The following is a 56,384-nucleotide window of genomic DNA, read 5'->3' on the forward strand; positions in this document are numbered from 1 at the left end:
GGCGAGTAGAACGCGCGCCCGAGGTCATTCGTGGCGAGCAGATCCTGGTGCTGGTCGCGCACGAAGGCGACCGCGTCGGTGATAGCCGACAGTGCCCACAGCAGGCTCGGGCGCGGTGCGGCGGCCTTCACGGCGCGGCGCCGGGGACGACCGGACGATGGGATGCCGTCGGCAGCGCGCGCAAGATCGAGCAGGTGCGCCCGCTCGGTGTCGTCGAGCTGCAGCGCACGAGAGATGGCATCGAGCACGGATGCGGACGCGCCGGCGATGGAGCCCCGCTCGAGTTTCGCGTAGTACTCCACGCTCACACCCGCGAGTGTCGCCACCTCGGTGCGGCGAAGGCCCGCCACACGCCGGTTGGCGCCGGCGGTGATCCCCGCGACATCCGGGGTGAGTTTGGCACGCCGCGACATCAAGAATTCGCGCACCTCGGCTCGGTTGTCCATGCGGCCATCGTAGGTCGCGGCATCCGAATAAGGGGTCCCCTGTCGGTACACCCCTCACGAGGGACTCCCACCGATCCGAGCGGTTCGTCAGGCTGGACGCATGCCCGATCAGATCACTTCATCGCAGCCGGCGTTCGGCCGCTCGCTGCCGATCCTGCTGCTCCTGCTCACCGTGTTCGGTCCGATCTCGATGGACCTGTACCTCCCCGCTCTTCCCGCCCTGACCGCGGAGCTCGGAGCCGCCACGTCCGTCGCCCAGCTGACCGTCACCGCGTGCCTGCTGGGCCTCGCGGCCGGACAGCTGATCGCGGGCCCACTGTCGGACCGGTTCGGGCGACGCAGCATCCTGCTGATCGGAATCGTCGCGTATATCGCGACGTCGGCGCTCTGCGCGATCACCCCGACGGTCGAGCTGCTGATCGCGGCCCGGTTCGTGCAGGGTCTCGCGGGAGGAGTCGGGATCGTCATCGCGCAAGCGGCGGGGCGTGACATCTACAGCGGCGGCGCCCTCATCCGGTTCTACGGGCGCCTCACCGTCGTCGGGGGCTTCGCCGCGATCGTCGGGCCGCTGCTGGGCGGAATCCTCAACACGGTCACCGACTGGCGCGGTCTGTTCGTCTTCCTCGCGGCCGTCGGAGCCGGCATCCTGATCGTCACGCTGCGGGTCTTCCGCGAGACGCTGCCTCTCGACCAGCGCACCACAGGCGGATTCGCACGCACCCTGCGTGACTTCCGCACCCTGCTGTCGGACCGGGTGTTCGTGGGAGCTGTGCTGGGCCAGGGGTTCCTGTACGCCGCGCTGTTCGCCTACCTCTCGGGTGCCACCTTCGTGCTGCAGGACATCTACGGACTCTCGCCCTTCGGCTACGCCGTCGCCTTCGGCATCAACTCGGCCGGGTTCATGACCTTCGGATACCTCGCCGGCCGCGCTGCCGAGAGGTGGAGCATCAGGGGAACCCTCGAAATCGGAATCCTCGTCGCCGGTCTCGGCGCAGGCGGCCTGCTGGTCGCGGGCGTCAGCACGGTGCCGCTCTGGGTCGTGATCGCGTCGCTCTTCCTGCTCGCGAGCGGTGTCGCGATCACCTCGCCTCCCGCCACGACGCTTGCACTGGTCGGCTATCCCCGGATGGCGGGCACCGCGTCGTCGCTGCTGGGGATGGTGAGGTTCGGATTCGGCGGCGTCGCCGCGCCGCTCGTCGGCATCGCCGGTGCGCTCAGCATCCTTCCCCTCGGCATCGTCACGACCACCGCTGTGCTGCTTGCCGCGGTGGCCTGCCTCTTCCTTGTCCGCCGACCGACCGACGCCGTGCCGGCGACGGAGGCCCCGGCACGCATTCCCGCCCACCTGAACTGAGGAGAACACCACCATGCGCGGAGTCATCATGTACGCGCCCGGCGACGTCCGGGTCGAAGACCGCGAGAACCCGACGATCATCGAACCGACCGATGCGATCATCCGCATCAGCGCTTCGTGCATCTGCGGATCCGACCTGTGGCCCTACCGCGGGGCGGAGCCGGCCGATCACAGCCCGATGGGCCACGAATACGTGGGCGTCGTCACCGAGATCGGGGCCGACGTCACGACGGTGCAGATCGGCGACTTCGTCGTCGGATCGTTCTTCGCCTCGGACAACACGTGCGAGATCTGCCAGGCCGGGTACCAGTCCCGCTGCGTGCACGCCGAGCTCATGGGCGCCATCGGCACGCAGGCCGAGTACGCACGCATCCCGCTCGCCGACGGCACCCTGGTCGCGACGCCGGGACAGCCCGACGCCGACCTGATCCCCTCTCTGCTGGCCGCATCCGACGTGCTGGGCACCGGCTGGTTCGCCGCGGTGGCCGCCGAGGCAGGCCCGGGCAAGACCGTCGCCGTCGTCGGTGACGGCGCGGTCGGTCTGCTCGGGATCCTCGCCGCGAAGGAACTGGGCGCCGAACGGATCATCGCCATGAGCCGCCACGCCGACAGGCAGAAGCTGGCGCGCGAGTTCGGAGCGACGGACATCGTCGAGGAGCGCGGCGATGAGGGCGTCGCGAAGATCAAGGAGCTTACGGGCGGGCTCGGAGCGCATAGCGTGATCGAGGCAGTAGGCACGCAGGAATCGATGATGCAGGCCATCCGCGCCACGCGGCCCGGCGGGCACGTCGGCTACGTCGGCGTCTCGCACGACGTGTCGCTCGACGGCCTCGAGCTGTTCTTCTCCGGCGTGCATCTGCACGGCGGACCTGCTCCGGTGCGCCGGTTCCTGCCCGAGCTCATCCAGCTCATCTGGGACCGCCGGATCGATCCCGGCAAGGTGTTCGACCTCACGCTCCCGCTCGAACAGGCAGCCGAGGGCTATATCGCGATGGACGAGCGCCGCGCCACCAAAGTGCTCCTCACCGTCTGACCGCCCACCCTCGAGAGAAGGATCGCCATGAGCACCGAACTGCAGCCCCAGACGCCCACCGTGAAGGGCCCGGATGCCTGGTTCACCGGGGACGTCTACTTCAATGCTTACTACTCCGGGCACGAGCCGTCCCGAACGAGACTGAACCTCGTGCGCTTCACTCCCGGCGCGCACACCGCCTGGCACAAGCACGCGGTCGGGCAGACGCTGCACGTGACCGAAGGCAAGGGCTACGTCCAGTCCCGAGGCGAGGATCTGATCGAACTGCGTCCGGGCGACACCGTCTACACGCCTCCCGGCGAGTGGCACTGGCACGGTGCCACGGCCGACAACTTCATGTGCCACCTCGCGCTCTGGGAAGCGCCGGGCGACACGGGAGAACCTGAGACGGTGTGGGGCGACAAGCTCCGCGAGGGCGAGTACCCGGACCGCTGATCGTCCCTGGGGCGCCGCCCGCTCTGTCAAGCGCGGCCGCCGAGGCCGCTGCCGGGGATCCCCCATGTGAGAATGCCAGTCGACCCTCGGCAGACAGGCAGCACATGATCTCGGCATTCATTGCGCTCGCGGTGCTGCTGGCAGCGGGCGTGATCCTGGTCGCCGTACGGCCCCACGCCGAGCGAGACATCGCGGTCAGCGCGCGCTCCGCCCTCATCACCGGCGCGCATGCGGTGGTTCCCGGTGCGGCGCCCGACCCCGCCGCCACGCTCGCGGCAGCGGAGGCGGTCGGCCGCGCGATGACTCAGGCGGGATACACGGTGGAGACGGTGCAGGACGTCCTCAGCGACATCGCGGAGGTCAACGGCCTGCCCGAGAGCGAGGTGCTGGTCTTTCCGAACGCGCTGCTGGTGTCCGCGCGCGGGCGCGGACACCATCGCACGGGAGCCGTGACGACCACCGACGGGCAGTTGCTGCTGTCGCAGATCGACGAGGTGCAGCAGACGGTGGACGCGGCGCGCACCGGTGTCTTGGATCCTCGTTCGACCGTCGAGCGGATCGAGCGCATCCGCGATATGGCGCCCACCTACGGGCGTGTCCTGCGCGTGCTGGCATACGCGTTCCTCAGCGGCGCGCTGTCGGTGCTGCTCGGCGCCTCCTGGGCCGGGGTCCTGCTCTCGGCGGGCCTGGGGCTCGTGACCGGAGCCGCCCTTCTGGTGAGCGAGCGCGTGCCGCGCCGCTACGGCGCGCTGATCACGGTCGGGATCGCCTTCGTCGTCGCCACCACCGTCTTCCTGCTCCTGCGAGCGGGATGGGGGTCCGGCATCCTGTCCGCACTCCTCGCACCGCTCGTCGTCCTGCTTCCGGGTGCCCTGCTGACCACGGCGGTGCTCGAACTGTCGATGGGACACATGATCTCCGGAGCCGGCCGAGCGGCCGCCGGCGCCATGCAGCTGGTGCTGCTCAGTGCGGGCATCGTGACCGCCGGCGCGCTGGTCGGCGTGCCGGACTTCGACTTCAGCAGGCATCCGGAGCTGCTCGGCCCTATCGCCCCCTGGATCGCCGTGGCGGTCTTCGGCGTCGCCGTCTCGGTGCATCGCTCCGCCCCGAGGCGTTCGCTTCCGTGGATCCTGCTCGTGCTTTATATCGCCTACGCAGCCCAGGTGCTCGGGGATGTGCTCCTCGGCGGGGTGATCTCGGCCTTCGTCGGTGCGCTCTGCGTCACGCCGGTCACCGCTCTCGTCGCCCGTCAGCCATCCGGACCCGCCGCGCTCGTGAGCTTCACGCCTGCGTTCTCGCTCCTCGTGCCGGGAGCACTGGGGCTGGCCGGCGTGGCCGATCTTCTGGGCAGGGACTCGGCGGGAGCGGCTTCGCTGGTCGCCACCCTGTCGACCATGGTCGCGATCGCCCTCGGAGTCCTGGCCGGCTCGAGCCTGTCGAATCGGATGCGCCGGCCCGCGCTCTGAGTGCCCCGCTGGGGCCGCGGCTGCACGAGGCTACCGGTCGGCAGCGTCCACCGCCTTCGCCAGCTTTCGCCGTTCGGTGCTCAGCCTGCGGAGCCGGTCTTCGGCGATCGCCTGGGCGGCCGCCGCGAGCTCGTCGTAGGGAGCGATCTCCTCCCCCGCGCGCCCTGCGAGGAGTCGGGCCCGCTCGACACGCTTGGACAGGAGCACGCTGTCGCGATGATCGCCGAGTTCGGACTGGATTCGCTTGGCGATCTGCCCGATGCGCCGCATCTTCCGGCCGAACAGTCCCGGCGGGTCGGTCGTCACCGCCTCGACCGCGTGCCGGAGTCGTCGGGCCCGCCTTCGGAGCAGGTGTCGGTCTTCCAGCGAGCGTTCCAGGTGACGGGACTTGCGGAGCACCACACTGGCCGTCTTGATGATGGTCGACCGGATGCTGTCCACCGGCGCCGCGGCGGCAGGCGAAGAGGGCGGGTCCGCGGCGAAGGCATGGAGCAGGCGACGCATCTCTTCGAGTCTCTTCAGGTCGTGGATCTCGGCGAGTCGCCGCTGGGACGTGGACGCTGCGTCGCGCTCAGGCAGCACCAGGCGATCGGCGACACGTTCGTCGAGTCCGACCGCCGGGACCTCGTCGGACAGTCCCTCGACGAGGTCGGCCGCGACCTCGTGGTCGCGCACCACCCCCAGCGCGGACCCCCACTCCTTGAGCAGAACGCGGAGCTGCTTCACCGCGAACGGGTCGTACAGCTCGCCGAACACCTTCAGGACGCTGCGCAGCCGCCGCACGACCGTGCGGTGCTCGTGGACGCCGTCAGGGAGCCCAGCGAGTGCCGCGCTCTCGCTCTCGTCGAATCGACGGACCAGCTCCCCGACAGCTGCCGTGATCGCCTCACCGGCGCTCAGCGTGTGACCCATATCGGCATTTTCGCCATGCGTCGCCTGCGGGGCAAGGCGCGCGCGACCCGCCCGGTCCCGCCCCGTTCACAACCGCGGGGATTTCGCGCGACGCGCCGGGGCGTCGCCGGCGTGTCGCGCAGAATCTCCGCCGTTGCGCACGGGCCCGATTATCTGGGACGGGGGAGTGACCTTGCTCAGTCGGCGTTCGCGAGCAGCTGGTCGCGCACCACGCGCCGCAGCACCTTGCCGATCTGGGATCGGGGCAGGTCGTCGACCTGGACGATGCTCTTCGGCACCTTGTAGGCCGTGAGGTTCGTGCGGCAGAACTCGCGCAGCGCCTTCGCATCGAACACGGCACCCTCGCGCATGACCACCGCCGCTGCGACGACCTCGCCGCCGGCCTCGCGCGGGAGGCCGACCACGGCCGACGCGACGACGTCCGGGTGCAGCGCCAGCACCTGCTCGACCTCGGTCGGGCTGATGTTGAATCCACCGGTGATGATGAGCTCTTTGACCCGGTCGATGATGGTCACGAACCCGTCATCGGATGCCGTGACGATGTCGCCGGTGCGCAGCCACCCTCCCGCGAGCAGGACAGCGGCCGTCTCGTCCGGCCTGCCCCAGTAGCCCTGGAACACCTGGGGCCCTCGGACGAGGAGCTCCCCCGGGTCGCCGGGAGCCGCATCCCGAGCCGGATCATCCGGATCCACGACCCGGATGTCGGTGCTGGGGAAGGGCACCCCGACCGTCCCCGGGCGCCGCGACGGACCCATCGGGTTGCCGAGGGCGATCGGAGAGGTCTCGGTCATGCCGTACCCCTCGACGAGCAGGCCGCCGGTGATCTCCTCCCACCGCGTGACCGTCGGGACCGGCAGGCTCATCGCGCCCGAGATGGCGAAGCGGATGCCCGAGAGATCGAGCTTGCCGCGCACCGCGGCCCGCGCCAGGGCGTCGTACAGCGGCGGCACCGCGGGAAGGAAGGTGGGCGGAGTCTTGCGCGCGGCGGCGATGACGAGGTCGACGTCCGGCTTCGGGAACAGCACCACCCGTGCGCCGACCGAGAGGGCGGAGGTGAGGCACAGGGTGAGCCCGTACGCGTGGAAGAGGGGCAGCACCGCGTAGAAGACCTCACGGCCGGGCGTGAGGTCAGGCACCCACGCGATCGACTGCGCCGCGTTGGAGCGGAGGTTGCGGTGGCTCAGGATGGCGGCCTTGGGGAGTCCGGTCGTCCCGCTCGTCAGCTGCAGCGCCGCGACGTCCTCCACGGAAGGGCGGGGCACGGACTTCGAGATCGGACGCGCCTCGGCGACCTTGCTCCAGGGAACGATCCCCTTCGCCTGGGGCCGCTGCGTCAGGGTGTTCCGCGAGGCCCGCGCCTTCGGGATGGGCAGCCGCAGCGCCAGACGGGTGCCGAAGGGAAGCTCGTCCGTCATTCGCACGGCGACGATGCTGCGGGGCGCGATGTCGGAGGGGAACTCCGCGATCGTGTCGGCGACCTTGTCCCAGACGACCGCGACGACCGCCTCGTGCACCTCGAACTGGTGCCGCAGCTCCCGTGCCGTGTAGAGCGGGTTGTGCTCGACGACGATGGCGCCGAGGCGGAGCGCGGCGTAGAACGCGACCACGTGCTGGGGGCAGTTGGGGAGGATGATGGCGACGCGGTCGCCGGCCTTCACCCCCAGCTTGCGCAGGCCCTCGGCTGCCCGGGCCACCTGCTCGCCCAGCTGGCCGTACGTGGTCTGCACGCCGAAGAACTCCAGTGCGACGCGGCTGCGGTAGCGGGACACCGAGGCATCGAGCATGTCGATGAGGGATTCGGTGACCGGCGGGATGTCGGCGGGCACTCCCGGCGCATAGGCCGCGAGCCACGGCCGCGCCTGGCTGTCGACGTCTTCGGATGGGGGGAGCTGCTCGGACATCTTGGCCTCCTGGCGGCCGGTGGGTTGACCCTCAGCCTAGGGTCGTCGCCCCTGGCGCGCGGGTCGGCTCCCTCGTCGCCGCCTCAGGGGGTGGACGCTGCGGTCGCGACGCGATCCCACCACCGGGCGCTGGCAGCCCGCGCCGCGGGCAGGGACTTCTCCGCGGCCGCCCGGGTGCGGCTGGCGGTGGATGCCGTGCCGCGAAGTGCGGGGCCCAGCATGTCAGCCGCCGCGATGTCGAGATCGTGGACCTGCGTCTGGCCCCAGGCCCCCAGTGCCCCGCTGAGCTTCACGGCCGTATAGGCATCGGCGGTCAGCGCGAGGATGGGAACCCCCGCAGGAGCCGCGAACACGGCCGGGTGATAGCGGCTCGTCACGAGCAGCGACGCCCGGCGTGCGAGGGATGCTGCCGACCGCGGGTCGCCCGTGGGCTCGACGGTCGAAGCGGTGCGCATCGCCTTTCGGACCTCGTCGTGGAGCACGGCATCCCCGCGAAGCTCCCCCTGCTGCAGCGATCCCCAGTGCGCATGGAAGACGGTGGTCCACCCCGTGTCGTGGGCGTGCGCGTCCAGCGCCCGCGCGAGTCCGGCGACGACGTCGCGGCGGTCTCGCCCGCCCAGGTGCGTCGAGAGGCTCACGAGGGTGAATCCCTCCTGCGGGGGAAGGGGCTCGCTCCATCCGAGGAACCCGGCATCGTCGAGCGTCACGGCTCGAGCTCGCTCGTCCACGCCGAGGGCCGCGGCGAGCTCCCCCGAGGCGCGCTCGCGCAGGCCCACCAGGCGTGCCGACGCAAGGGTCTGCGCGAGGATCGGCCGGTCCTCGTCGGAGAGGGCCGGCCCCAGGGTCTGTCCGGTGATGACCAGCGGCTTGCCGAAGTGGGCGGCGATCCGGGCGAGGGCCGAGCGCTCGAAGATGTGGAGCGGCCAGTTCGACGCCAGATTGCCGCCGCCCGCGACGACCACACCGTCGGCCGAGGCGACAGCATCCCGAACAGTCCAGAACGGATCGTCGACGGGCAGCGTGCCCCCGCCTGCGAGGGCATCGAGCACCGCCTGGAACCGCGCTGCACCCGCCGCCCGGTCAATGGGGAAGCCGATGCGCTCGATCGCCGCGATGCCGTACCGCGCGGCGGATTCGCCCGGAGCGGCGCTGAGCGCAGTGATCGCCGTCGCACCCCGCGGGCGGAGCTCGTCGAGGAGGGCTTCGAACATCGCCTCGTCGCCGATGTGCATCATCCGGTCGGTCACGCCGATGTCGCCGATCGCGATGAGGTGCACGGATCTCCAGGGCTGTGTCAAGAGGGGCGCTCCACGGTACACCGGTCACTCGCCCGGGCTATCATCAGCCCGCGGGCGCCCTCAGCGCTGCCGCGCCGGCGATGAGGAGCGATAGTGGGGATTCAGACGTCTCTGGACGCGGTGGCCGAGGCTTCCACCATCGTCGACGGAATGCGCCTCGCCGACGATCTGGCGTTCGAAGCGGGACGCGACCCCGGTGTTCGCACTCTCCGAGTGCTCAGCCGCGCCATCCAGGGCACCGACCAGCTCGTCGTGATCGCCGCCATCCATGCGCTCGCCGAGATCAACGACGGCGAGGCCGGACGCCTGCTGGTGCAGCTGCTCGACGACGACCGCGCGTTCGTGCGCGAGCACGCGGCCTGGGCGCTGGGCAGCGGGATGCCGCGGCCCGATGCCGTGGCCAGGCTCCTGTCGCTGATCGTCGCCGGGGGCTTCACCGGAATGCTCGCCCAGCGCTCGCTCGAGCGCTGGTCGGCCGCCGTGCCCGAGCTCCTCGTCGTGGGCGTGGAGGCCGCGCTCCTGGGCGTGACCGGCCCCTCTCCGCGCAGCCGTCTCGTCGAGACTCTCGGGCTCGTGCGCTCCCCGATCGCCACTGCTCCCCTCCTTCGGATCGTGGTGGATGCGAAAGAAGCGGAGTCCGTGCGCATCGCTGCGACGGCGGCCCTCGGGCAGCGCACCGCCGCACCTGACCTCGTGGAGACCCTGGAGTCGCTCACCACGGAGGAGGGGCAGCTGGGTGGTGCGGCGCTGCTGGCCCTGCTCGACCTCGACGCGGCGGTGATGCCCGTCGAGGTCCGACACCCCGGAGCGCTGACAGTGGCGCAGCTCTTCCTGCACGCCGACATCGACCCCGCCCTGAGATCGGCGGGTGCCGGAGACAACGGCGGCATCGCGACGCTTCTCGTCCGCCTGGGCGACGCGCTCGTCGCGATCGACGAAGGCTCCGTCGCCCGCGTGATCACGCTGTCGCGCGGCTCGATCACCGATGCCGCATCGGACTTGATCTCGCTGCGCGGGGGCGATCGAGGTCATGTCTACGGCCGCATCCCGCTGTTCGCGGCTCCGATGCCGTCCGCCGCGGCGTGGCCCCTTCGCGTCACGGTGCGGCGCGGCATCCGTCGCCTGCTGCGAGCCGTGGGTGGCGTGGACCTGCTCCACCTGCGGATGGCGGATGTCGGCAGCCTCGCCGCCGCCGACGTCGCGCGCGAGCTCGGCATCCCGGTCGTTTTCACTGTGGCGCCCGATCCGCATGCCGTCATCGAATCGCTCGATCGCGCCGGGAGGCTCACGCGCGAGACGTTCGGCGATGTCGACATCGCGGAGCACTTCTGGTTCCGCACGCGCCTCGTGCAGCGGCTCGCCGCGAACGCGTCGCACACCGTTCTCTTCCCGCGACCCCGGCTGGATGACGACATGCGCCGGCTCGTAGGCATCGACCTGACGGCGCATGCCGAACGCCACTCCATCGTTCCCGAAGGCGTCGACCTGTCCACCATCGATGCCGCCGTCGCCGACGCCTCGGAGGCGGCCGCAGGAGGAGCGGCCGGCCCTGCGATCGAGGAGCTTCGCGCTCTGGTCGAGACGCTGAGCCCGCACCGGCGCGGGCTTCCGCTGATCGTCAGCGTCGGCCGGCTGCACAGGGTCAAGGGCATGGCGACGCTCGTCGAAGCATGGGCCGGCGACCTCGCCGAGCACGCCAACCTGCTGATCATCGGCGGCGACCTGGACTCCCCGTCGCTGGACGAACGGGAGCAGCTCGACCTCATCGAGCACATCGTCCCGGCGAGCGCGCGGGCAGACTCCGGGCTCCTGCTGGCCGGGCACCGGCCGAACGACGTGACGGCGCGATGGATGGCGGCCGCGCGCTTCGGGCTTCCCGGGGCGAACGCACCGCGGGGCATCTATGCCTGCGCGAGCATCAAGGAGGAGTTCGGCATCGCACTGCTCGAGGCGATGGCGTGCGGCCTGTATGTGGTGGCTCCGGATGCCGGTGGCCCGGCGACCTACGTGCAGGACGGCGTGACAGGCCGGCTCACCGCGACCTGGAACGTCGGCGCGCTGCGGGCGGCGCTCGGCTCGGCACTAGCGGAGGCCGGGGGTGAAGCGGACGAGCTGCGGGCCGACGAGTCGCGGGCGATGGTGCGCGACCGCTTCACGATCCAGCGCATGGCGGCGACCCTCGACGGCGTGTACCGGGCCGTGGCCGCCGAAGAGGCGGAGCTGCGCAAGCCCGTGGAGCGGGCCGTATGACGCTCCTCGTCATCAGCCCTGACTACGCGTCGCACCTTCTGCCACTCGCGACGCTCGCGACGGCCTGGAAGGAGCGCGGTCACCGCGTCGTCGTCGCGACCGGCCCCTCGACCGCCGGCATCGTGGAGTCATTCGGCTTCGAACGAGTCGCGCTCCAGCTGGGCCGCGGATCGAACCCCGGCATCATCAGCGCCGACGAGCAGCCCGACGATGAGGCCGATTCCCTGCGCGGCTTCTTCGCCGCCACTCGCGACGGAATGATCCCGACGCTGGCATATCAGGCGCGGGAGCGGCTCACCGACCTCATGTGGGATCCGGTGACCGCGGGCACCTCGACCCTGCGCATCGTCGAAGAGCTGAAGCCGGATGCGATCCTCATCGACCACCTCGCCTTCAGCGCCCGGTTGGCGCTCTCGGTGGCGGGTCACGATTTCGCAGACGTGGTGCTGGGGCATCCCAGCGCCCTTCCCGCCGAGGACGAGCTCTACGGCCTTCCGCCCGCGTGGCCGGCCGCCTTCCACCCCCGGCCCGCCGAGGTCGAGGAGCTGCGCGCTCTCTGTGCCCGCGTCTCGGCGAACTTCACGGCCGAGTGGAACGAGACCGCCCGCGCGCTCGACCCGGACGCGCGTCCGTCGCGGTCCGGCTTCAGCGAGCACGGGCCCCGCGTGCTCTACAACTACCCGCAGCAGCTCGCCGGCGCGACAGCGGTGCGCGGGGCGGTGTTCCTCGGCTCCACCCGCCGGGACGAGCCGGCCGACCCGCAGGCGGACGAATGGCTGGCGGATGCCGCTCCCTTCGTCTACGTGAGCTTCGGAAGCTTCCTGTCTGTGCGCGACGACGTGCTGCGGAGGGTCTGCGATGCCCTCCGCGCCTCCGGCGCCCGCGCGGCGATCGCGACCGGATCCACCCCGCCCGCGGCGCTCGGGCCGCTGCCCGAGGACTGGCTCGTCCGGTCGCACCTCCCGCAGGTCCGGATCCTGGGCGCCGCCGCCGCGGCCGTCACCCACGGTGGCAACAACTCGGTGACCGAGGCGCTCGGCGCCGGAGTTCCGCTGCTGGTGCTGCCCTTCTCCACCGACCAGTTCGCGGGGGCTGCAGCCGTGGAGGCCGCTCGGCTCGGCGTGGCGCTCGCACCCAACGACGCCACGGTGGCAGAACTGCGCGAAGCCCTCGAGAGCGTCCTCGACCGAAGCGCGATCGACGAGGAGATACTCCGGCGCGTCGTTGCCGACCAGCGGGCTGAGTCGGGCCCGGAGCGCGCCTATCGCTCGCTGATGAGCGAGGCCATCGCCGGCGCGTCGCCGGAGGCGTCGCGGTAGCGCTCCATCAGCGCCGCGTTCGCCTCGTACTGCGTGCCCGCCCGCGTCTCGGCATGGTGGTGCAGGGCGTAGACGCGACCGACATGACGCTGGGGAGGGGCTCCGAGCATCGTCGTGTGCGCGAGGTTCCAGGCGGCATCCTCATAGCCCCATCCCCGGAAGCGGGGATCCTGTCCCCCGTGCCGTTCCCACGCCCGTCGTGTGGTGACGTAGACGCCCGAACACGCGCCGTTGATGAGGTCGAAGTCGCAGTCCTCGAGCGGAACGCCGGCCGCGAACTGGGCGGAGCCGACCGGTCCGAGCCAGTGGTACGCGGTGTAGGGCAGGTGGACGCGGTCAGACGTGCGGGCCGCGTCGACCGCGGTGCGGAGGGCGTCCGGCTCAGGCAGGGTGTCTGCGTCGCTGAGGACGACCACGTCGTCCGGATCGTCGAGCGAGGCCACCGCGAGGTTGCGGCAGAGCGCCAGGTTGAACACGGGGTCCGGCGAGTCGATGGTCGACAGCCGCAGCTCGGGCAGCATCCGCGTGTACCAGTCCGTGACGCGCTCGAACGCGTCCATGCGGGAGGGAGCGGGGCGCCACGGGAGGATGACGGAGACAGGACGCACCTCGCGAGTCTATGCAGAGGCGCCGGGACCCGCCGACGATCCGATCGGGCGGCAGCCGAAACGGGGCGCCATCCGAAGGTGACGCCCCGTCTCTGCGCCGGTCACGGCTCCGCGCCGCGCTCGCGCTCGTTTCTCTTCCGGGGGTTCTGTCAGGACAGGTAGGCGAGGGCGCCGACGATGAGGTCCGCGACCGCATCCGGATGCGACACCATCACCGAGTGCGAGGCATCCGGAATCTCGACGGTCTTCAGCGAGCCGGCGCGATCGGCCATGAACTTCAGGCCCTCGGCGGGGATGTTCTTGTCGCCGGTGCCGTAGACGAACCACGACGGCAGGGTCTTCCATGCGGAGACCTCGGCCGGCTGCGGCTCGGTGAGCGCGAAGTCGCGGATGGCGCGCTGGGTCGCCGCGGCGATCTGGGCATCGGCGAGCGGCACGTCGCCGGCGAATTGGTTCGGGAAGAGCTCGCGATCGACGATGAGGTCGTTCGTGCCGTCCGCGAGGGGGATCGCCCGCACCGTCTCGCCCAGCGTGCTGCCGGGGAACTGGCCGGTGAGACCCAGAGCGGTCTCGCCGTGGTCGGGTGCGAACGCCGCGACGTACACGAGGCCCTTCACCGCGTCGTCGCCCACCGCCGCCTCGGTGATGACCGCCCCGCCGTACGAGTGGCCGACGAGGAGTACAGGGCCTCCGACCGACTCGACCGCACGGCGCACGTTGTCTGCGTCGGTGGTGACGCTGCGCAGCTGGTTCGGCGTGGCGATCGCGGCGACACCGCGGGCGTGGAGGTTCGCGAGGACACCCGTCCAGCTCGACGATTCGGCGAATGCGCCATGGACGAGCACGACGGTGAAGGATTCAGACACGGTTCTTCTCTTCTCTTCGGGGGATGCTGCGGACAGCGGGACAGGCGCGGGATGCTGTCACGCGAACTCGACGATGAGTTCGACCTCGACGGGCGAATTGAGCGGAAGCACGGCCACCCCCACGGCGCTGCGGGCATGAACCCCCGCTGCGCCGAAGATGTCGCCGAGGAGCTCGGAAGCTCCGTTGAGCACGCCCGCCTGGCCGTAGAACTCCGGGTCGGACGACACGAACCCGACGACCTTCACGATGCGGGTGACCCGGTCGAGCGAGCCGATCACGGTCGCGACCGCGGCGAGCGCATTGATGGCGCTGATCCGCGCCAGGTCCTTGGCGGATTCGGCGCTCACGGTGCCGCCGACCTTGCCGGTCGCCGGGAGGGCGCCGTCCACGAATGGGAGCTGGCCGGCCGTGTAGACGTAGCTGCCGCTCACGACAGCGGGCACATACACGCCTGCCGGCGCTGCCGCCTGCGACGGGATGTCGACTCCGAGTTCAGCGATTCGATCCGTGATCGCACCCATGGCACATACTCCTCAGCTCGTCCCCGCCCGACCCAGTGGCGGACCATTGCTCACGCTAGGGGCGCTGCGGTGCGACGTGCGTGCCCCTGCTGGTACCCCCTTCGGCCGGGAAGGCGGTGGGCGGGCGCAGGATGCCGTCACCGTCAGTCGGCGGCGACCAGGATCGCGTCGGGATGCAGGCTGGCCGTGCCTGCCAAGTGGGAGACGATGCGGGAGGCGGTGCTCTGGGGCGGCGCGGAGAGCACCGTGAGCAGATGCCCCGGCATGCTCCTGACGCCGAAATTCTGAACCTCGATCTCGAGGGTGCCGAGCCCCTCGATGGTCATGAGCACATGCGCGTCCTCCGTGCCCGAGACGTCGTGCCGTGCCCAGAGTCGCGTGAACTCCGGATCGCCCGACAGCTGATCGACGATCTCGTTCAACCGAGGTGAGAACGGCTCTGCGTCGCGTCGCAGGCCGGCGAGCGTCCCGCGGGCCATCTCCTCCCACGCGTCGCCGAGCGTCTTCTTCATCCGGTCGGTGAAGATGTACACCGCGACGTTCGCCCCGACCGTCAGTCCCCCGTTGCCGAAGACGGTGGCGAGGGGATTGGACGCGATGATGTCGCGATTGCAGTCCGTGACGTAGGCCGGAGCGTGCATCCACGGACGCAGGATCCGGTCGATCCGGGCGATCGAGTCTCCCGAAGCCACATACGCACTGCGCACGTCGCCGCTGGCGAGGCGGAAGAGGTACTGGCGCGATTCGGCATCGAGGTGCAGCGCCCGTGCGAGCGAGTGGAGCACCTGATCGGACGGCCGGGTGCTGCGGCCCTGCTCGAGGCGCAGGTAGTACTCCGCGCTGATGCCCGCCAGGCGGGCCACCTCGTCGCGCTTCAGGCCGGGCACCCGACGGCCTTCCTCGCGGAAGATCCCGTGATCTTCGGGCTGACACACGTTTCGTCGCGCCCGCAGGAAGATGCCCAGTGCGAGTGACTCCGCCGACACCGCGCTCCTCTCCCGGAAAAGTCCCACGGTAGCGTGTTTGGGACCGCTCTCATCCGCAGTCGCGGAGTTTCGAAAATGCGCGGCCAGTCGCTGTCGGACCCGGCCGATCGCTCAGCGCGCGAAGGCCGCGGGAAGGATGATCCGGTCGATCGTCTCGAGAAGGAAGTCGCGGTCGACGGGCTTCCCCAGCATGAGCACGCGATAGGCGACCATGGAGGGTCCGATCATGCACAGGGTCTCGACGTCGAGGTCGGCTGAGATCTCGCCCCGCTCGATTGCACGCCCGAAGATGACGCGATTGACGGCCGCGCGCGGTTCGACGAGCGCCTCCTGCGCTGCTGCAGCCAGCTGCGGGTCCCGGGCGATCATCGAGACGATGCCGGCCATCACCTTGAGCTTGCGCTCGCTCTCCTGGATGGTGGGAGGCTTCACCATGGCGACCAGATCGCCGCGGAGGCTCCCCGTGTCGGGCAGCGCATTGAGGTCGAGGTCCTTGGCCTTCAAGCAGGCGACCGCATCGAGGACGAGCTCGGGTTTGGACGCCCACCGGCGGTAGAGGGTCGCCTTGCCGGCCTTCGCCCGCGCGGCGACCATGTCGATGGTCATGCCGTCGTAGCCGGTCTCGGCCAGCACGTCGAGAGCCGCCTCCAGGATCTCGGGATCGCGGGTGTGATCGCGCTTTCGGCCGAGGCGGGGTCTGTCATCGAGGTCGGCCTGCGCCATTGCAGTCACCCTCCTTCTCGTGCGGTCCCTCCGATATTACCGGCGGGTAAATTCCTGAACCGGGTAGATCCGGAACTCAATAGTACCGTATATGCTCACCGTATGACTTCTCCTTCCCCGCTTGTCCAGACCGGCGGCCGCCGTCGCTGGATCACCCTGGCCGTCGTCGGCCTCGCGCAGCTCATGGTGGTGCTCGATGCCACCGTCGTGAACATCGCCCTCCCCTCCGCGCAGGCCGACCTGGGCTTCACCGACGGCCAGCGCCAATGGATCATCACGGCCTATTCGCTCGCCTTCGGGAGTCTGCTGCTGCTGGGCGGCCGCCTCTCCGACCTCATGGGTCGCAAACGCACGTTCGTCATCGGACTGATCGGCTTCGCCATCGCCTCCGCGTTCGGCGGCGCGGCCGGCACATTCGAACTTCTGGTGACGGCACGCGCGATGCAGGGGGCGTTCGCCGCGCTCCTCGCCCCGACAGCACTCGCCGTGCTGACGACCACCTTCGTGATCCCCAAGGAGCGCGCACGAGCCTTCGGAGTCTTCGGCGCGATCGCCGGAGCCGGCGGTGCCATCGGGCTGCTCCTCGGCGGCATCCTCACCGAGGCCTTCAACTGGCGCTGGAACCTCTACATCAACGTCTTCATCGCGGCCGCCGCGCTGATCGGGGCACTGATCTACATCCCCTTCATCGCACGGACGGGCCCGCGCCCGAAGCTCGACGTCCCCGGAACCCTCCTCGTCTCGGGCGGCCTCTTCGGTCTCGTCTTCGGCTTCTCGAACGCCGAGACCGACGGCTGGGATTCACCGCTCACGTGGGGAATGCTCGTCGGCGCGGTGATCCTGCTCAGCGCGTTCGTGCTGTGGCAGCGCCGCGCCGCGCATCCGCTCCTCCCGCTCGAGATCGTGCTCGACCGCAACCGCGGCGCCGCCTTCCTGTCGGTGATGATCGCGGGCGCGGGAATGTTCGGGATCTTCCTCTTCGTCACGTACTACCTGCAGCTCACCCTGGGCTACTCGCCGATCCAGACGGGGCTCGCCTTCCTGCCGATGATCGGGATGCTGGTGCTCGCCGCCCAGCTCGGAACGAACATCTTCGTGCCGAGGTTCGGTCCCAAGGTCCTGGTGCCCGCCGGCATGACGCTCGGGATGATCGGGATGATCGGGCTGACGTTCCTGGATGAGTCGAGCATCTACGCCACCCACGTCATGCCGCCGCTCATGCTGATCGGCTTCGCGATGGGCACCATCATGCCCGCCTCGATGCAGACAGCCACCCTGGGTGTGAACCGCGAGTTCGCCGGCGTCGCGTCGGCGACGGTGAACACGAGCCAGCAGGTGGGCGGATCGATCGGGACGGCACTGCTCAACACGCTCGCGGCGACCGCTGCCGCCGACTATCTGGCCTCCCACACGCCGATCACCCCGGACGTCGGCGTCGATGCCGCGATGGCCAGCTACGCCACCGCGTACTGGTGGGGGGCAGCCTTCTTCGCCTCCGGTGCGGTGATGTCGGCCCTGCTGTTCCGTCGCCGCGGCGACGGCGCCTCGCTCTCGCACGATCAGGCCGCCGCCACGGCCGTCGATTCGGAGCCGGTGATCGCACACTGACCCACCGCGGGGGGTGAGCGCTCACTCCGATCCCGGGTTCGTGATCCCCAATGCGTGGGATGCCGGATCTGCGCGCATCCTGCAGCAGGTCGGCTTTCCGGCGATCGCCACCACGAGTGCCGGGATCGCCTGGTCGTGCGGCGTTCCGGACGGCGAGGCGCTGAGCCTCGACATGATGCTGGAGCGGGTCGCCGCCATCGTGGCGGCCGCCGGGGTCCCGGTGAGCGCCGATCTCGAAGCGGGGTACGGCGAGAGCCCGGAGGCGGTCGGGCGCACCGTCGCACGAGCCGCCGGACTCGGCGTCGCCGGAGGCAACATCGAAGACGCCGTGCGCGGCATCCTGCTCGACATCGACACGGCGGCGGACCGGCTCGCGGCCGCCCGCTCCGCCGCCCCGGCAGGCACTTTCGTCCTGAACGCCCGCACCGATGCGTACTTCACCCGCACGACGGAGGACCCGTTCAGAGCGACGATCGACCGGGCGGTCCGCTATGTCGAGGCAGGCGCGGACTGCATCTTCGTGCCGGGTGTGAATGACGCAGAGACCATCCGCCGCCTGGCGGCAGAGATCCCCGCCCCGCTCAACATCGTCGCGGGGCTCGCTCCGACCATCATCGATGCGCCGACGCTTCTGTCGCTCGGGGTGCGGCGGGTGAGTCTGGGCGGCAGCATCGCCCGGGCGGCGCTGACGGCGATAGATCGAGCAGGACGCGAACTGCTGGACTCCGGCACCCTCGGATTCCTCGATGGCGCCATCGGCTATGCCGACATGCAGCGGCGATTCGACATCGGGGTCCCCGCGCCGGACGGGGACTAAGAGCCGTCGGGTCGCAGCTTCTTGGGGAGTCCGGCGATGACGAGCTCGTACGAGGTGTCGATCGCCTCGAGCAGCTCGTCATCGGGAATCCCGCCGGTCGTGCGAAGCACGTTCCATCCCGATCGACCGATGTAGGGCGACGCCTTCGCATCGTCCGGATACCGGATGAGCCACTCGTCGGCTTCATCGCGTGTCCTGGCCGCCTTGACGCCGATCGTCGCAGGAGTGCCGAAGAAGACGAAGATCTTGCCGCGCTCGACGGGCCCCACCTTGAAGACCAGCTCACCCTCCCAGGGCTGGTCCTCCCACGCTCCCGGCTTCGCCGCGCAGTAGGCGTGGAGCTCGTCGGGGGTCACGCGAACAGTATGCCGCCACCCCCACGGACGCACGAGGTGCAGGGTCCATCCTTGTTGGACGACGATCCGGCGCCGCGAGGGCCCCGCGGGCAAGCCGGTGTCATGATGAGCGGTAGATCTTCTTCTCGCCAGGAGGCACCAGTGACCCTTTCCGCCGCAGCTTTTCCGACGCTTCGTGCGGCCGCCGTGCTGTCCGTCGCCCTTCTCGCCGGCGGACTCGCGGGCTGCTCCGTCGAGATCAGTGACGTCGATCGGGCGCAGGCGCAGGTGAATTCCAAAGAGAAGGCGGTCGCCGACGCCCAGTCCGAGCTGACAACCGCGTCAGACGACTTCTGCCAGGCGAGCGAGGCCTACATCAGAGCCCTCGATCGCTATGGCGACGTGCTGAACGACACCGCGCCCACGGTCGGCGACGTCCGGGTCGCCGGCGCGGATCTCGCGGAGCCGAGCCAAGACGCCATGGACAGCGCCGAGGCCGCCGTTCATGCCCAGGATGACCTCACTGCGGCTGAGCAGGACCTCGCCGACGCCCGCACGAAGCTCGCCCAAGCGCAGGCGGACGCCTCCGGGACCGCCGCCGAACCCGTCCCCGACCCCACGACTGCCGCACCGCTGGCCCCCGCGGCCTCCGTCGAGCGCGTGACGCAGGCGGAGTCGGAGTTCACTTCGACTCAGGATGCCGTCACCGAAGACACCCCGTTGACCGACGCCTCCGAGCTGTTCAACAGCGCCGCGGTCGCACTCGAGATGGCATGGCTTCGCCTGTTCGCGGATGCCGGGTGCCTCACCGACGACCAGCAGGTGCAGGCCGTCGCGGCGGTGAGCGCCTACACGATGGCGCTGCAGCAGGATCTCGCCGACACGGGTCACTACGCCGGCGCCGTCGACGGGATCTACGGGCCCGCGACCGTCGCGGCAGTCGAAGACGTGCAGAAGGCGAACGGGCTCCCTGTGACGGGGACCGTCGACAAGGCTACGGCCGCTGCTCTCCAGGCCGAGCTGCTGGCGCTCGGCGGGGCTGCGGCGCAGGAGTCTTTGGCCACCACCGCCGCGATCCAGCAGACCCTGAAGCTCGCCGGGTTCTGGGACGGTCCGGTCGATGGCGCGTGGACGCCGGAGCTGACCGAGGCGGTCAAGGCATTCCAGGTCGAGCTGGGTGTGGAGCCGACCGGAAACGTCGATGCGGCCACCATCGCCGCCTTCCAGCAGGGGCTGCTGGAGCTCAAGCAGCCCGAACCCGAGCCCGAGCCCTCGACCGAACCCTCGAGCGAGCCTGAGGAATCCCCGACTCCGTAGCGGCGACGACCTCACTGCGCCGGCCTACGCTCGCCGCCGCAGGCCTCGTCGTGCGACCCCTGTCACACACCTGGTGCGTCCGCACAAGCCCCTAGGGCGCGCGGCGAAAGCGCATAGCGTGTCAGGAAGCTTCCCGAGGAGCGCTTCCTATGAGTACGCCTACAACCCTCATCGCGGACCGCTACCGGCTCGTCAAGATGCTGGGCAGCGGTGGCATGGGTGTCGTCTGGCATGCGTGGGACGAGCGTCTGCATCGTCCGGTGGCGCTCAAGATGCTGCGTTCCCAGCCCGAGGTGGATGAGTCGGAGCGCGGGGTGTCGACCGAGCGCGCCATGCGCGAGGCGCGCATCACCGCGGGGCTGCACCACCCGCACGCCGTCACGGTCTTCGATGTGATCGAGCACGAGGGTCGGCCCTGCATCGTCATGCAGCTCATCGACTCGACTCCCCTGTCGGCGCTGCTCAAGGAGCACGGTCCGATGACGCCCTCGCAGGCCGCACGGATCGGCGGCGAGGTGGCCTCGGCCCTGGCCGCCGCGCACAAGCTGCGAATCGTCCACCGCGACGTCAAGCCGGGGAACATCCTGATCACGGCGGACGGCTCGGCGCTCATCAGCGACTTCGGGATCTCGCATGCCCTCGGCGATACGACGATCACGGCAACCGGACTGATCCACGGCACCCCGGCATACCTCGCTCCCGAAGTCGCCAAGGGCCTCCCGACGAGCTTCGCGTCGGATGTCTTCTCCCTCGGCTCGACGATGTACACGATGCTCGAGGGCACTCCCCCGTTCGGAACAGACAGCAATGCCATCTCGCTCCTCCACAAAGTGGCGCGGGGCGGCTACACGCCGCCGCGAAGAGCGGGCCCGCTGGCTCCGCTGCTCAAGCAGATGCTCGCGACCAACCCGAAGCGACGGCCGACCATGCCCGCGGTCGCGGAGGCCCTGGCGTCGTGGCAGCGCGATGCGGGTCATGCCGCCGTCTTCCCCGACGGCGTGGCGATCCTCACCGCGATGCTCCGCGACGATCAGCCCGGGTCGGACTTCACCGGCGCCACAACCGAGGCTCTCATCGACGTCCCACCGCCGCGGCCGCCGCTGCCCCCGCCGCCGCCACAGGTCACCACTCCTGCCTCCGAGGCGGCCGCGGCGGGGACTGCCGCTGTCGCCGCTCCTTCCGCGGAGGCCGCCGCCGACGCGGCCGCTGCGGGCGCTGCCGCTGTCGCCGCTCCTCTGGCCGAAGCTGACGCCGCGAGTGCGAGCGTCGGTGCCGGCGCTCCCGAGCTCGTCGATGAACCCCCGCCTTCCCCTGAGACGCCGGATGCCGCGGCGGAGCCGGCAGATGAGGCCGCCGATGAGACCAGGGAGAACGCGACTGGATCGGTCACCGTAGCCGCTGCCGCCGCGGCGACCGCCGCGACCGCGCCCACGATCCCCGCCGATCAGCCGACCCGCTTCGAGCCGCAGACGGGCGAGACCGAGCGTCTTGCCCCGGCGGCCGTCGTCTCCCAGACCGCAGAGACAGTGCCGGTGTCGTCGGGACCTCCACGCGCATCCTCCGCTCCCCCCGCACCGCCCACCGCGCCGGCGCCGGCGCAGGCTCCGGGCAGCGCGCCCGAGCGCCGCCGGCGCACGGGCCTGATCGCCGGCATCCTGGTGCTGGTCGGAGCACTCGTGCTGGGCGCCGCCGCCTTCTTCAACCCCTGGCGCTCCCCCGTCGATGACGCGGCGTCCTCGAGTCCGCCTCCCGTCGCAGCCACCAGCGAGGCCACGCAGTCCGCAGAGCCGGAGTCCGACGCCGAGCCCGCGCCGCCCGCGCCGAGCGAGTCGGCACCCGCGCCCGTCGAGACGCCGGCGCAACCGCAACCGGAGCCGCCGCCGCCGGCGCCGGTGACCTCCGAGCAGCGGGTCGCCGACACGATCTCCACCTACTATGCGATGCTTCCCGGCGACCTCGACGCAGCGTGGCCCTACATGACAGCGGACTACCAGGAGAACCACGCCGGCGGGCGAGGGGGATACGAGGCCTTCTGGTCGAACGTGGCCTCACTCGAGATCGCCGATGTCAGCGCCACGGCGCCCGACCGGGGGCAGGCCACGCTCACCTATCACTTCAGAGATGGACGTGTCGTGCAGGAGGTCACGAGCTACCGACTGGTCGACGAGGGCGGCGTGCTCAAGATCGCCGAGACGGACGTCCTCAGCAGCGTTCGGCTGTGACGCAGCGGACTCCGCACCCGCCTAGCGCCCTGACCACCCCACTTCAAGCCCCGTGCCCGCCGGGGGCGCGGGCGCTTACAGTCGCCCATGCTCAAGCGAGAACCCGTGCCTTCATCCGCTCCCGCGCGCGCCGTTCCGGGTGAGGTCGAGGTCGAGCCGGCCATCATCCCCGGTGACCAGTCCGTCATGTTCCTGCTCGAGGGCTATGGCTTCGGCCGCCGGCGCTTCGCCCGCGAGGGCACCGATGCTGTCCGCACCCGTCTGATGGGGCGCCGCGTCACGATCCTCCGCGGGCTGGATGCGGCCGAGTTCTTCTACGGCGGCGAGCGCTTCACCCGCACCGGCGCGATGCCGCCATCCGTCGTGCACTCGCTGCAGGATGTCGGGAGCGTGCAGACCCTGGACGGCGAGTCGCACCGCGCACGCAAGGGACTGTTCCTCCACGTCCTCGATGAGCCCTCGCGTGCCGCCCTCGCCGCGGAGTTCACCCGCGCGTGGAAGCGTGCCTGGCCCACATGGGCCTCGACGGGCAGGGTCCCGCTTCTCGATGCCTCGGCGCGCGTCCTCACCGAAGCAGCTCTCCGCTGGATCGGAGCATCCGTCGACGCCCGCGAACTGGACCGGCGCACCCGCGAGTTCCGGGCCATGATCGACGGAGCCGGATCATTCGGCCCGCGCAATTGGCGGGGACGGATGCTGCGCCTCCGCACCGAGCGCTGGGCGCGGGCGCTCATCCACGACGAGCGCGCCCTCCCGCACGCCGGAGCGGATTCGCCCCTGGCCCGCATCGCGCACCACCGGGACCGGGGTGCGCTGCTGGACGAGCGCACAGCCGCGATCGAGCTGCTCAATGTGCTGCGTCCGACCGTCGCGATCTCGCACTTCATCGCCTTCGCCGGCCTCGCCCTTCACCTCCATCCCGAATGGCGGGAGCGGCTGGCGGGCGATGACGCCCTGCTGCTGCCCTTCTCGCAGGAGGTGCGCCGCACCGCGCCGTTCTTCCCGGTGATCGCTGGAGTGTCGACGGGCGCACACGCCTGGCGGGGCGTCGCGTTCCAGCCCGGCGACTGGGTGATGGTCGACCTGTTCGCCACCAACCGCGACCCCCGCCGCTGGCCCGACGCCGAGACCTTCGATCCCGAGCGCTTCGCGTCTCGCGCAGCGGATGTTCCGATCGTGCCGCAGGGCGCCGGGCCCATGCCCACCAGCCACCGATGCCCGGGTGAGCCGGCGACCGTCGACCTGCTCGTCGTGGCGACGCGGATGCTCGCTCGCTCAGAGTGGACGGTCCCCCATCAGGATCTCCACGTTGACCTGCGCCGGCTTCCCGCGCGTCCCGGCAGGAGGGGCTTCCTCATCACGCCGAGAGGCTGACGGTCCGCCGTCTGCCCGCCCACACTCGGCACCACCGCTTCGGCGGGAACTCGTGCGGCCAATGCAGGAAGACTGTGCGGAATCCCCGGGCGACCCGGAGCCGGAACGACGACAGGCTCCGCATCGGGCGGAACGAGACCGCCATCGGCAGATCCCGCGAGAAGCGGATGCGGTGTCGCTCGCCGAGGTGGAAGGCAAGATCGAGGTCGTCGTGGATATCGGATCGATCGCGATGCACGCCGTGCGCGGCATCCGTCCACGCCTCCCGGCGCATTCCGAAGTTCGACCCGAAGAGCGGAACGTGCCCGAGCGCGCTCCCCGCCACCGCGAAGTACCCGCCCAAGTACATCCACGCGAGCACCCGCCGTGCGGCGCGGGGTCCGTCCGCGAATTCGGCACCGCCCGTAATGGCATCGGCATCCGGATGCCGGGCGAAGGCGTCCCGCATCCGCTCGATCCATTCGCGACCGGGGATGCAGTCCGCGTCGAGCCGCAGGATGACGTCTCCGGTGGCGCTGTCGTACCCCCGCGCACTGGCAGCGGGGATGCCGGGCGTGGTGCACGGCACAACCTCGGCACCGGCCGCGCGGGCGACGAGAGCGCTCGAGTCGCGCGAGCCGTTGTCGACCACGACGATCTGATCGGGGCGCACCGTCTGCTCCCGCAGCGCTCTCAGGCACCGCGCGAGGCCGGGAGCGTCATCCTTCACCGGGATGACGACCGAGATCGTGCCGGGCCGTGCGGTCACATCACGGAGGACAGGCCCGCACTCGCGCGATGGCCGCGCACGGGACGCCACGTGGAGCGGCGCGGCCTGCGCCGGGGTTCCCACGAGTTGATCCACGCGACGACGCCTGCGAGTCCCGCAGATCGCCAGTCGCCGGGGTTCGTGTAGCGGTCGGGTGCCATCTCATTCCCCTCGTCCTCGGAATCGTGAGAGTTCAGCATCACCCACCGCCCGCGGCGGGTGGTGGGGCTTGCATTTACGGGGAGGCGGGTGATACGGGCGCTCCGAGCGTTCGGAGTGGACGCTGCGCCAGTCTCGTGGGGCGCCGTCCGCCGCTCTCCTTCAGGATGAGGGAAGGTGTTCTCGCGCAGGCTCTGGCACCGCCCGACTGTGCACTGCCAGACTGTGCCCATGAGCGTGATCGAGAACTCCAAACTCACTGTCGTCGGCGCTGGAGCAGTCGGATCGAGCGTGGCCTATGCAGCCCTCATCCGCGGATCAGCCCGACACGTGGCCCTGTACGACATCGCGACCGAGAAGGTCGAAGCCGAGGTCCTCGACCTCTCCCACGGCACCCAGTTCACCGGAACCAGCGACATCATCGGCGGCAGCGACATCTCTGTGGCCGAGGGGTCGCATGTGGTGGTGATCACCGCGGGTGCGAAGCAGAGGCCCGGGCAGTCGCGCATCGAGCTCGCCGGGGTCAATGCCGGCATCCTCCGATCGATGGGCCAGCAGCTGCGCGAAGTCGCGCCGGACGCGATCTTCGTCATCGTGACGAATCCCTGCGACGTCCTGACGGTCCTCGCGCAGGAGTCGACCGGGCTGCCGCCGGAGCGGATCTTCGCCTCCGGCACGGTGCTCGACACCTCACGGCTGCGCTGGCTGCTCGCCCGCCGGGCGGGCGTGTCGACATCGAGCGTGCATGCCTACATCGTGGGCGAGCACGGCGACACCGAGTTCCCGCTCTGGTCGACCGCGACCATCGGAAACGTCCCGATCCTCGATTGGGAGCCCATCGGTCAGCCCCGCATGACGGTGGATGAGCTGGACCAGATCGCCGTGGACGTCCGGGATGCCGCGTACAAAGTCATTCAGGGCAAGGGTGCGACAAACTACGCGATCGGCCTGTCGTCCGCGCGCATCGTGGAGGCGATCCTGAATGACGAGCACGCCGTCATGCCGGTCTCCACGGTGCTGAACGATTTCCAGGGGATCAGCGGGGTCGCTCTGTCGGTGCCCTCGATCGTGAGCGCCTCCGGCGCCGTTCCCATCCCCGAGACGCGGTTCTCCCCGAACGAGCTCGGCCTGCTGAGCAAATCGGCGGATGCGCTGCGAGAGGTCGCCACGTCGCTTCGAGAGTGACCGCGCTTCCCACGAGGTGACGGGGGGCCGCGCGACGAGCCGCGGCGCCGGGTGAGCTGACCGTGTGTGGGCGCGCCACGACGGGGCGCCGGGATGTCGCAGCCCGGGGTTAGCCTGAGTCCGTGCCAGCCCGCCGTCCCACCACCGCCCCCTACCGGTGCACCGAGTGCGGATGGACGGCCAGCAAGTGGGTCGGCCGCTGCGGCGAGTGCCAGCAGTGGGGCACCGTCGTCGAGGCGGCCGAGCAGACCGGCATCCTCCGCTCGGTGTCACCCATCGCACCCTCCGCCGAGCGCGCCGCCCGGCCCATCACCCACCTGACCACCAGCGAGGCGCCGCGCCGCACCACGGGTGTCGGCGAGTTCGACCGAGTCCTCGGCGGCGGCATCGTGCCGGGCGCTGCGATCCTCCTCTCCGGAGAGCCCGGCGTCGGCAAGTCGACGCTGCTGCTCGAGGTCGCCGCCCAGTCCGCCCGCGCCGGACGACGCGTCCTCTACGCCTCGGCAGAGGAGTCCACCGCGCAGGTGCGCCTTCGCGCCGAGCGCACAGGGGCGCTTCACGACGATCTCTATCTCGCGGCCGAAGTCGATCTCGCCACGATCCTGGGGCATGTCGACGAGGTGCGTCCTGAGCTGCTGATCGTCGACTCGGTGCAGACGGTGTCGTCTGCGATGTCCGACGGAATGGCCGGGCATCCGTCGCAGGTGCGGGAGGTCGCGGCGACGCTCATCCGCATCGCCAAGGACCGCGGGCTGCCCGTCATCATCGTCGGCCACGTCACGAAGGACGGATCCATCGCCGGTCCCCGCATCCTCGAGCACCTGGTCGATGTGGTGTGCCACTTCGAAGGCGACCGGCAGACGTCGCTGCGGTTCGTCCGGGCACTCAAGAACCGGTTCGGGCCGACAGACGAAGTCGGCTGCTTCGACATGACCGGCGCCGGCATCGCCGAGGTCTCCGACCCCAGCGCGCTCTTCCTCGGTCACGGTGCACCCGTCGCCGGCACCTGTGTGACCATCGCCCTCGAGGGCCGGCGGGCACTGCCCGTCGAGGTGCAGGCGCTGACGATCAAGAACGGCGGACCCAACCCCCGCCGCATCGTGAGCGGTGTCGATTCCGCGCGCGTGGCGATGATCCTCGCGGTGCTCGAACGGCGCGCAGGCGTGACGGTGTCGGATCAGGACGTGTACGTGTCGACGGTCGGCGGCGTGCGGCTGATCGAGCCGGCCGCAGACCTCGCGATCGCCGTCGCTGTGGCGAGTGCCGTCCGCGACAAGGCGCTTCCTCGCGGCACCGCAGCGATCGGCGAGCTGAGCCTTGCGGGCGAGGTCCGGCCGGTGACCCAGGGCGCGCAGCGCCGGGCCGAGGCGGCTCGGCTGGGATATCGATCGGTCGTCGACTCCTCGTCGCAGTCGCTCGCCAACGCGCTGCGCGACCTCACGACCCGCGGGCGCGCGGCGCCCGGCCAAGACATTCCGGACTTCTGACGCGTCAGGCGTCGAGCGCCTTGATCACGTCATCCGGCGTCGCCTGCATGGGGTGCGGCCCTGCGATGTCGAAGAAGACGGTCGTGATGGTGTTCCCGTGCGTCCCGAGAAATGCGCGCAGCGCGCCCGGCGACTGCAGCGCGACGGCGGGCGGCAGCGCGGCCGGCTTGTGCCTCGCATCGCTGAACAGCAGCAGAGCGACATCGCCGGTGTTCGGGTCGCGATAGGTCCACACTTCACCGACGTCCAGCGGGTTGTCGCGGTGTCCCGGCTTCATGAGCGGTACGACCGTCGGCCCGTGCCGCAGTGCGAACGCGACCGCGGCCATGTCCTGCGTCTGCAGCGCGTCGCCGAGCGCCGTGTTGCGGAACTCCAGCGGCTCCTTCTTCTTCGCACGCTTCTTGCCGGCCATCCCTCCAGCGTAAAGGCCCGCGCTGGGGGCACTCGCCGTCGCGTCCGCCGCGCTCCTGCACTGCGCGCGCCTCCCTCGAGACCACCGACTCCGCGCCAGTCCACCGACCTGTGCGCGCCATTCCGGGTGGATTCGCGCGATGTGGGTGGTTTCGCTCAACGGAAGCGGCTCTCAGCCGAGGAACCCCCGCAGCAGTGCCTCGGACCCGGCCACGTGCTCGAGCACCGCGGCCTCCGCGGCATCCGCTCGCCCGGCGAGGATCGCCGACACGATGCGCTCGTGCTGCTCGTTGGAGTGCTCGATGTTGCGCGGCAGCAGCGGGAAGGTGTCGAGCCATGCGTTCACGCGGGCTCTGTTCTCGGCGACGAGGGCCACGAGCGACGGGATGCCGGCAACCTCCGCCACGGTCAGGTGCAGCAGCGTGTCGAGCCGGCGGTAGTCGCTCTCGCCGGACGCGACGGCATCCTCGTGCCGAGCCCACAGGTCGGCACGGACCTCCGGGCTGAGGGTCCGCTCGGCCGCTGCCCGAGCCGCCCCCGCCTCGAGCACGCGCCGGAGGCCCAGGACGTCCTCGAGCTCTTCCATCGGCACGGAGGCGAGGTCGGAGGGGATGGGCAGGGGGTCGGCGACGAAGGTGCCGCCGTACCGGCCCCGGCGGGGGACGAGATACCCTGCGTCGGCGAGCTCCCGGATGGCCTCGCGCACCGTGTCACGGCTGACGGCGTACCGGACGGCGAGCTCACGCTCCGCCGGAAGCGACTCCCCGGGGGCGACGACGCCGAGGCGGATCGTCTGCACCAGGCGTGCCACGGTGTCCTCGAGCGCGTTCCCCTCGCGCACCGGCCGATACACCGCTCGGCGCACCTCCTGCAGCGGCGACTCACCCATGGGTGAGCCCCGTGCCCCCCGGACTCAGGCGCGGAAAGCGCGCCGATCCGCGGCGCGCCGTGCGCGGCATCCGCTCTTCGTCTCGAGCCATGTCATCAATCTAGAGCGGGGTGACGTACGCGTTGGTGATGCCGCCGTCGACGACGAACGCCGTGGCGGTGATGAAGGATGCATCGTCCGAGGCGAGGAACGCCACCGACGCCGCGAGCTCCTCCGGTTCGGCGAAGCGCCCCATCGGCACGTGGATGAGGCGGCGCTGCGCGCGCTCGGGATCCTTGGCGAAGAGCTCCTGCAGCAGGGGCGTGTTGACCGGCCCCGGGCAGAGGGCGTTGACGCGGACGCCCTGTCGTGCGAACTGCACGCCGAGCTCTCGGGTCATCGCGAGCACGCCCCCCTTCGAGGCGGTGTAGGAGATCTGCGAGGTCGCCGAGCCGAGCAGCGCGACGAACGATGCGGTGTTGATGATCGAGCCCTTGCCCGCCGGCACCATGTGCCGCAGCGCCGCACGCGAGCACAGGTACACCGACTTGAGGTTGACGTCCTGCACCCGGTCCCACGCCGGAAGCTCGGTCGTCTCGATCGAGTCGTCATCCGCGGGCGAGATGCCGGCGTTGTTGAACGCGATGTCGAGCCGCCCGAACTCCTCGGCCACCCCGTCGAAGAGGGCGTTGACGAGGGCTTCGTCTGCGACGTCGACACGACGGAAGACGCCTCCGACCTCGGATGCCGCTGCCTCGCCCGTGGCGGGGTCGACGTCGGCGATCACGACCCTGGCACCCTCTGCCGCGAACCGTCGAGCGGTGGCCAGTCCGATGCCGGACGCACCGCCGGTGATGACCGCGACGCGGTCCTTGAGTCGCTGAGTCAGGTCCATGGACGGGTGGTTCCTCTCTGGTGCATGTGCCGATTTCTGCAGCCTGAGGCAGGCGCAGGCTGAAGGAATCGGGACACGGTGCGGTGATCGTCGGACATCGGGTCAGGCATCCGTCGCGAAGAAGACGTTCTTCGTCTGGGTGAAGTGCTCGGCGGCATCCGGACCCAGCTCGCGGCCGAGCCCGGAGGCCTTCATGCCCCCGAACGGCGTCCAGTAGCGAACCGAGGAGTGGGAGTTGACCGACAGCACGCCGCTCTTGACCCCGCGCGCGACGCGGACCGCGCGGCCGAGGTTCTCGGTCCACAGCGACCCCGCGAGACCGTAGATCGTGTCGTTGGCGAGACGGATCGCATCGGCCTCGTCGTCGAACGGCAGCACCGCGACCACGGGGCCGAAGACCTCCTCCTTCGCGATGCGGTCTGCAGGTTGCGCGAGGACCACCGTGGGTGCCATCCAGAAGCCGTCACCCGACGGTGCCGATCCGCGGAAAGCGATGTCGGCACCGTCGAGGAATCCCTCGACAGTGGAGCGGTGGGATGCCGAGATCAGCGGCCCCATCTGGGTCGTCTCGAGGGTGGGATCGCCGACGCGCCACGCCCGGACGGCGGGCTCCAGCAGTTCGAGGAAGCGGTCGTACACCGACCGCTGCACCAGGATGCGGCTTCGGGCGCAGCAGTCCTGGCCGGCGTTGTCGAACACTGCGCCGGGCGCCGCGGCAGCCGCCTTCTCGAGGTCGGCGTCGGCGAACACGATGTTCGCGCTCTTGCCGCCGAGTTCGAGGGTGACCGGCTTGAGCCCCCGCGCGCATCCTGCGGCGACCTCGACGCCGACCTCGGTCGAGCCGGTGAACACGACCTTCCGGACGTCGGGATGCGAGACGAAGCGCTGGCCGACCACGGAGCCCGAACCGGTCACGACGGCGAACAGCCCCTCGGGCAGGCCGGCCTCGACGGCGAGCTCGCCCAGCCGGATCGCAGTGAGCGGCGTCAGCTCAGCGGGCTTCAGCACGACGGCGTTGCCTGCGGCGAGCGCCGGCGCGAAGCCCCACGATGCGATCGTCATCGGGAAGTTCCACGGGACGATGATGCCCACGACACCGTACGGCTCGTGGAACGTCACGTCGAGGCCGCCGCCGCCGACCGGGATCTGCTGGCCGCTCAGCCGCTCGGGCGCTCCCGCGGAGAAGTTGAGCACCTGGGCGACGTGTGACGCCTCCCACCGCGCGGATTCGATGGGGTGCCCAGAATTCAGCACCTCGAGCTGCGCCAGTTCTTCGATGTGATCCTCGACGACGCGCGCGAAGCGGCGCAGGGCGTCGGCGCGCGCGCCCGGCGCGATCGCCGCCCACGCACGCTGAATGTGCGCGGCGCGGGCGATGACCGCGTCGACGTCCTCCACGGAGGCTCGCTCGACGTCGCGAAATGCCTGCCCCGTGGCCGGATTGACCAGCGTGAAGCTCATGACAGGTTGCCCTTCCCGGTCTCGGACGACGAGTGCGTGCGCTTCGTCCCGGCGTACTGTGCGGCTTCTCCGACGAGTCCGGCGAACAGCCGCTTGTCTTCGATGTTCTCCTCGGGATGCCATTGCACGGCGAGGAGATATCCCTCGCCGTCCGATTCGAACGCCTGCACCAGGCCGTCGTCGGTCGCGGCAGTCACGACGAGGCCTTCTCCGAGGGCGTCGACCCCCTGGTGGTGGTAGCTGTGCACCCCGAGCGGTCCCGCACCGACATGCCCCGCGAGCCGGGAGTGGGGCGCGACCTCCACCGTGTTCGTCGCGTAGACCCCGCCGCCGATGCGATACCGCTCGGTGCCGAGCGCTTCGGGCAGGTGCTGGTGCAGCGTCCCGCCCCTCGCCACGTTCACGAGCTGAAGCCCTCGGCAGATCGCGAGGACCGGCATCCGTCGTTCCTCCGCACCTCGAAAGAGAGCAAGCTCCCACTCGTCGCGATCGGCGCGTGGGGGGTCGGTGAGCGGATGCCGCTCCTGCCCGTACAGCTCCGGCTGCACATCGAGGCCGCCCGTCAGGATGAGTCCGTCGAGGCCATCCAGCACGGCGGCCGCGGCATCCGGAGCAGGCTGCGGCGGCAGCAGCACCACCGTGCCGCCGGCGGCGGCGACAGAGGTGAGGTACTGCTCGGGGAGAAATGCCGCCCGGACGTCCCACACCCCCTGCGTGGCGCGCTCAAGATAGGTCGTCAGGCCGATGACGGGGCGGGGCCCGTGGTCCTTGGATTGAGTAGCGCCCGCAGGCCGCGTATCGAAATCAGAGTCGTTCGAAGCCACGCACGCGCTCCCAATCCGTCACCGCGGCGTCATACGCCTCCACCTCGATGCGCGCCTGATTGAGATAGTGCTCGACCATCTCGTCGCCGAAGGCGCTCCGAGCGATCGCGGAGTCCTCGAACAGCTGAGCGGCATCGCGCAGCGTTGTCGGAAGGTGATCCACTCCGGACGTGTAGGCATTGCCGGCGAGCGGCGCCGGCAGCGCCAGTTCGTGCTCGATGCCGTGCAGCCCGCCGGCGATGATCGCTGCAATCCCCAGGTAGGGGTTGACGTCGCCGCCGGGCACGCGGTTCTCCACACGCAGCGACGAGCCGCGGCCGACGACTCGCAGCGCGCATGTGCGATTGTCGACGCCCCAGGCGACGCCCGTGGGCGCGAATGATCCCTTCGCGTACCTCTTGTAGGAATTGATCGTCGGCGCGTACAGCAGGGTGAACTCGCGCAGAGTGGCGAGGATGCCGGCGATCCAGTGCTCCATCAGCGGACTGAAGCCGTGCTCCCCGTCACCGGCCATCACCGCTCCCCCGGATTCGTCGCGCACCGACAGGTGGATGTGACAGCTGTTGCCCTCGCGCTCGTTGTACTTGGCCATGAAGGTGATGGCCTTGCCGTGCCTGTCGGCGATGCTCTTGGCGCCGTTCTTGTAGATCGTGTGCTGATCCGCCGTCACGAGCACTTCGTCGTAGCGGAACGCGATCTCCTGCTGGCCGAGGTTGCACTCTCCCTTGACGCCCTCGGTGTAGAGCCCGGCCCCGTCCATCGAGAGCCGGATGTCGCGCAGCAGCGGCTCCAGCCGACCCGAGGCGAGGATGTCGTAGTCCACGTTGTAATCGGTCGACGGAGCCAGGTCGCGGTAGCCCTTGGCCCAGGCATCCCGATACGTCTCGTCGAAGACGATGAACTCGAGCTCCGTCCCCGAGTAGGCGACGAGCCCACGCTCGGCGAGGCGCGCCTGCTGGGCCTTGAGGATCTCGCGCGGGGACTGCACGACGGGCTCTCCGCCTTCCCAGGCGAGGTCCGCCATCACGAGCGCCGTGCCCGGAAGCCATGGGATCCTGCGGAGGGTCGAGGGGTCCGGAATGAGGAGCATGTCGCCGTACCCGGTCTCCCAGCTCGACATCGCATAGCCGTCGACCGTGTTCATGTCGACGTCCACCGAGAGGAGGTAGTTGCACGCCTCAGCGGCATGCGGCAGCACCTCTTCACGGAAGAACCGCGACGAGACGCGCTTGCCCACGAGCCGACCCTGGGCATCGGCGAACGCGACGATCACCGTGTCGATGTCACCGCCGGCTATCGCGGCTTCCAGTTCGTCAACGCTGAGGTTTCCCGGCATCCGTCATCCTCCCGATGCGCCCGCCCTCTGGCGGCGCTGGTCCACCCTAACGAGAAATCTCATCGTAAAGGTAGACACAGCCAACCATTAGCCGCCACAATCTTGCGCATGGCGCACCCCCCGCGCCGCACCCGACGCGCACGGAGGACACATGGCCCAGTCGAGCAGTGATTCGCGAAAGGTCGCGGGCGCGACCTATACGAGAGCCGGCAAGGACTACTTCGAGAAACGCGGACTCACCCGCTCCGCCGGAGTCTGGGGGCTCTGGGGCCTGGCCGTGGCCGCGGTCATCTCCGGCGACTTCTCGGGATGGAACTTCGGCATCGAGTTCGCCGGCTTCGGGGGGATGCTGATCGCCTTCGCGATCCTCGTGCTGATGTACTACGGCATGATCTTCTCGATCGGCGAGATGGCGGCGGCCATGCCGCACACCGGAGGCGCGTACTCGTTCGCGCGATCGGCGATGGGACCGTGGGGCGGTCTCGTCACGGGCGCCGCGGAGACGATCGAATACGTGGCCACCACCGCCGTGATCGTGTACTTCTCCGCGTCCTATGCCGACGCGATCACGAGCGAGCTGCTGGGGATCTCGCTCCCGGGCTGGGTGTGGTGGGTGATCCTGTACGCCGTCTTCATCGCCCTGAACGCGGCGGGCGCGAACATCTCGTTCAAGTTCGCCATCGTCGTCTCCATCATCTCGATCGGCATCATCCTCGTGTTCTCCGCGATCGCGATCTTCTCGGGCGCCTTCTCGTGGGATGCCCTGTGGGACATCGTCCCGGATGACGGCCAGACGGCCTTCCTGCCGCACGGTGTGCTGCCGATCCTGTTCGCACTGCCCTTCGCCATGTGGTTCTTCCTCGGGATCGAAGAGCTCCCGCTCGCGGCCGAAGAGTCGCACGATCCCGTTCGCGACATCCCGCGTGCAGGATTCTGGGCACGCGGCACCCTCATCGTGACCGGCCTGCTCGTGCTGTTCCTCAACACGGGAGTGCTCGGCGCCGACGCCACCGGGGTCGCCGCCGAGCCCCTCCTCGACGGGTTCCGCGCGATCGTCGGTGATGGCGCGGCCGCCGTGCTCGCCCTGTTCGCACTCGTCGGCCTCCTGGCCTCTCTCCAGGGGATCATGTTCGCCTACGGGCGCAACATGTACTCCCTCTCACGAGCCGGCTACTACCCGCGCTTCCTCTCCCTGACCGGCACGCGCAAGACCCCCTGGGTCGCGCTCGTGGTCGGAGCCGTGATCGGCTTCCTCTCGCTGGTCGCCCTCGACACCATCGCGTCGCTCAACGAGAACGCCGGCGTCGTGGCCGGCGCCATCGTGCTCAACATCGCGGTGTGGGGCGCGGTCCTGGCCTATCTGCTCCAGATGGTGTCGTTCATCATTCTGCGCAGGAAGTTCCCGAACGCCGAGCGCCCGTACCGCAGCCCGTGGGGCATTCCCGGTGCCGTCATCGCAGCGGCCATCTCGGCGCTCATCTTCGTCGGCTTCCTGCTGAATCCGACGTTCGGTCCCGCCATCATCGCGATCGCCGTGGTCTACGCGATCATCCTCATCGGCTTCGCGCTGTTCTACCGCCACCGCCTGGTGCTCTCGCCCGAGGAGGAATACGCGCTGTCGGGGGGCTCGCACGGCGATCCCCAGGCAGAGGGCTACGACGCGATGGAGGGCGAGGTGTTCGACGGCACGAAGTAGCCGGCTCGGGGGTGAGCGGGCCGGGTTGCCGGGGGCGATCCCGCCCTTCACGGAGGTAAGCGGGGCCGGGTCGCCGGGGGGCGATCCCGCCCTTCACGCAGGTAAGCGGGGCCGGGTCGCCGGGGGGCGATCCCGCCCTTCGCCGCGGTCAAGCCGCGCCGCGCCCCTCGTCCCGCCACTCCACCCACCTCGCACGAGTCCACCCACCTCGGCGCGCCATTCCGGGTGGATTCGCGCGGAACGGGTGGTTTCGCGACGCGAACCGGTTCAGTAGAGGAGGATCTGCTTTGAAGCGACCGCGGGAACGCCGCCGATCTCGACCGTCACGTGGTACGAGGCGCCGCCGCCCGGAGCGACCGGCCGGTTGGCCGTGTCGCACGTCGACACCGAGGAGCGGGTGCGATCCCAGACGACCGGCGTCGCGCTCGAGACCGTCTGACCCGCGGCGAGGGTGGCGATCATGTCGCTGGGCTCGCTCTGGCAGTCCGTCGAACGCCACCAGACGTCGTCGCCGCTCGTGACCGCGAACACCTGAGTGGTCGTGCCGACGTTGAGCGTGCAGTCGATGTCGCCTTGATTGGTGAGGCGGATCGACAGCTGGGGGTTCTGGCCGGCGGCATAGGTGTCGGCATCCGACAGCGCCTCCACGAGGACCGCGCTCGCGACACAGGGCTTCGCCGCTGCGGCGGCGGCCGTGCCAGACGGAGTCGGCGTCGCGGCCTCCGTCGCCGTCGGCGTCGCGCTGGGGGTCGGCGTGCGTGTGGCGGTTGACGTGGGTGTCAAGCTGACGGATGCTGTCGGCTTCGGGCTCGACTCCGTGTCAGGTCCCCGGGCGAAACTCCGCCAGGGCTGAGCGATGAGCAGCCACGCCACCCCTGCCCCGATGGCGAGGATCGCCAGCAGCGCGACGAGCCGCCGGCGGCGGTACACCGCGGCGGACGGTCGGCGCTTGCGCGTCGGGGCTCGGGTCATGCATCAAGGCTAAGCGCGCCACCTGAATGCGCACCCCCGCAACGCCCCGTCAGAGCTGTTTGAGCATCCGGGTGTTGCCCAGCGTGTTGGGCTTCACGTGCGCGAGGTCGAGGAACTCCGCCACGCCCTCGTCAGGCGAGCGGATGAGCTGGGAGTAGACGTCAGGATCGACGACCTGCTCGCCGATGGGCGAGAAGCCGCGCCGCGTGAAGAAGTCCACCTCGAAGGTGAGGCAGAACAGCCGCGTCAACCCGAGGGTGCGAGCACTGACCTCGAGCGCCTCCACGATCCCGCGCCCGACCCCGTGGTGCAGCCACTCGTCGAGCACGATGAGGGTGCGCACCTCACCGAGATCCTCCCAGATGACGTGGAGCGCGCCGCAGCCGATGATCCGGCCCTGCTCGTCCTCGGCGACGATGAACTGCTGCACGGATTCGTACAGCACGACGATGTCCTTGCCCAGCAGGATCCGCCGCTGCACGAACGGCTCGAGCATCTCCCAGATCGGGCGTACGTCGGCCGTGCGTGCGGGGCGGACGTGGAAGCTCACGCCGTCCAGCGTATAGCGGGCCTTCCGTCCCGATGAGCCGGGACGCGCACGCCTGACGTGCAGACCCCCGCTACTTGCGGCGCTTGCCCTTCGCGTGCGAAGTCGTGTCGGTCGGGGTCTGGATGATCGCCGTCGACGAGCATGTGGAGGTGAACGACCAGGTGAGCTGCGAAGAGGYGGGCGAGGTTCCCTGCAAGGACCATCCCAGGCTGTAGCTGGAAGCGCCGGGGGCCGTGTAGACCATGGCGGTCGTCGCTGGGACGTCGGTGAAGTACATGTCGAAGAGGCCGTACACCGCCGAGAACGCGATCCTGTCGGCGCTCGTCGCTCCTGAGACAGTCGCTGTGACCTTGTCGCCCCCGTTGAGGAGCACCTCCGTCGAGTAGCTCGGTGCGGTCACCTTCAGACCATTCAAGGACCCGCAGGTGACGGCGGTCGTCGCTGCTGTCGCCGGCGGGGCGGCGATGCCCATCGCCAGCACCAGTCCCGCGGCCGCGCCGATGAGGCCGAGTTTTCTCGCGCGTTTGTACATACTGTTCCTCACTGTCGCAGTCGGGGGTGGTCGGGGCTCACTCTCGGCTGCACCGAGGTACAGCTCGTACCATCTGTATCGCATGTCGACGGCGTCAACACACCTGGGCTGCCTTCGGTTCACTGCCGAACCGCGGAAAACCGCCTGATCAGAGGCACAACATGAGAGAACTCTCACGCTGGCCGCGCTCCATCGCGCCCGACGAAGAGCGGATGCCGCAGCACCCGCTCTTCGTCTTGAGGGGCCCGTGCAGCGCCGCAGATGATCTGTCCTACGCGTTTGCGACGAGATCCGGCGTCGGGCCTGAGACCAATTCACTCACCGGTCACGCCGTGAGTCGGCGACCCATGTAGACGGCGGACGCGTCCCGCGTGAGCTCGACGAAACCGAGGCGGCCGTAGAAGCGGATGGCACCCACGTTGTCGACCCCGACGGCCAGGTGGATCCCCGGGATCGCCTGTCGGGCGAGATCCGTGAAGAGGTCGCGGATGAGCCTGCTTCCGAGCCCCCGGCCCTGCAGCCGCTCGAACAGATCGATGTGCAGGTGGGCGGGGAAGTCCGCGACGACGGACTCGGGTGCGATCTCCGGCGTGTGCAGGAGCTCCACGATCTCCTGATCTGCGGGTGACCGCGGGATGTGGAGCGGATGGTCGACGCGCAGGCCCGGCAGCCAGTGCTGCTCGACCCAGGCCTCGTGCGACCGGGTGTCGGGGGCGCAGAGGAGATAGCCCCCGACGCCGTCGTCATCGACGACGACGACGGCACGGGCGCCGGGGGCGACGAGATACGGTCCTGCGTACACGTGGCCGAGCAGCTCGGGAGACCGCGGCCTATTGTCGGGCGGTTCCGTCTCGTGGCAGATGCGGTAGACGGCGGGGAGGTCATCGAGTCGAGCGGCGCGTGTGAGCACGTCGACACGATAGCCGAACGAGCCGGAGCATCTTCGCCTCGCGACCACTTGTCGAGAAGTGGTCTAGTCCGCTCCGGCGCACGAGCCGCGCCCTTTGGTCTATTCCTCACCGCCCACCCCTCGACGGATCGCCGGGTATATCGAGGCAGGGAGGATTCGGTGCGGTCCACCCCTCGCCACCGCGAGTTCCGTCAAGTGGTCTAGTCCTGATTTGCAGATCGCCGACGAATGAGTTCTACTCTCCTGGTGCTTTCACCGTCGAAGACACGCACCCGCGATCTGCTCCGCGGGCGTCTGCGTGACCTGATCGCCGAGCTCGGCCCCGGGCGTCGGCTGCCGAGCGAGCGCGACCTCTCCGCGGAGTGGGGCGTCGCTCGCATGACGCTGCGCGCAGCTGTCGACGAGCTCGTCGTCGAGGGGCTCCTCGAGCGGCGGCACGGCTCGGGCACCTACATCGTCTTCAGCCCCGTCCTGCGCGTCATCGGCCTCACGTCGTTCACGCAAGACATGCGGTCGCGCGGCATCGAGCCGAGCAGCCGCATCCTCGACTTCCGCACGATCACCGCCGATGACGCCCTCGCGACCCGGCTGCGCATCGCCGTAGGGTCGCCCGTCTTCTGGATCTCGCGCCTGCGTCTCGGCAACGACGAACCCGTCGCGATCGAGAGCGTCTCCATCCCGGTGTCGTACGCCCCGCAGCTGACGCACGACGACCTGGCGGGTTCTCTCTACGCGGTCCTTGCGGCGCGGCACGGCCTCGTGGCGAGCGCCGCGAGCATGCGCATCGAGCCGATCCTCCCCGATTCCGCGAGCGCCGACCTCCTCGGCATCGGCGCCGAACAGGCGTGCCTGCGCGTTCGGATGGTCGACACGGATCGATCCGGACGCGTCGTGATGCTCGCGACGTGCCTCTACCGGGGCGACAAGTACCAGTTCCGCGCCGAGGTCAGCGGCGCCGCGGGCGAGGCCGACTCATGACGACGGATGCCGCAATCAGCATCCTCGCGGTGGACGGCGGTCAGTCGGCCATCCGCGTGCGGGATTCGGCCGGCGGCGGCGGCGTCGTTCCCGGTGTCAGCTGGCACGGCCCGCGTACCCTCCGGGCCACGGCCGCCGCGATCGCCGATGCGTGGCGGATCGCCGGGGCGAAGCCCGTCGACGTCGCCGTGCTCGGCCTCACGACGGTGCCCGACGACGAGGGCTGCGCGCACCTCGCGCGACTCCTGGCCGATGAGCTCGGCGCCGGCCGGGTCGTGGTGTGCGACGACGGCATCAGTTCGCACGCCGGCGCCTTCGCGGGCGGGTGGGGCGTCGCGCTCTCCGTCGGCACCGGCGTCGCGTGCGCAACGCGTGGGCCGGCGGACGCCGTTCCCGACCTGATGGGCGGGCACGGCTACCTCCTGGGGGACGAAGGCGGGGCGTACTGGATCGGGCGGGCGGGCATCGCGGCGGCTCTGCGCGCCGCCGACGGCCGCGGGCCGTCCACGCTGCTCGTCTCGGCCGCCGAGTCCCGTTTCGGCGCCGTGCGCGGCATCCCGATCCGCATCCACTCCTCCGAGCGCGCCGTCGACGAGATCGCGCACTTCGCTCCCGAGGTGCTCGCCGCCGCCCGCGCCGGCGATCCCGTGGCGACGGCGATCGTCGACGACGCCGTGGACGAGCTCGCCCTCGTCGCCCGCGCGGCGCGTCGGCACACGGGATCTCACGCCGCCACGCCGCTCGTCATCCTCGGGCGCCTCGGCGCCGAGCTCGATCAGCGGATCGTGGAGCGGCTGGCAGACGACCCCGGCGTGTTCGACACGAGGGCGCCGCTCGGCGACGCCCTCGACGGCGCGATGCTCCTCGCGCACTCCCCCGCCGACGACGGCATCCATGTCTGGACGAGAGGTTGACCATGCACGACAGACAGAGTTCGACCGACCCGGGGCGCTCCTACCTCGCGCGTGTCACAGCACTCCTCCAGGAGGTGCTCGACACTCAGTGGGATGCCATCGCGCTTGCGGCCGAAGCCGTCGCCGGGGCGCTGCAGAGCGGACGCGAGATCCACGCCTTCGGCTCGGGGCACTCGCACATGCTCGCCGAGGAGCTCTTCTACCGCGCCGGCGGGCTCGTCGACGTGCGGCCGATCCTCTTCGAGGCGCTCATGCTGCACGCGAACGCACCCCTCAGCACGCGCCTCGAGCGCCTCCCGGGCCTCGCGAGCGAGATCCTCGAAGACCACGGAGTGTTGCGCGGCGACGTCCTCCTCGTCTTCTCGAACTCCGGGCGCAATCAGGTGGCGACCGAGCTCGCGACCGCGGCGCGCGGCCGCGGGATCACAGTGATCGCGATCACGAGCCTCAGCCACTCTCGGGCCACGAGCCCGCGGGGCGGCTCGCTGCGGCTCTTCGAGATCGCCGACATCGTGATCGACAATCGCGGCGAGCTGGGAGATGCGGCCGTCGAAGTGCCGGGCTTCGACCGCCGCGTGGCTCCCACCTCGACCGCCGTCGGCGCCGCGATCGTCAACGCCATCGTCGCCCAGAGCGTCGGGCTCGTCGTCGCCGCCGGAGTCGAGCCGAGGGTCTTCGCGAGCAGCAACATCGATGCGGGCGACGCGATCAACAACACCCTGCTGGAGCGGCGGCCATGAGCAGCAACGTCGCCCCTGAACGAACGCAGGCGCCGGCCTTCGGCATCCGGGGCGTCGTCGAAGGCTTCTACGGAACCCCCTGGACGCAGGCAGACCGGCTGGAGATGATCCGCTTCATCGGCGCGCGCGGCATGAACCGCTTCGCGTACTCGCCCAAGGACGATCCTTACCTCCGCCGCGACTGGGCCCAGCCGTACGGCCCGGAAGCGCTCGCCGATCTCGCCGAGCTGGTCGCTGCGGGCGCGGAGGCGGGCGTCGAGCTCATCTACTGCCTCTCGCCGGGGCTCACGATCCGGTACTCCGACGGCGCCGACGCCGAGCGCGTGCTCGACAAGCTCCAGTCCGTCGCGGCACTCGGCATCCGTCATTTCGGCCTGCTCGTCGACGACGTCCCCGGCCGCCTGCAGCATGACGCCGACATCGCGCGCTACACGTCCCTCGCGCAGGGGCAGGCGACGCTCGCGAACCTCGTCTTCCGGGGCCTGCAGGCTCGCGTCCCCGGCGCGACGCTCATCGTGTGCCCCACCGAATACTGGGGCTACGGCGACGAGCCGTACATCGCCGAGCTCGGCCAGAGGCTCGACGCCGACATCGCGCTCTTCTGGACGGGGCGCGCGATCTGCTCCGCGACCCTCGACGCCGCGGATGCGCGTGTCTTCGCGGGCGCGACGAGGCGACGTCCCACCTACTGGGACAACTACCCGGTCAACGACGTCGCGATGGGGCACGAGCTGCACATCGGCCCCTACCGGGGTCGCGCCGCCGACCTGGCCGGCAATGCCGAGGGGGTCATCGCCAACGCCATGGAGCGCTTCGAGTCGTCGAAGATCGCGATCGCGACGATCGCCGACTACCTCGCGTCGCCCGCGGACTACGACGCCGAGAAGAGCTGGGATGCCGCGATCCGCGATGTCGCCGGGCGCGACGCGGCGGCCTACCGGGACTTCGCCGACAACTCCCGGTCCTCCTGCCTGACGCAGCTCGACGCGCCCGAAGCGACGTTCGCGCTCGAGGAGCACACCTTCGGGCTGCTCATCGGCGACACGGATCGCGCCGTGCGCACACTCGGCCCACTCGCCGACCGGCTCGCGGCATCCGCCCGACGACTGCTCGACGGTCCCGTCGAGAACGAGCGGCTCGTCGCCGAGAGCCGTCCCTGGATCGAAGCCTTCGCCGTCGGCGCCGCCGCGATGCAGGCCATCGCACGACTCACGGCCGACGGGCTGCTCGAGAGCGACGGGCCGCGCGTCCTCCGGCCGTTCCTCGACGACCTCCGCGCACGCCGCGTCCGCATCTTCGGCGACGTCCTCGACATGACCCTCGACGGCCTCTGCCGCACCCACGATCTCCCCCACCCGCACCCGCAGCCGCTCGTCGAAGAGCCGCTCCTCACCCAGAAAGAACAGCAGTGAACAGAAGACTTTCCCTCGTCACCGCGATGACCGCGACCGGGGTCGCGGTTCTCGCCCTCGCCGGTTGTGCCGGAACCGGCGCGGGCGCCGATGATCAGACTCTGCGGATCGCGATGGGTTCGCCCGGTGAGGCGCAGATCCGTGTGTGGGAGTCGGTCGCGGAGCAGTTCGAGGCGGCGAACGAGGGCTGGAAGGTGGATCTGAACTTCCAGGACGACGACATGTACCAGACCATCGGCCTGCCCAACCTGTTGAACGGGCGGAACGCGCCGGACGTCTATTTCGAGTGGGTCGGGAACCGGCTGCTCGACCGCGACGCGGACGGGTTCGTCGCCGACCTGTCCCCGTTCGTCGAGGACGGGCCGTTGACCGGGGTCCTGGACGAGGGCCAGTACGCCGCGGCCACGGTCGAAGACCGGATCCTGATGGTGCCGCACATCGCCGACGTGACGAACGTCCTCTGGTACAACACCGAGATCCTCGACGCCGCCGGCATCGAGGCGCCCACGTCGTGGGACGAGCTGCTCGACGCGTGCGACGCCCTCGCGGCGGACGGGATCGTTCCGATCGCGTCGGGCAACAAGGACCTCTGGGCCGCGGGCAACTGGCTCGCCCACCTCGTCTCCCGCGTCGTCGGCCACGAGGCGTACGACCAGGCGCTCAGCGGCGAGGCCGACTTCAGCGCACCGGCGTGGCAGGAGGCGTTCGGCTACGTCGAACAGCTCGCAGAGCACAAGTGCGTCAACGAGTCGGTCAACGCGATCGACGACAACGAGGGTGCGCAGCTGTTCTTCCAGGGCAAGGCCGCGATGCACGCGATCGGCTCGTGGCTGGTGAGCTGGGCGATCGACGAAGCCCCTGACCTCGACTTCGACTTCGTCAACCTGCCGGCGATGCCCGGAGAAGCCGACCCGGACAGCGTGATCGGTGTCGTCACCGGCTACGTCGTCAACGCCAAGAGCGACGACGACAAGCAGGAGAAGGCGGCCGAGTTCCTCGCGCTGCTCAGCTCCGCGGAGAACACCGACGCCTTCATCGAGGCCGAAGCCGTTCCCGTCACCGCGACCGCGTCCGCGACGATCGACGAGCGCACCATCCGCCTCAACTCGCTCCTCTCCGAGTCGGCCGTCGTGATCAGCCCGCCCGACACCGGCTACGACCTGGACGTCGCCGACGCGTTCTACCGGAGCCTCGCCGAGGTCCTCGGCGGTCGCACGACCGCAGACGACGCCGTCGCCCAACTACAGGACCAGCTCACCAAGTAAGCCCCGCGCGGGACCGAGGCCACCGTTTCGGTCCCGCACTGGCACGACCGGAGGATGCCATGAGAGCGCACCGACCTCTCGCCCCGTATCTGTTCATCGCACCCGCGCTCACCGTGTTCGGGTTCGCGGTGCTCATGCCGTTCGTCTTCACGGGCGCCTACAGCCTCACCGACTGGGACGGCTACAGCGACGCCGTCTTCGTCGGCGTCGACAACTACGTACAGGCCCTGGGCGACACCGTCTTCCAGCAGTCGTTCGTCAACGTCGTCGTCTACATCCTCGTGACCCTCGTCGTCGAGGTGCTGCTGGGTCTCGTGCTCGCCGGGATCGCGATCTCGGTCAAGCGCGGATCACTGTGGTTCCGCGTCGCGATCTTCACCCCCGTCATGCTCCCCATGGTCGTCGTCGCGGTCCTGTGGTCCTTCGTCTACAACCCCGACTTCGGCCTCGTCAACGGCGCCCTCCGCGCGTTCGGCCTCGAGGACTGGACACGCGTCTGGCTCGGCGACGAGCAGACCGCGCTCCTCGCGATCTGCGTCGTCTCCGGCTGGGTCTACGCCGGCTTCTACATGACGATCTTCTTCGCCGCGCTCCGCCAGGTCCCGACCGAGGTCGTCGAGGCCGCACGCCTGGACGGAGCGAACGAGAGCACCATCTTCTGGCGCGTGCGGGTGCCGATCATCCGCACCTCGATCGAAGTCGCGATCCTCCTCTGCGTCACCGGCGGGTTCCAGTCGTTCGACCTCTTCTACGTCCTCACCAACGGCGGCCCCTACCACTCCACCGAGATCCCCACCACATACCTCGTGCAATCCGTCTTCCACACCGGGCAAGTCGGCTACGGCTCCGCGATGGCCGTCGTCCTCACCGCCGTCGTCGTCGCGATCGGCCTCATCGCCACCGCCCTCCGCCGACGCGGCGACCGCGACGAACGGTCCGCACGCACATCCGCGCGCACCGCCGCCCGCAACGCCGCGCGCACCGCGACCCCGCAGCCCACACCGACACAGAACACAGCATCCCTCCCCACCGAAAAGGAACTGGTCCGATGACCGCGAGCATCCGCCTCGGCCGCGGCATCGTCTACCTCGGCCTCGCCCTCCTGGCACTCGTCTTCTTCATCCCGCTCGTATGGATGGTGCTCTCCAGCTTCAAAAGCAACGCCGAGATCTTCACCACCCCGTTCTCACTGCCCACCGGATTCGACTTCACGATCTGGGCGCAAGCATGGGAAATCGGCAACATCGGCCGCTACGCCCTCAACAGCGCCATCGTCACATCCGTCTCAGTACTCGCGATCCTCGTGCTCTCATCCGCCGCAGCCTTCGCATTCAGCCGCTACCGCTTCCGCGGCGCGAAACTCCTGCTCGGCCTGCTCTCACTCGGCCTGATCCTGCCCCTGCAGTCGTACTTCATCGCGCAGAGCACCATCTTCACCAACCTCGGCCTCACCGACACCTACTGGGCACTCATCATCCCCTACACCGCCATGGGCCTGCCCCTGGCGACCTACCTCCTCAAAGTGTTCCTCGACGCGATCCCCGAAGAACTCTTCGAAGCCGCCCGCATCGACGGCGCCGCAGACTTCCGCATCTTCCGCATGATCGCGATGCCCCTCCTCCGGCCCGGCCTCGCCACCGTCGCCGTCTTCTCCGCCCTGTCCTGCTGGAACGAATTCCTCCTCGCCCTGCTCTACATCCAGGACGACGAACTCAAAACCATCCCCACCGGCCTCCTCGCCTTCTCCAGCCGCTACGTCACCGACTACAGCCTGCTCTTCTCCGCACTCTCCATCGTCACCATCCCGATGATCATCATCTACATCGCCTTCAACAAACAGATCACCGAAGGACTCACCGCCGGCAGCATCAAATAACCCCCCACACACCACGAAGAGCGGATGCAACAGCATCCGCTCTCCGTCGTTGAAGGGCCCTTGCAGCGCCCCGATGATCTGTCCTACGCGTTGGCCGCGAGATCCGGAGTCGAGGAGATCTCGCCGTTCGACACGACGCCGACCGCGACCTTCTCGCCGCGCGGCGCGTTCTCGAAGAGGAACTCGCCGTTCGCCGCGTCGACCGTGATGTGGTCGCCCGATGCCAGCTGGCCGTGCAGGATGCGCTCACTGAGGCGGTCCTCGACCTCGTGCTGCATCGCGCGGCGCAGAGGCCGGGCGCCCAACGCGGGGTCGAACCCGATCTCGATGAGGCGCTCCTTGGCGGCGAGCGTCAGCTCGATCGTCATGTCACGGTCGAGCAGCCGCTCGCCGAGGCGCTTCGTGAAGAGGTCGACGATCTGGATCAGCTCGGGCTTGGACAGCTGCGGGAAGACGATGATGTCGTCGACGCGGTTGAGGAACTCGGGCTTGAAGTGCCGCTTGAGCTCTTCCTGCACCTTGCCCTTCATCCGGTCGTACGACGTCGCGGTGTCGCCCTCGACCTGGAACCCGACCGGACCCCCCGCGATGTCGCGGGCACCCAGGTTGGTGGTCATGATGATGACCGTGTTCTTGAAGTCGATCATGCGGCCCTGGCCGTCGGTCAGGCGTCCTTCCTCCAGGATCTGGAGGAGCGAGTTGAAGATGTCGGGGTGCGCCTTCTCGATCTCATCGAAGAGCACGACCGAGAACGGCTTGCGCCGCACCTTCTCAGTGAGCTGACCGCCCTCTTCGAACCCGACGAATCCCGGAGGGGCACCGAACAGGCGCGAGACCGTGTGCTTCTCACCGAACTCCGACATGTCGAGCGAGATCAGCGCAGCCTCGTCGTCGAAGAGGAACTCTGCGAGCGCCTTGGCGAGCTCGGTCTTTCCGACGCCGGTGGGGCCGGCGAAGATGAAGGAGCCGTTGGGGCGCTTGGGGTCCTTGAGCCCGGCACGCTGACGGCGGATCGTCTTGGAGAGCGCGGCGATCGCCTCTTCCTGGCCGATGACGCGCTGGTGCAGCGCCTTCTCCATGAAGACGAGACGGCTGGACTCCTCCTCGGTGAGCTTGAAGACCGGGATGCCGGTGGCCTGGGCGAGCACCTCGGCGATCAGGCCCTCGTCGACGACCGCGTGCGACGCGACGTCGCCGCTGCGCCACTGCTTCTCGAGGCGCAGGCGCTCGGCGAGGAGGGACTTCTCCTCGTCGCGCAGCGATGCGGCCTTCTCGAAGTCCTGGTCTTCGCTGGCCTGCTCCTTGTCTTCGCGGACCTTCGCGATGCGCTCGTCGAACTCGCGCAGCTCGGGCGGCGACGACAGGATCGACAGACGCAGGCGGGCGCCGGCCTCGTCGATCAGGTCGATGGCCTTGTCGGGCAGGAAGCGGTCCGAGATGTACCGGTCGGCGAGGTTCGCGGCGGCGACGATCGCGCCGTCCGTGATCTGCACCTTGTGGTGCGCTTCGTAGCGGTCGCGCAGCCCCTTCAGGATGTTGATCGCGTGAGGCAGGCTCGGCTCGGCGACCTGGATCGGCTGGAAGCGGCGCTCGAGCGCAGCATCCTTCTCGAAGTGCTTGCGGTACTCGTCGAGCGTGGTCGCACCGATCGTCTGCAGCTCTCCGCGGGCGAGGAGCGGCTTCAGGATCGACGCCGCGTCGATCGCGCCCTCAGCGGCACCTGCACCCACCAGCGTGTGGATCTCGTCGATGAAGACGATGATGTCGCCGCGCGTGCGGATCTCCTTGGTGACCTTCTTGAGGCGCTCTTCGAAGTCACCGCGGTAGCGCGAGCCGGCGATGAGCGAGCCGAGGTCGAGCGAGTAGAGCTGCTTGTCCTTCAGCGTCTCGGGGACGTCGTTCTTGACGATCGCCTGGGCCAGGCCCTCGACGACGGCCGTCTTGCCGACACCGGGCTCGCCGATCAGGACGGGGTTGTTCTTCGAGCGGCGGGAGAGGATCTGCATGACCCGCTCGATCTCCTTCTCGCGCCCGATCACCGGGTCGAGCTTGTTCTCGCGGGCAGCCTGAGTGAGGTTGCGGCCGAACTGGTCGAGCACCTGCGAGCCGCCCTGGGCGCCCTGCTGCGGGTTGTCGTGCGCGGCGCCCGAGACGGCAGCCGGCTCCTTGCCCTGGTAGCCCGACAGCAGCTGGATGACCTGCTGGCGCACCTTGTTCAGGTCGGCGCCGAGCTTGACGAGCACCTGCGCGGCGACCCCCTCGCCCTCGCGGATGAGGCCCAGCAGGATGTGCTCCGTGCCGATGTAGTTGTGGCCCAGCTGCAGCGCCTCGCGCAGAGACAGCTCGAGCACCTTCTTGGCACGCGGCGTGAACGGGATGTGCCCCGTGGGCTGCTGCTGGCCCTGGCCGATGATGTCCTGCACCTGCTCGCGCACAGCGTCCAGCGAGATCCCGAGTGACTCGAGTGCCTTCGCAGCGACGCCCTCACCCTCATGGATCAGGCCGAGCAGGATGTGCTCCGTGCCGATGTAGTTGTGGTTGAGCATCTTCGCCTCTTCTTGGGCGAGGACGACCACGCGTCGGGCGCGATCCGTGAATCTCTCGAACATCGTTCTTCCTCCGGGCGTTCGTGTGCGGATGCACTCCGGGCGTCTAACAACGAGGGTAACGAGCGACCGGATGCCGCACGCCGGTGTTCGCCATGGGCATAGCGCTGCMCGGGCCTTGCGTGACGGCATCCTCCGGCCCTATCGTTTCTCGATAACAACGATTATCGATAAGGATGACCATGTTCGCTGGGATCGCCGGGTGGCTGCTCCTCCTCCTGCTTCTGCTCATCGCCCTCGTCGTCGTCGCCATCGTGGTGTGGCGGAAGAAGCGGGCCGCGGCACCCGACGATCCGACACCGGTGGTGAGCTGGACCCTGGGCCTCGCCGCGTTCTACGCCGGCCTGTGCGTGATCGGTGCGGTCGTCGGTGTGGTGAGTACATTGATGAGCCCTGCCGTGACGATGAGCGTGCCCGTTCAGGAGTACTGGCCGCTCCCCCTGCCCGGTCTCACGGTCACGGGCGGACCAACCGCTCAAGTGCTCGATGGCGGGTTCACCACCGCTGAGCTCGCGCTCGAGAATCTCAGTCCGACCACGCGCATGCTCTGGGCGAGCGGCCAGCTGCTGACCGGCCTCGTGCCCGCCGCAATCGCCGGGCTGATCGCCCTCGCCTGCTTCGAGCTGCTGCGCGGTGCCGCCTTCGCTCCGGTTGTGGCACGCGCCGCCATGATCACCGCCGTCGTTGTGCTCGTCGGCGGCCTCGGCGCACAGGTCCTGTGCGACGTCGCGGGGTCGATGGCATCCAGCGAAGCGCTCCGCATCACCGCCGCGGATTACACCGGCTACCCCGACGACTTCGACATCACGGCGTTCCTGCCGCAGCCTGCCCTCACGGTGTCCGTGGAGTTCTGGCCGATCGGCGCGGCGCTCGGCTTCGCCGCCCTCGCCGCCGTCTTCCGCTTCGGAACCCGGCTGCAGCGCGAGACCGACCTCCTCGTATGACCCCTCCCGACGATGACGGCCCATCCGGCATCCATTGCCGCCTCGACGAACTCCTGCTGGAGCGGGGCATGACGCTGACTCGCCTCTCTGAGCTCGTCGGCGTCTCGATCGTGAACCTGTCGATCCTCAAGAACGACAGGGCGCGCGCCATCCGCTATTCGACGCTCTCGGCGATCTGCGCGGCACTGGACTGCGAGGTCGGCGAACTGCTGGTGCGAGGGGACTAGCCTCGGCGGTGCTTGTCGTCGCGTGCCGCACATCGGAGGGAGGGCATTTCATCGGTCGATCAGCCGGGATTCCTCCGACGAACGCCGCGATCCCCGACGGCTGGCGGGGTCAGGCGCTGACGCCGTAGATGGGGATGGCGACGTTGTCGAATTCCCCGCCCGTGAGGATCGCCTGCACGTCGGGCACGCCGCTCAGCCCGTTCACCGCGGTGACCTCCCCGCGAGGGACCATGTCCATGGTGCAGACCTGGTTCTCAGGAGGGGTGTCGTAGGTGACCGTGAGCTGGGCGGGGCCGGTGGCCGCGACATCCGAGATCACCGGCACGCACGTCGACGATCCCCACGTGAGGACGATGAACTGACCCTGGACCGTCGCCCATCCGGCGCTCGGCAGATAGTCCGTCTCACCGCCCGGCGTCAGCCCGGCGACTCCGGGCAGGTCCACCTCGCCGAAGTAGTTCTCCCGCGAGACCGAGATCGGGAGCGACTGCGCGGGGTCGACGTCCTCGGGCACGTCGACGAGCGTGACGCGAGGCACGAGGTCGGCGGTGCAGGGCTCGTCGCCGGCGTCCTCGACCAGCGTCACTTCGAGCACCCCGTCCACCAGTTCGGCATCTTCAGCCTGTGGCACGCACGTGGAGCTTCCGAGCGTCACCAGCCCGATCAGCCTGCCGCCGTCGAGCCAGGCCGCGCCCAGGTCGGGGTCGGGAGTGATCGCCTCGGTGGGCTCGGTCGACTGGGTCGGCGCGGGGGCGTTGGCCCCGGACGACGCGCAGCCGCCGAGGAGCAGCGCCGCAGCGGCCAGTGCGCCGAGTCCGGCGAGCGAGGAACGTCTCATGGGTCTTGCCTTTCGACGACGGATGCGACGGTGCCTCCACCGAGCCGCAGGACCATCATTGCGCGCCGCGGTCGTGGTTGGGAGCCCACGCGAGGTCCGCCGCGTGTCGGCCGAGCCGACCGGTGACTCGGCGCGTTGCAGGTTCTCGCCCGCTGACCGGTGACCGGTGACCATCACCATGGAGCCCCGCAGCAGCTGGGTACACTCGCGTTGTGACCCGGGACCTCCCGCCCCCCGAATTCGGAGTGCCGACCAGACCCCGGTCTCCTGTCGTCGTGAACTGCCGGTTCCTGACGCGCCCCGTGACGGGCGTGGAGCGATTCGCAGAGGAGCTCACCACCGGGCTGGTGAACCTCCGGGACGACATTCTTCTCGTCGCACCCGCAGGCGACCTGCGACGAAACGAGATCGGCGGACAACCGGTGCATCGGGTAGGCCGGCTGCGCGGGCACCTGTGGGAGCAGAGCGAGCTCCCGCGCTTCGCCCGCCGTCAGGGCAATGCCATGATGCTCAACCTGGCAAATACGGGCCCCGCGTTCTCACACCGACAGATAGTCGCGATCCACGACATCAACCATCGACGCAATCCCGCCAGCTTCTCGTGGCGCTTCCGCACCCTCTACCGGGTCCTGACACCTCTGCTCATTCGCAACGCCGCCGCACTGGTGACCGTCTCCCAGTTCTCGAAACAGGAGATCGCCGCCTACTACGGCCGCGCAGACGGGGTCTTCATCATCCCCAACGCGGTCGGCGACTGGGTGCGCCTCCCAGGGCAGAAGCCGGCACGTGCCGTGGATGACGAGTTCTTCCTCCTGGTGGGCTCRCCGAGTGCCCACAAGAACATCGGGGCCGCGCTCACGGGGTTCCGGACGTATCGATCATCGGGCGGCAGAGTCGGCCTGGTCCTGGCGGGGGCGGCCCACGCTTCGCTCACCGCCACGACCGCTGATGCCGTGGATGGCGTCCAGAGCATCGGCCGGGTGACAGATGAAGAGCTCGCCTGGCTCTATCAGCACTGCAAGGCGTTTCTGTTTCCGTCGACATACGAGGGGTTCGGAATCCCGCCGATTGAGGCTCAAGCCGTCGGAGCGCCGGTGCTGGCATCCGATATCCCCGCTCTTCGCGAAGTGCTGAACCGGGAAAGCGCGCTGTGGTTCGCCCCCGAGGAGCCCACCCAGATCGCTCGCGCCCTGGCGATCGTCGGCGACGATCCGGCGCGTATGGCGCAGCTGTCCGAGGAAGGGCGACGCAACGCGGACCGGTTCTCTTGGCAGGACTCAGCGAGCGCCCTTTCGGAGCTCATCGACCGCCTGAGCATCCGCCAATGAGAGGGTCGGTGACCGCGGCCCCGAACCTCGACGTCCTCGCGCGGACCGACGCATGGGACGAAGGGCGTTGCCGATTCAGAGCCCAGCAATGCGATGGACGGTCGCGTCCCAGGTGAACTCCCGCGCGCGAGCACTGCCGTCGTCGCTCAGACTCCGCCAGAGCTGGTGATCCGTCGCGAGCGCGCGCAAGTCGTCTGCCAAGCCGGTTGCATCGCCCTTGTGATGCACACGTCCGATCCCATTGATGACCTCGAGCGGTCCAGGTGCATCCGACACCGCGACCGGCGTTCCAGAAGCGAGCGCCTCAAGAACGACCAGCCCGAATGGCTCGTCGAAGAGGGACGGAACAGACACCACGCCGGCGCGTCCGAAGATGTCTGCGACCTGAGAGCTGGACACCCAGCCCGTGAACTCGACAGGTGAGCGCATCCGGTCCGAAGCGTCACGGAGCTGACGTTCGTACTCGCCCATGCCGCCGTGGCCGTAGTTGGATGACCCGACGATGGTCACCTTCACTCGGGGAGCACCAGGCTGGTTCTCCAGCTCTCGGACCGCCTCAAGAAGGACATGAGGTCCCTTCTCCGGGCTCAGATTGCCAGCGAAGACGATCTCGAACTCCGCCGGCATCGTCCGCGGTGGGCGGAAGAAGCGAGGGTCGACGCCGTTCGGGACCACGGTCAGGCGTGGGTCGGACTTGCCGAGGCGACGTTCCGTACTCACGCGAAGATGGTCCGCGCAGAAGATCACGCGGTCGCACATGTCGACCAGCCTCGACAGCTCGCGGCGGCCATACGAGCGCGACACACCGTTGTGCACATAGAGGCACAGCTCGCTTCTCTCCCTGAGCTTCTGCCATCGCGGCAGGGTGGCGGCTGCATAGTGCCCCTCGTACAACAGCACGATGTCCGTCGGGTTGGCCTCGAGAGCATCCACGGCGGGATCGTACAAGCGCCCGTAGAAAGGGCGAGTGAAACCCGCAGCGCCGGCGAGCACGTCGACCGCGAGCTCGCGTTTGGTGAACCATTGCCGGGGGCAGTTGCGCGTGTAGTCAACATGACGCTGTTCGATCTCCGGCACTGATATTCCACGGTTGTCGCTCAACACGATCGTGGAATGTCCTCCGACTGAGGAGTATGCGCGCCCCAGTTGACGAGCGACGCCTATGAGCGTGCTTGAAGGAGTGGAAAACGCCATCGGGACGTGGGCGATTGTGGGCAGGTTCTGCGGGAGTTCGGGGCCCGGTCCATTGCCAGCAGACTCGCGGCTCACCATCACGTCCTACAGCTTACGCAGGGGCCAGAAGGGCCCTTTGCTACCGGGTGACGGAGCTTTCGCTAGCCGCGGGCCTCGCTGCCAGGGGATGGAAGCAGCCGGGAGGGGTCTTCTGCCGCGGCGAGATATGCGTCCATGTCAGGTCGGGGCATCCCGAAAAGCGGGCCGGCCAACCGCGCGAGTGCGCCGACCTCCTCCTGCACCATCTGCAGATACGCCGCCTCCCCAAGCCCTTGGGGGTCGATGATGTCGTCCGCGGCCTCGCTCACCGGAGCGGCTCGGAGGTCCGCCAGCCGCTGGACGACGCGCCGCAAGTCGCCAGGGGATGCCGGTGCTGTCGCCTCAAGACCTTCGGCGATCCGACCCGCTTCGCGGATGGTGAAGGTCTTCCGCAGAGCGGAAGGCGCTCGATGGAGGACCTTCTCCCGCTGACGACGGGTCGCGACGAGCACAAGATCTGCGCCCGCAAGGAGCCGATCGTCGACCTGGGCGGCCCTGTGGGTCGAGCCATCGGCGCCAAGCGCACGCGCCATCGCCAGAACCCGGTCTCCCATAGGGGCACCGACCGGCGCCGCGAAGCCGGCGCTGGCAACCGATACCTCCTCGGCCAGGTCGTCGCTGAGGTACCAGCCCGCCCACCGACGCAGAAGCGATGCCGCCAGGGCGGAACGGTGCACATTGCCTGTGCACAGAGTCACCACCGCGAACCCGTCCTTCATTCCCGCTTCGCGATCAGCGGCGGGAAGACGGAGAACACTGCGGACACTTCTCGATCCTACGATCGGCACCGCTCGTTCGCGCCGGTTCTGCTGCAACCACCAAGATGGATCACAGGAACCGAACCTTGGGGAGGGAGCCGTGCGCGTTCTGCGCATCTCGCACAGTTCGACCGTGCCTGCATGGCGCGGGCGGGAGCGCGCCCTTCGAGCGCTGGGACACGATGTGACGCTCCTTGCGGCGCGGCACGGGGATGCCGGAGGTGCGGAGGTGACTCTGACCGCGGACGAAGAACCCCAGACCATTCCCGTCGACACCTGGGGCCGGCACCCTGCCCTCTTCCTTTACGCCCCCGTGCCCCTGTGGCGGGTGCTCGGCGAGCGGTGGGACGTCGTCGACATCCATGAGGAGCCGTTCTCGCTGGCAACGGCAGAGGTGCGGCTGCTCAAGGCGCTCCGCCGGAACTCCGCCCCCTACGTGCTCTACACCGCGCAGAACCTGCGAAAGAGCTACCCGATTCCCTTCCGCTGGCTGGAGCGGTCTGCTCTCCGCAACGCCGCAGGGATCTCTGCGTGCAACACCGAGGCCGCTCGGATCACCCAGTCCAAGGGCTTTCCGGGGCGGGCACGCGTCATTCCGCTTGGAGTCGATGACGTCGATGAGGCCCCCGCGCACGCCGAGCGTGCGCGTGGGGGGAACTCTCACGCGCAGATCACGGTGGGGTTCATCGGGCGCCTCGTCCCCGAAAAGGGGATCGAGGTGCTCATGGATGCTGTCGCCCGGTCACCGCAGCTGGCGCTCCGCATCGCCGGCGCGGGGCCACTTGAGGACGGGCTTGCCGAGCGGGCTGAGGCATACGGCATCTCGGCGCGCTTCGAGTTCGTCGGCACGATTTCTCCCGATTCCGTCGGCGCCTTCTACCGAGGGGTGGACGTTCTCGCTGTTCCCTCGCTTGCCACCGCGCGCTGGACCGAGCAGTTCGGTCGCGTCGCCGTCGAGGCCATGGCGTTCGGGACGCCGGTGGTCTCCAGCGACGCGGGATCGCTCCCCGACGTGGTGGGCGGAGCGGGAATCGTCGTGCCGCAGGGTGATGCAGCGACACTGTCCGACGCACTCCTCGCTGCCGGCGGTCCGCGCCATGGCGACCTGCGTCTCGCGGGCTTCGCCCGGGCCGCGGAGTGCTCTTGGGAGGCGGTGGGTCGCCAGTACGTCGATCTCTACCGCAGTGCGACGATGACAGCATCCGTCCCTTCTGATGTCGACGTCGAAGTGATCGTCGTCGCCTACGGGGCCCCGCAACTGCTGCGCGCGGCCCTCGCGCCCGTGGCCGGCATGCACGTCACCGTCGTCGACAATTCCTCCCTCCCCGAGATCGCGGCCGTATGCGCGGAGGCGGGGGTGCGATACATCGACTCCGGCGGAAACCTCGGCTTCGGATCTGCGGTGAATCTTGCCCTCGCGGACCGGCTCCTGCCCACCGCCGACGTGCTGCTGCTCAATCCGGATGCGCGCATCGAGCGCGAGCAGGTGGATGAGCTGCACCGCGCGCTGCGTTCTGCGCCCGATCTCGCCAGCGTCGGCCCGGAGCAGGCCGACGAGAACGGACGCCGCGCTCAAGTCGAGTGGATCTTCCCCTCCCCTTTTCACGCGTGGCTGGAGGCTCTGGGCCTGGGAAGGCTCCAAGGCTCTGCGCGCTTCGTGATCGGCTCCATCCTGATGCTGCGAGCAGAGGCTCTGGACCAGGTCGGGGGCTTCGACGAGCGGTTCTTCCTCTATTCCGAGGAGACCGACTGGGCCTTCCGCGCCCACTTGCTCGGATGGCGCCACTCCGTCGCCCACGGTGTTGAGGGTGTGCACGCCGGCGCCGGTACGAGCCGAGACGATCGCCTGAGGGACGCCCATTTCCACGCCTCTCAAGAGCGCTACTTCCGGAAGCACTTCGGCCGGACGGGCTGGCAGATGGCACGAGCGGCTGTCTGGGGCGGGGCGATGGTGCGCGCGTTCGTGCTCACCGGCGAGCGCGGCCGAGCAGCCCGGCGCCGCGCCGCGCTCTATCGAATCGGGCCCGTGCGAGTCGAACGGCGACTCTCGCGGAGGGCACCCTGATGCGAATCGTTCAGATCGTGCCCTACCTGGGCCCCGGCACGGGTGTCACGGGCGTCGCATGGAACCTGGACCGGGAGTTTCGGGCACTCGGCCACACGGTCGAGTCGTTCACCTTCGACACCGCCCGCGAAGGGCGCCCCTTCCACTATCCGACGACGGGTATCAGAGGCCGTCTGGCCCGGATGCAGCGGATCGCATGGTTCCGCTTCGAGGGCACCCGGCGAGCGCGACGCTACCTGGCTGCACGTCCCGATGCGATCTCGATCTGCCACAGCGAAGCCCTGGCCGGCGACATCTTCGTGGACCACGGGAGCATGGTCCGAGCGATGCGGGCGGCGGGCCACCCTGTCTGGCGCATACTGGCCAACCCCATCCAGTCGTTGAGCTACCTGCACGAACGAGCCCGGTTCCGCGGCCGCGCGCATCGCACGATCGTCACCCTGACCGGCGGCGGGCGGGCCGACCTCGTCCGCTTGTACGGACGAGTCCAGGCACCTGTGGTGACCATCCCGACTGGGGTCGACACGGATCGATTCAGACCTCCGGCGGAAGAAGAGCGCGCGCGCCTCCGCAGGCAATACCACCTCGACGACGAGGACCGCGTGGCATTGTTCGTCGGCCATGACCTGCCGGGCAAGGGGATCCACCACGCGGTCGCCGCTCTGGTGCATGCCCCGACCGTCATGCTACTGGTCGTCGGCGGGGTGGCGGCGACGGTGGATGCGGCGCGAGCGTTGGCGGAGAGCCTGGGGGTGTCCGAGCGGGTGCTGTTCGTCGGCCCCCGGCCGGATGTCGACCACTTCTTCGCGTTGGCGGACATGTTCGTGTTCCCCAGCGGATACGAGGCCTACGGTCTCGTCGTGCTCGAGGCGCTCGCGAGCGGTCTTCCTGTCATCGCCACCCGCGTCGGCTGTGCACCCGATGTCGTCGTAGACGGGGTGAACGGCTTTCTGGTCGAGCAGGATGCCGCTGACATCGGCGAGCGGATGGAGACGCTCGCTGCGGCCGACCTGGACGCGTGGCGGCCGCGCGCGCGGGCGAGCGTGGCGGACCGAACCTGGCGACACGTCGCCGTGAAGTATCTCGAACTCGCCGAGAAGGTCGCAGCCGCCCGGGCCGCCGAGAGCGCTGCGGCATGACCGGGCCACTCCGCATCCTTCATGCCATCAGCTCCGACCGGTTCGCCGGGGTCGAACAATTCGTGCGCCGTCTGGCGATCCGACAGGCCCAGGACGGTCACGCTGTAACGGTTTTCGGCGGAGCCGCCGAGCACATGGCGGTCTCGCTGGGCGACGCCGGCGTTCGCTGGGGGGCTGCCAACTCGACCATCGCGGT

General features: G+C 69.5%; 53 protein-coding genes (2 of these 53 cut by a window edge). 27 read left to right on the top strand and 26 right to left on the bottom strand.

The window, feature by feature from the left end; translation table 11 throughout:
• Nucleotides 1-446 carry the 5' portion of a helix-turn-helix transcriptional regulator gene (locus AC1DP3_RS09670; RefSeq protein ID WP_477292953.1) on the bottom strand. Its footprint begins 427 nt before the window's first position, so only the first 446 of its 873 coding nucleotides appear in the window; its start codon is at nt 444-446; its stop codon lies beyond the left edge, outside the window.
• Between the two features lie 100 nt (nt 447-546).
• Between AC1DP3_RS09670 and AC1DP3_RS09675 the strand changes: the two genes are divergently transcribed.
• From AC1DP3_RS09675 to AC1DP3_RS09690, 4 genes are all read left to right on the top strand, one after another.
• The gene (locus AC1DP3_RS09675) at nt 547-1,800 is read left to right on the top strand and encodes a multidrug effflux MFS transporter (RefSeq protein ID WP_477292954.1); all 1,254 of its coding nucleotides are present in this window, start codon (nt 547-549) and stop codon (nt 1,798-1,800) included.
• 13 nt (nt 1,801-1,813) lie between these two features.
• The gene (locus AC1DP3_RS09680) at nt 1,814-2,833 is read left to right on the top strand and encodes a zinc-dependent alcohol dehydrogenase family protein (protein ID WP_477292955.1); all 1,020 of its coding nucleotides are present in this window, start codon (nt 1,814-1,816) and stop codon (nt 2,831-2,833) included.
• 27 nt (nt 2,834-2,860) lie between these two features.
• Nucleotides 2,861-3,268, top strand: a complete 408-nt coding sequence (locus AC1DP3_RS09685; protein ID WP_477292956.1) for a (R)-mandelonitrile lyase — start codon at nt 2,861-2,863, stop codon at nt 3,266-3,268.
• Between the two features lie 104 nt (nt 3,269-3,372).
• Nucleotides 3,373-4,734 carry a threonine/serine exporter family protein gene (locus AC1DP3_RS09690; RefSeq protein WP_477292957.1) on the top strand — a complete coding sequence of 454 codons (1,362 nt, stop codon included), beginning with the start codon at nt 3,373-3,375 and terminating at the stop codon, nt 4,732-4,734.
• Between the two features lie 30 nt (nt 4,735-4,764).
• Here the strand turns inward: AC1DP3_RS09690 and AC1DP3_RS09695 are convergent, their stop codons facing one another.
• From AC1DP3_RS09695 to AC1DP3_RS09705, 3 genes are all read right to left on the bottom strand, one after another.
• Entirely contained in the window at nt 4,765-5,646 is an 882-nt protein-coding gene (locus AC1DP3_RS09695) for a CHAD domain-containing protein (RefSeq protein ID WP_477292958.1), read from the bottom strand.
• 176 nt (nt 5,647-5,822) lie between these two features.
• Complete coding sequence (locus tag AC1DP3_RS09700; RefSeq protein WP_477292959.1) at nt 5,823-7,547, bottom strand: long-chain-fatty-acid--CoA ligase; 1,725 nt, start codon at nt 7,545-7,547, stop codon at nt 5,823-5,825.
• An 83-nt stretch (nt 7,548-7,630) separates the two neighbouring features.
• Nucleotides 7,631-8,845 carry a polysaccharide pyruvyl transferase family protein gene (locus tag AC1DP3_RS09705; protein ID WP_477292960.1) on the bottom strand — a complete coding sequence of 405 codons (1,215 nt, stop codon included), beginning with the start codon at nt 8,843-8,845 and terminating at the stop codon, nt 7,631-7,633.
• 93 nt (nt 8,846-8,938) lie between these two features.
• Here AC1DP3_RS09705 and AC1DP3_RS09710 point away from each other — a divergent pair, with 93 nt between their 5' ends.
• Both AC1DP3_RS09710 and AC1DP3_RS09715 read left to right on the top strand, forming a co-directional pair.
• Nucleotides 8,939-11,095, top strand: a complete 2,157-nt coding sequence (locus tag AC1DP3_RS09710) for a glycosyltransferase (protein WP_477292961.1) — start codon at nt 8,939-8,941, stop codon at nt 11,093-11,095.
• On the top strand, nt 11,092-12,414 hold the full coding sequence (locus AC1DP3_RS09715) for a glycosyltransferase (RefSeq protein WP_477292962.1): 1,323 nt from the start codon (nt 11,092-11,094) through the stop codon (nt 12,412-12,414). The genes AC1DP3_RS09710 and AC1DP3_RS09715 overlap by 4 nt, the downstream gene beginning before the upstream one ends.
• On the opposite strand, the gene AC1DP3_RS09720 is transcribed toward AC1DP3_RS09715, so the two are convergent.
• From AC1DP3_RS09720 to AC1DP3_RS09740, 5 genes are all read right to left on the bottom strand, one after another.
• Complete coding sequence (locus AC1DP3_RS09720; RefSeq protein WP_477292963.1) at nt 12,357-13,022, bottom strand: hypothetical protein; 666 nt, start codon at nt 13,020-13,022, stop codon at nt 12,357-12,359. The two genes, AC1DP3_RS09715 and AC1DP3_RS09720, sit on opposite strands and share 58 nt — an antisense overlap.
• Before the next feature lie 149 nt (nt 13,023-13,171).
• A complete protein-coding gene (locus AC1DP3_RS09725) occupies nt 13,172-13,888 on the bottom strand; it encodes an alpha/beta fold hydrolase (protein WP_477292964.1) in 717 nt (238 codons plus the stop codon).
• Between the two features lie 57 nt (nt 13,889-13,945).
• Complete coding sequence (locus AC1DP3_RS09730) at nt 13,946-14,410, bottom strand: RidA family protein (RefSeq protein WP_477292965.1); 465 nt, start codon at nt 14,408-14,410, stop codon at nt 13,946-13,948.
• 143 nt (nt 14,411-14,553) lie between these two features.
• Nucleotides 14,554-15,396 (bottom strand): helix-turn-helix transcriptional regulator, encoded by an 843-nt coding sequence (locus AC1DP3_RS09735; RefSeq protein ID WP_477292966.1) that lies wholly within the window; start codon nt 15,394-15,396, stop codon nt 14,554-14,556.
• Nucleotides 15,397-15,507: 111 nt separating this feature from the next.
• Nucleotides 15,508-16,119, bottom strand: coding sequence for a TetR/AcrR family transcriptional regulator (locus AC1DP3_RS09740; RefSeq protein WP_477292967.1), 612 nt, complete (start codon nt 16,117-16,119; stop codon nt 15,508-15,510).
• A 102-nt stretch (nt 16,120-16,221) separates the two neighbouring features.
• Between AC1DP3_RS09740 and AC1DP3_RS09745 the strand changes: the two genes are divergently transcribed.
• The gene (locus tag AC1DP3_RS09745) at nt 16,222-17,727 is read left to right on the top strand and encodes an MFS transporter (protein WP_477292968.1); all 1,506 of its coding nucleotides are present in this window, start codon (nt 16,222-16,224) and stop codon (nt 17,725-17,727) included.
• A gap of 13 nt (nt 17,728-17,740) precedes the next feature.
• Nucleotides 17,741-18,544 carry an isocitrate lyase/PEP mutase family protein gene (locus tag AC1DP3_RS09750; RefSeq protein WP_477292969.1) on the top strand — a complete coding sequence of 268 codons (804 nt, stop codon included), beginning with the start codon at nt 17,741-17,743 and terminating at the stop codon, nt 18,542-18,544.
• On the opposite strand, the gene AC1DP3_RS09755 is transcribed toward AC1DP3_RS09750, so the two are convergent.
• A complete protein-coding gene (locus tag AC1DP3_RS09755) occupies nt 18,541-18,900 on the bottom strand; it encodes an MmcQ/YjbR family DNA-binding protein (RefSeq protein WP_477292970.1) in 360 nt (119 codons plus the stop codon). The two genes, AC1DP3_RS09750 and AC1DP3_RS09755, sit on opposite strands and share 4 nt — an antisense overlap.
• 141 nt (nt 18,901-19,041) lie before the next feature.
• On the opposite strand from AC1DP3_RS09755, the gene AC1DP3_RS09760 reads away from it, so the two are divergent.
• The 3 genes from AC1DP3_RS09760 (at nt 19,042) to AC1DP3_RS09770 (ending at nt 23,792) form a co-directional block, all read left to right on the top strand.
• Nucleotides 19,042-20,196 carry a peptidoglycan-binding domain-containing protein gene (locus AC1DP3_RS09760; RefSeq protein ID WP_477292971.1) on the top strand — a complete coding sequence of 385 codons (1,155 nt, stop codon included), beginning with the start codon at nt 19,042-19,044 and terminating at the stop codon, nt 20,194-20,196.
• A gap of 149 nt (nt 20,197-20,345) precedes the next feature.
• On the top strand, nt 20,346-22,418 hold the full coding sequence (locus tag AC1DP3_RS09765) for a serine/threonine-protein kinase (protein WP_477292972.1): 2,073 nt from the start codon (nt 20,346-20,348) through the stop codon (nt 22,416-22,418).
• Between the two features lie 87 nt (nt 22,419-22,505).
• The gene (locus AC1DP3_RS09770; protein ID WP_477292973.1) at nt 22,506-23,792 is read left to right on the top strand and encodes a cytochrome P450; all 1,287 of its coding nucleotides are present in this window, start codon (nt 22,506-22,508) and stop codon (nt 23,790-23,792) included.
• Here the strand turns inward: AC1DP3_RS09770 and AC1DP3_RS09775 are convergent.
• Both AC1DP3_RS09775 and AC1DP3_RS09780 read right to left on the bottom strand, forming a co-directional pair.
• The gene (locus tag AC1DP3_RS09775; RefSeq protein ID WP_477292974.1) at nt 23,776-24,540 is read right to left on the bottom strand and encodes a glycosyltransferase family A protein; all 765 of its coding nucleotides are present in this window, start codon (nt 24,538-24,540) and stop codon (nt 23,776-23,778) included. The two genes, AC1DP3_RS09770 and AC1DP3_RS09775, sit on opposite strands and share 17 nt — an antisense overlap.
• On the bottom strand, nt 24,537-24,701 hold the full coding sequence (locus AC1DP3_RS09780) for a hypothetical protein (RefSeq protein ID WP_477292975.1): 165 nt from the start codon (nt 24,699-24,701) through the stop codon (nt 24,537-24,539). Before AC1DP3_RS09780 ends, AC1DP3_RS09775 begins: the two co-directional genes overlap by 4 nt.
• A 229-nt stretch (nt 24,702-24,930) precedes the next feature.
• Between AC1DP3_RS09780 and AC1DP3_RS09785 the strand changes: the two genes are divergently transcribed.
• Together AC1DP3_RS09785 and radA are read left to right on the top strand one after the other, a co-directional pair.
• On the top strand, nt 24,931-25,884 hold the full coding sequence (locus AC1DP3_RS09785) for an L-lactate dehydrogenase (RefSeq protein ID WP_477292976.1): 954 nt from the start codon (nt 24,931-24,933) through the stop codon (nt 25,882-25,884).
• Nucleotides 25,885-26,006: 122 nt separating this feature from the next.
• A complete protein-coding gene (gene radA, locus AC1DP3_RS09790; protein WP_477292977.1) occupies nt 26,007-27,371 on the top strand; it encodes a DNA repair protein RadA in 1,365 nt (454 codons plus the stop codon).
• 4 nt (nt 27,372-27,375) lie between these two features.
• On the opposite strand, the gene AC1DP3_RS09795 is transcribed toward radA, so the two are convergent.
• The 6 genes from AC1DP3_RS09795 to AC1DP3_RS09820 form a co-directional block, all read right to left on the bottom strand.
• Nucleotides 27,376-27,783, bottom strand: a complete 408-nt coding sequence (locus AC1DP3_RS09795) for a dehydrogenase (protein ID WP_477292978.1) — start codon at nt 27,781-27,783, stop codon at nt 27,376-27,378.
• Nucleotides 27,784-27,954: 171 nt separating this feature from the next.
• Nucleotides 27,955-28,671 carry a FadR/GntR family transcriptional regulator gene (locus AC1DP3_RS09800; protein WP_477292979.1) on the bottom strand — a complete coding sequence of 239 codons (717 nt, stop codon included), beginning with the start codon at nt 28,669-28,671 and terminating at the stop codon, nt 27,955-27,957.
• Between the two features lie 100 nt (nt 28,672-28,771).
• Complete coding sequence (locus AC1DP3_RS09805; RefSeq protein WP_477292980.1) at nt 28,772-29,545, bottom strand: 3-oxoacyl-ACP reductase; 774 nt, start codon at nt 29,543-29,545, stop codon at nt 28,772-28,774.
• Nucleotides 29,546-29,647: 102 nt separating this feature from the next.
• Entirely contained in the window at nt 29,648-31,006 is a 1,359-nt protein-coding gene (locus AC1DP3_RS09810; protein ID WP_477292981.1) for an aldehyde dehydrogenase family protein, read from the bottom strand.
• A complete protein-coding gene (locus AC1DP3_RS09815) occupies nt 31,003-31,830 on the bottom strand; it encodes a gamma-glutamyl-gamma-aminobutyrate hydrolase family protein (protein WP_477292982.1) in 828 nt (275 codons plus the stop codon). Before AC1DP3_RS09815 ends, AC1DP3_RS09810 begins: the two co-directional genes overlap by 4 nt.
• Nucleotides 31,811-33,166 carry a glutamine synthetase family protein gene (locus tag AC1DP3_RS09820; RefSeq protein WP_477292983.1) on the bottom strand — a complete coding sequence of 452 codons (1,356 nt, stop codon included), beginning with the start codon at nt 33,164-33,166 and terminating at the stop codon, nt 31,811-31,813. Before AC1DP3_RS09820 ends, AC1DP3_RS09815 begins: the two co-directional genes overlap by 20 nt.
• A 151-nt stretch (nt 33,167-33,317) precedes the next feature.
• Between AC1DP3_RS09820 and AC1DP3_RS09825 the strand changes: the two genes are divergently transcribed.
• The gene (locus tag AC1DP3_RS09825; protein ID WP_477292984.1) at nt 33,318-34,862 is read left to right on the top strand and encodes an amino acid permease; all 1,545 of its coding nucleotides are present in this window, start codon (nt 33,318-33,320) and stop codon (nt 34,860-34,862) included.
• A gap of 267 nt (nt 34,863-35,129) precedes the next feature.
• Here AC1DP3_RS09825 and AC1DP3_RS09830 read toward each other — a convergent pair whose 3' ends face one another.
• The 4 genes from AC1DP3_RS09830 to AC1DP3_RS09845 all read right to left on the bottom strand — a co-directional run bounded on the left by AC1DP3_RS09830 (nt 35,130) and on the right by AC1DP3_RS09845 (nt 37,826).
• Nucleotides 35,130-35,834, bottom strand: coding sequence for a hypothetical protein (locus AC1DP3_RS09830; protein ID WP_477292985.1), 705 nt, complete (start codon nt 35,832-35,834; stop codon nt 35,130-35,132).
• A 49-nt stretch (nt 35,835-35,883) separates the two neighbouring features.
• On the bottom strand, nt 35,884-36,384 hold the full coding sequence (locus AC1DP3_RS09835; RefSeq protein WP_477292986.1) for an amino-acid N-acetyltransferase: 501 nt from the start codon (nt 36,382-36,384) through the stop codon (nt 35,884-35,886).
• A 70-nt stretch (nt 36,385-36,454) separates the two neighbouring features.
• Complete coding sequence (locus AC1DP3_RS09840; protein WP_477292987.1) at nt 36,455-36,916, bottom strand: hypothetical protein; 462 nt, start codon at nt 36,914-36,916, stop codon at nt 36,455-36,457.
• 325 nt (nt 36,917-37,241) lie between these two features.
• Complete coding sequence (locus AC1DP3_RS09845) at nt 37,242-37,826, bottom strand: GNAT family N-acetyltransferase (protein ID WP_477292988.1); 585 nt, start codon at nt 37,824-37,826, stop codon at nt 37,242-37,244.
• Between the two features lie 246 nt (nt 37,827-38,072).
• On the opposite strand from AC1DP3_RS09845, the gene AC1DP3_RS09850 reads away from it, so the two are divergent.
• Genes AC1DP3_RS09850 through AC1DP3_RS09880 form a run of 7 tightly spaced genes read left to right on the top strand, consistent with a single transcriptional unit; the run spans nt 38,073 to nt 45,011 of the window.
• Nucleotides 38,073-38,804 (top strand): GntR family transcriptional regulator, encoded by a 732-nt coding sequence (locus AC1DP3_RS09850; RefSeq protein WP_477292989.1) that lies wholly within the window; start codon nt 38,073-38,075, stop codon nt 38,802-38,804.
• The gene (locus AC1DP3_RS09855) at nt 38,801-39,718 is read left to right on the top strand and encodes an N-acetylglucosamine kinase (protein WP_477292990.1); all 918 of its coding nucleotides are present in this window, start codon (nt 38,801-38,803) and stop codon (nt 39,716-39,718) included. Before AC1DP3_RS09850 ends, AC1DP3_RS09855 begins: the two co-directional genes overlap by 4 nt.
• Before the next feature lie 2 nt (nt 39,719-39,720).
• Nucleotides 39,721-40,458 carry an SIS domain-containing protein gene (locus tag AC1DP3_RS09860; protein WP_477292991.1) on the top strand — a complete coding sequence of 246 codons (738 nt, stop codon included), beginning with the start codon at nt 39,721-39,723 and terminating at the stop codon, nt 40,456-40,458.
• The gene (locus AC1DP3_RS09865; protein ID WP_477292992.1) at nt 40,455-41,870 is read left to right on the top strand and encodes a protein O-GlcNAcase; all 1,416 of its coding nucleotides are present in this window, start codon (nt 40,455-40,457) and stop codon (nt 41,868-41,870) included. The genes AC1DP3_RS09860 and AC1DP3_RS09865 overlap by 4 nt, the downstream gene beginning before the upstream one ends.
• On the top strand, nt 41,867-43,135 hold the full coding sequence (locus tag AC1DP3_RS09870) for an ABC transporter substrate-binding protein (RefSeq protein WP_477292993.1): 1,269 nt from the start codon (nt 41,867-41,869) through the stop codon (nt 43,133-43,135). The genes AC1DP3_RS09865 and AC1DP3_RS09870 overlap by 4 nt, the downstream gene beginning before the upstream one ends.
• 59 nt (nt 43,136-43,194) lie before the next feature.
• Nucleotides 43,195-44,187: a carbohydrate ABC transporter permease gene (locus tag AC1DP3_RS09875; protein WP_477292994.1), complete on the top strand. Its 993-nt coding sequence runs from the start codon at nt 43,195-43,197 to the stop codon at nt 44,185-44,187.
• On the top strand, nt 44,184-45,011 hold the full coding sequence (locus AC1DP3_RS09880) for a carbohydrate ABC transporter permease (protein WP_477292995.1): 828 nt from the start codon (nt 44,184-44,186) through the stop codon (nt 45,009-45,011). The genes AC1DP3_RS09875 and AC1DP3_RS09880 overlap by 4 nt, the downstream gene beginning before the upstream one ends.
• Nucleotides 45,012-45,094: 83 nt before the next feature.
• Here AC1DP3_RS09880 and AC1DP3_RS09885 read toward each other — a convergent pair whose 3' ends face one another.
• Entirely contained in the window at nt 45,095-47,620 is a 2,526-nt protein-coding gene (locus AC1DP3_RS09885) for an ATP-dependent Clp protease ATP-binding subunit (RefSeq protein ID WP_477292996.1), read from the bottom strand.
• A 179-nt stretch (nt 47,621-47,799) separates the two neighbouring features.
• Here AC1DP3_RS09885 and AC1DP3_RS09890 point away from each other — a divergent pair, with 179 nt between their 5' ends.
• Both AC1DP3_RS09890 and AC1DP3_RS09895 read left to right on the top strand, forming a co-directional pair.
• Nucleotides 47,800-48,561, top strand: coding sequence for a hypothetical protein (locus AC1DP3_RS09890; RefSeq protein ID WP_477292997.1), 762 nt, complete (start codon nt 47,800-47,802; stop codon nt 48,559-48,561).
• Nucleotides 48,558-48,788: a helix-turn-helix domain-containing protein gene (locus AC1DP3_RS09895; RefSeq protein ID WP_477292998.1), complete on the top strand. Its 231-nt coding sequence runs from the start codon at nt 48,558-48,560 to the stop codon at nt 48,786-48,788. The genes AC1DP3_RS09890 and AC1DP3_RS09895 overlap by 4 nt, the downstream gene beginning before the upstream one ends.
• Before the next feature lie 109 nt (nt 48,789-48,897).
• On the opposite strand, the gene AC1DP3_RS09900 is transcribed toward AC1DP3_RS09895, so the two are convergent.
• Nucleotides 48,898-49,626 (bottom strand): hypothetical protein, encoded by a 729-nt coding sequence (locus AC1DP3_RS09900; protein WP_477292999.1) that lies wholly within the window; start codon nt 49,624-49,626, stop codon nt 48,898-48,900.
• Nucleotides 49,627-49,838: 212 nt separating this feature from the next.
• Between AC1DP3_RS09900 and AC1DP3_RS09905 the strand changes: the two genes are divergently transcribed.
• Nucleotides 49,839-50,954, top strand: a complete 1,116-nt coding sequence (locus AC1DP3_RS09905; RefSeq protein WP_477293000.1) for a glycosyltransferase family 4 protein — start codon at nt 49,839-49,841, stop codon at nt 50,952-50,954.
• Nucleotides 50,955-51,029: 75 nt separating this feature from the next.
• Here the strand turns inward: AC1DP3_RS09905 and AC1DP3_RS09910 are convergent, their stop codons facing one another.
• Nucleotides 51,030-52,226 carry a glycosyltransferase family 4 protein gene (locus AC1DP3_RS09910; RefSeq protein WP_477293265.1) on the bottom strand — a complete coding sequence of 399 codons (1,197 nt, stop codon included), beginning with the start codon at nt 52,224-52,226 and terminating at the stop codon, nt 51,030-51,032.
• Nucleotides 52,227-52,288: 62 nt separating this feature from the next.
• Nucleotides 52,289-52,945 (bottom strand): arsenate reductase/protein-tyrosine-phosphatase family protein, encoded by a 657-nt coding sequence (locus tag AC1DP3_RS09915; protein WP_477293001.1) that lies wholly within the window; start codon nt 52,943-52,945, stop codon nt 52,289-52,291.
• Between the two features lie 172 nt (nt 52,946-53,117).
• Between AC1DP3_RS09915 and AC1DP3_RS09920 the strand changes: the two genes are divergently transcribed.
• The 3 genes in view from AC1DP3_RS09920 to AC1DP3_RS09930 are tightly spaced (each overlapping or abutting the next) and all read left to right on the top strand, a layout consistent with a single transcriptional unit that may run on beyond the window.
• On the top strand, nt 53,118-55,049 hold the full coding sequence (locus AC1DP3_RS09920) for a glycosyltransferase (RefSeq protein WP_477293002.1): 1,932 nt from the start codon (nt 53,118-53,120) through the stop codon (nt 55,047-55,049).
• Nucleotides 55,049-56,188 (top strand): glycosyltransferase family 4 protein, encoded by a 1,140-nt coding sequence (locus AC1DP3_RS09925; protein ID WP_477293003.1) that lies wholly within the window; start codon nt 55,049-55,051, stop codon nt 56,186-56,188. The genes AC1DP3_RS09920 and AC1DP3_RS09925 overlap by 1 nt, the downstream gene beginning before the upstream one ends.
• A protein-coding gene (locus AC1DP3_RS09930; protein WP_477293004.1) for a glycosyltransferase crosses the window boundary here: on the top strand, nt 56,185-56,384 show its 5' portion. Its footprint extends 856 nt past the window's final position; the window shows 200 of its 1,056 coding nt (coding positions 1-200); it begins with the start codon at nt 56,185-56,187; its stop codon lies beyond the right edge, outside the window. Before AC1DP3_RS09925 ends, AC1DP3_RS09930 begins: the two co-directional genes overlap by 4 nt.

The sequence above is a fragment of the Microbacterium sp. P5_B6 genome (assembly GCF_056400345.1).

Excerpts from the sequence above, each read along its gene's own strand:
- AC1DP3_RS09675 (WP_477292954.1), top strand. The coding sequence starts at position 547 with ATGCCCGATCAGATCACTTCATCGCAGCCGGCGTTCGGCCGCTCGCTG.
- AC1DP3_RS09680 (WP_477292955.1), top strand. The coding sequence starts at position 1,814 with ATGCGCGGAGTCATCATGTACGCGCCCGGCGACGTCCGGGTCGAAGAC.
- AC1DP3_RS09685 (WP_477292956.1), top strand. The coding sequence starts at position 2,861 with ATGAGCACCGAACTGCAGCCCCAGACGCCCACCGTGAAGGGCCCGGAT.
- AC1DP3_RS09690 (WP_477292957.1), top strand. The coding sequence starts at position 3,373 with ATGATCTCGGCATTCATTGCGCTCGCGGTGCTGCTGGCAGCGGGCGTG.
- AC1DP3_RS09695 (WP_477292958.1), bottom strand. The coding sequence starts at position 5,646 with ATGGGTCACACGCTGAGCGCCGGTGAGGCGATCACGGCAGCTGTCGGG.
- AC1DP3_RS09700 (WP_477292959.1), bottom strand. The coding sequence starts at position 7,547 with ATGTCCGAGCAGCTCCCCCCATCCGAAGACGTCGACAGCCAGGCGCGG.
- AC1DP3_RS09715 (WP_477292962.1), top strand. The coding sequence starts at position 11,092 with ATGACGCTCCTCGTCATCAGCCCTGACTACGCGTCGCACCTTCTGCCA.
- AC1DP3_RS09730 (WP_477292965.1), bottom strand. The coding sequence starts at position 14,410 with ATGGGTGCGATCACGGATCGAATCGCTGAACTCGGAGTCGACATCCCG.
- AC1DP3_RS09740 (WP_477292967.1), bottom strand. The coding sequence starts at position 16,119 with ATGGCGCAGGCCGACCTCGATGACAGACCCCGCCTCGGCCGAAAGCGC.
- AC1DP3_RS09745 (WP_477292968.1), top strand. The coding sequence starts at position 16,222 with ATGACTTCTCCTTCCCCGCTTGTCCAGACCGGCGGCCGCCGTCGCTGG.
- AC1DP3_RS09765 (WP_477292972.1), top strand. The coding sequence starts at position 20,346 with ATGAGTACGCCTACAACCCTCATCGCGGACCGCTACCGGCTCGTCAAG.
- AC1DP3_RS09770 (WP_477292973.1), top strand. The coding sequence starts at position 22,506 with ATGCTCAAGCGAGAACCCGTGCCTTCATCCGCTCCCGCGCGCGCCGTT.
- AC1DP3_RS09780 (WP_477292975.1), bottom strand. The coding sequence starts at position 24,701 with ATGGCACCCGACCGCTACACGAACCCCGGCGACTGGCGATCTGCGGGA.
- AC1DP3_RS09785 (WP_477292976.1), top strand. The coding sequence starts at position 24,931 with ATGAGCGTGATCGAGAACTCCAAACTCACTGTCGTCGGCGCTGGAGCA.
- AC1DP3_RS09795 (WP_477292978.1), bottom strand. The coding sequence starts at position 27,783 with ATGGCCGGCAAGAAGCGTGCGAAGAAGAAGGAGCCGCTGGAGTTCCGC.
- AC1DP3_RS09800 (WP_477292979.1), bottom strand. The coding sequence starts at position 28,671 with ATGGGTGAGTCGCCGCTGCAGGAGGTGCGCCGAGCGGTGTATCGGCCG.
- AC1DP3_RS09805 (WP_477292980.1), bottom strand. The coding sequence starts at position 29,545 with ATGGACCTGACTCAGCGACTCAAGGACCGCGTCGCGGTCATCACCGGC.
- AC1DP3_RS09810 (WP_477292981.1), bottom strand. The coding sequence starts at position 31,006 with ATGAGCTTCACGCTGGTCAATCCGGCCACGGGGCAGGCATTTCGCGAC.
- AC1DP3_RS09820 (WP_477292983.1), bottom strand. The coding sequence starts at position 33,166 with ATGCCGGGAAACCTCAGCGTTGACGAACTGGAAGCCGCGATAGCCGGC.
- AC1DP3_RS09825 (WP_477292984.1), top strand. The coding sequence starts at position 33,318 with ATGGCCCAGTCGAGCAGTGATTCGCGAAAGGTCGCGGGCGCGACCTAT.
- AC1DP3_RS09830 (WP_477292985.1), bottom strand. The coding sequence starts at position 35,834 with ATGACCCGAGCCCCGACGCGCAAGCGCCGACCGTCCGCCGCGGTGTAC.
- AC1DP3_RS09855 (WP_477292990.1), top strand. The coding sequence starts at position 38,801 with ATGACGACGGATGCCGCAATCAGCATCCTCGCGGTGGACGGCGGTCAG.
- AC1DP3_RS09860 (WP_477292991.1), top strand. The coding sequence starts at position 39,721 with ATGCACGACAGACAGAGTTCGACCGACCCGGGGCGCTCCTACCTCGCG.
- AC1DP3_RS09865 (WP_477292992.1), top strand. The coding sequence starts at position 40,455 with ATGAGCAGCAACGTCGCCCCTGAACGAACGCAGGCGCCGGCCTTCGGC.
- AC1DP3_RS09875 (WP_477292994.1), top strand. The coding sequence starts at position 43,195 with ATGAGAGCGCACCGACCTCTCGCCCCGTATCTGTTCATCGCACCCGCG.
- AC1DP3_RS09880 (WP_477292995.1), top strand. The coding sequence starts at position 44,184 with ATGACCGCGAGCATCCGCCTCGGCCGCGGCATCGTCTACCTCGGCCTC.
- AC1DP3_RS09885 (WP_477292996.1), bottom strand. The coding sequence starts at position 47,620 with ATGTTCGAGAGATTCACGGATCGCGCCCGACGCGTGGTCGTCCTCGCC.
- AC1DP3_RS09890 (WP_477292997.1), top strand. The coding sequence starts at position 47,800 with ATGTTCGCTGGGATCGCCGGGTGGCTGCTCCTCCTCCTGCTTCTGCTC.
- AC1DP3_RS09895 (WP_477292998.1), top strand. The coding sequence starts at position 48,558 with ATGACCCCTCCCGACGATGACGGCCCATCCGGCATCCATTGCCGCCTC.
- AC1DP3_RS09900 (WP_477292999.1), bottom strand. The coding sequence starts at position 49,626 with ATGAGACGTTCCTCGCTCGCCGGACTCGGCGCACTGGCCGCTGCGGCG.
- AC1DP3_RS09910 (WP_477293265.1), bottom strand. The coding sequence starts at position 52,226 with ATGGTGAGCCGCGAGTCTGCTGGCAATGGACCGGGCCCCGAACTCCCG.
- AC1DP3_RS09915 (WP_477293001.1), bottom strand. The coding sequence starts at position 52,945 with ATGAAGGACGGGTTCGCGGTGGTGACTCTGTGCACAGGCAATGTGCAC.
- AC1DP3_RS09925 (WP_477293003.1), top strand. The coding sequence starts at position 55,049 with ATGCGAATCGTTCAGATCGTGCCCTACCTGGGCCCCGGCACGGGTGTC.